The following is a 46,668-nucleotide window of genomic DNA, read 5'->3' as shown; positions in this document are numbered from 1 at the left end:
TCAGGCGAGTACTTCGACGTCCCCAACGGGAACTCCTGTCCTATGGATCATCACGATCCAATGATCAGGGTGCCCACGATCAAGGGGTAGGGCCCGTCCGGGAGTACACCGGACGCAAGGACCAGCCGAAGGGCTTCGGCTGGCGCGACTTCCGGGACCTGATCGTCCGCGCCCGCATCCAGCTCGGCGGTCCCATCGTGCTGGTCTGGGACAACGTCCGCCTGCACCTGACCAAGCAGCTTCGCGAGTTCATCGACGCGAACGCCGACTGGCTCACAGTCTTCCAGCTGCCCACCTACGCGCCCGACCTCAACCCGACCGAAGGTGTCTGGTCATTGGTCAAGCGCGACATCGGCAACCTCGCCGCAGCGAACCTCGGCGAGGTCACCCGCGCCGTGAAACGCAAGCTCAAGACCCTCCAGTATCGTCCGGATGTCATCGACGGCTGTCTGACGGGCACCGGCTTGTTGCCGGACCCCTGACCTGCTGGTCTTGCCTGCGCGGAGTCGTGCTCCAATAGCAGCGCACGCCGGGAGCGGTCCCTCCTGGGAAGCCCGAGCCCTGAACGGCGGCGGCATGACCGAGCAAGGAGCCGCAAAAGCCTTCTACCTCCGGTACTGGCAGCCGGCCGACCAGGTGGAGATCGGATACCAGGTGACCGGCGTCGCCGAAGTCGTTGCGCACGCTGGCCGAGCCGCGCAGATCTACCGTGCGGCCGGGGCCGATTGCCTGGCCGGCGTCTCTGTGTGGCGCGGCGCCGACATCCCCGAAAACGCCCTCAACCTCGCCATCGGTCCAACACGCTGGGCCATCGTCCACACCGACGCCGATTTCTTCCAGACCGTGACGCGAGGTCCGCGGAGCCCGGATCGAACCCGGCAGAAGGTTCGCTTCGACGATCTGCTGGAGATCCCGAGCGACTGCTTCATCGACAGGGCGCTCGCGATCGACACCGTGTCGCTGTGGATGTCCGAGGACGCACTGCTGCAGGCCGCAGGCTTCTCCAACGACCTGTTCGGTTAGGCCAGCAGGGACGTGGCACTCACTCACAGCTGACCAGGTCGCGTCCCCGACATCACCCATTCAAGTTCAGTAGCAGTCCCGAAGAAAATGGATTGCCTTGGGCGCAGCGCTCACGTTGGCTGGGCAGCATGGCTGAACTGCGCACCGATCGCCTCGTGCTCCGTCGATGGCAAGACTCCGACTTTGAACCATGGGCGGCGATGAATGCCGATCCTGAGGTTCGGGAGCACTTGGGCGACCTGCTCACCCGCGAACAGAGCGATGCCTCCGTGGCGCGGTTCCAGGCCGAGTTCGACCAGCGAGGCTACGGGTGGTGGGCGGTTGAGGTGCAGGCCACGGGTGAGTTCATCGGCTTCGCGGGCTTGGACCAAGTGGATGACGGCATGCCGTTCATGGGGGTAGAGATCGGTTGGAGGCTCGCTCGCTCGGCCTGGGGCCAGGGTTACGCCACCGAGGCCGCCTTGGCTGGCCTGGCCTTCGGGTTCGAAACGCTTGAACTCCCCGAGATTCTTGCAGTGACGACTGCGACCAACCTCCGTTCCCAAGCAGTGATGCGCCGGATCGGAATGACCCGCGACCCGGCTGACGATTTCGACGACCTCACTGCGCCCGAAGGGACACTGCGTCCGAACGTGCTGTACCGAATCGCGCGTGGTGTGAGGGTCTGACGCTCTCGGCTCGGTCGCTTGGTCAGGCTGCGGCGGGGAGAGCGCGTCCGCCCCAGCGGATGCCCTTCTCGCTGCGGATGCGGGCGCGTTCGCGACGCTGCGCCGCGAGGACGTCAGGGTGGCGGGCGTTGGTGTTGCGCCAGCGCAGGTAGGCGTGCAGGGCCCGGGTCTGCACGCTGTGGTTGCGGTGGTTGGAGTTGGCGATCGTGAACTGCCGCAGTGGCCCGAAATGGGCTTCGATCGGGTTGGCCCAGGAGGCGTAGGTCGGGGTGAAGCACAACTCGACGCGGTTCTTCTTCGCCCAGCGACGGATCTTGTCGCCCTTGTGGGCGGACAGGTTGTCCAGGATGACGTAGATCGGGGCGCCGTCCGGGCGCGCGGCGCGGATCGACCTCAGTGCGGCCAGGGTGTTCACCGCACCCTTCTTGCGGCGGTTGACGCCCCACAGCCGGTCGTCGCCGACGGAATAGCAGCCATGGAAGTACCGCACCCCGTGGGTGCGGCGGTAGGTCGCGGGATGACGCTCGGGGTGACCGGCGGATCGGATCGGACGTCTTCGGACATCCAACCGCTGGAACCGCCGACCCGGCGAACCTTCCCGGTCAGAGCACTAGCCAACTGCTCGTAGGGCTGGGGGTTGCAGCCAGGGCTACGTCGTATCCACGCCACGCCGGGGGGCTACGGACAAAGCGCCTGACTCCCGCCGGCCGGAAGACTCCGCGATGCCTGCTGAGACAGACGTGCCGTGGTCACCGTGTGACGTCCAGCTCGGTGTACATGCCGGCCAGGTAGTGGCCGGGCAAGTTGCAGACCAGCTCGTAGCGGCCGGGCTGCAGTGTCAGCGTGGTCCAGGCCGTCGCGCCGGGCGTGATGCCGTTCCCGGTCCCCGGGCCGCAGCTGCGCGACGCCTCACCCAGGCTGCCTGTCTCAGTGACCTTCCCGTCAGAACCGGTGGGGCGTTCGCCTGCGGGCTGACCCGCTGGCAGGGGCAGCACGACCACTTCGTGGGGGAGGGAGCCAACGTTGGTGACCCGCAGCGACACCACGCCGGCCGGGGCCGTGCCCGGTGTGGCGTTCAGACGCATCATGCCCATGCCCTGCCAGCCGGGGCCCGGGGTACGCCAGTTGGGGCGGCCCATCATGCCCGGCCCCATGTCCCCCACGGTCACATCCACCACGTGGCCTCTCAGAGCAGGCGCACTGCACTGCGTGCCTGGCCCTCGCCAGGCTGCCGGCGCACTGTGGCGGAAGGCACCGGTGGCGGCGAACAACAGTGTGGTCGCAATACCCAGCACCAGTGCAGCGGCTGCCCCTGCAACCAGCCACATCCCGCGCGGGCGCCTCGCGTTCACCGGTGCTCCCGCAGCAGCGCGAGGCGCCGTTTGTACTCGTCCTCGTCGATCTCCCCGCGGGCGAACCGTTCAGCGAGCAGGTCCTCCGCTCGCCTGCTTCCCCACCCGGACTCACCAGAGAGGGAAGGCGGGCTGCCCTGGTGGCCGTGATGGCTGCCCGCGAGGTAGCGGACCAGCGCGACGACACCGGCGATCACCAGCGCCCAGAACAGCACCATGAAGATGGCCATGAAGAACCAGCCGCCCCAGCCCCAGCCGCCGTCGTACCACATCATGTCGATCACCTTCCTCGGCTGGCGAGCAATCGTTGTGCCCTGCCCTGCGAATGCGTCATGCCGACCGCCCGGCCTGGTCGCCGCCCTCCCCCGGGGAGGGTGGCGAGGCCCAGGGCCGTCAGGCCCGCAGTGCGCCGCCGACCGACCGCCGAGACGACAGGCCCTGACCGCAGCCAGGACACAGACAACCCCGGCCTCCGGTTCATGCGGATCCGGCGGCCGGGGCCCGGGCGCTGTAGCGATCTCGATACCTGGGCCCGGAGTCCATCACTTCGCCCAGACGCCCAGGGCCAGCGATGACCGATGCGACCGACGTCGATGCCGAGCCAGCCGGTGGGCGGCCCACCTTACGAACGGCGCAGGTCAGTGTCAGCAGTCGTTGTAATCGATATAGGGATCTTATCCAGCTATCACCCGATTAGCGCGTTTTACCCAAAGCCACTGCCTGCCGCAGGGTTTTACGGCCCGGCCGCCTGCACCCGGACCAACCTCGACACCGCCATGCACGGCGAGGCACTCGCCCACGCCAAGTACATGCTCTATGCCGCCCAGGCACGGCGGACGGGAAACCCCGCACTGGCCCGACCGTTCGAGGGCACCGCCAGGGGTCGAGCTGCACGAGCACTTTGCAGGCGAAGCGGTCCTGGCCGGCCCGGTCCGCACGACGAAGGCGAACCTGAGCAAGGCCATCACCGGAGAACACAACAAAGCGACCGCCCTGTACCCGGGGTTCGCCGGCCGAGCCACAACCGTCGGTGACACCGCCACCGCCACCTGCTTCCGCAACACTGCCGCCGACGAGGCCAAGCACTCAGCCGCCTTCCAGCAGGCACTCAACCAACTGCGCTGATTCCTGGCCGAGCCGCGAGACCGGCTGGACACAAGGCGAGAACGCCCGGCCGGTCAAGCTCCCCCATGTGTCACCGGGCGGCCGGTGACACGACTGCCGGGTCACCCCCCTGGCGCCGGTCCCGCTCGTCGAGAACCGGCCGTGCCAGACCGCCTTCGCACCCGAGTCCCCGATCCGGTACACCTCGACGGCTGCGCCAACGGCCACGGCCAGGGCGAGCACCAGCACTGCGGCGCGCACCGGAACGGAAGCGGCCCGCCGGACCACGGCGGACGTCCCGCCGTTGCCGGAACTTTCGCCCGCACCGCTGCGCTCACGCTGCCAGCGGGAGCCCGCGCGGCCGAGCAGCCAGACGGCGACCGTCAGGACAAACAGGGCGATCACCCACGCAGTGAGACCAGAGCCCATCTCTGCATGCTCTTCCACCAGCGCAGTCTCCTGTACATGCTCTTCCAGCCACTCGCCGGATTCGGTGCTCAGCACCACCAGGACAAGAGTGACCAGCCCCAGCGCCGGCAACACCCAGCTGAGCCTGCGCGCCGCCGAAGACCACAGCGCACACACCACGAGCGCCAGCGCCGTCAGCGGGCCAGCACCACCGCGCCGTGAACAAGGAGCGGATGGCCGGGAAGGCCGTTGATCAGCCCAACCTCCACGGGGTCCCCTTCGAAGGATAGATTTCCACCTTTCCCAGATTGTGTGGCAAATAAGACTTTATGCAGATATGTGCGCTTGTATGGAGCAGGGTCCGAGGCGGACCCTCGCTGCCGTGCGGGCGACGGCCGTCGCGCAGGGTGATTCTCATAAATGAGGGACTGGGCGTGCCTGCCCGCCGCCGAGGTGGAACCGGTGTGAGATCGCATGCGGGCAGTGCCCGCCGGCAGGCTGGGACATTCGCATGAGCGGAGGCAAGGATGCCGGGTGACCCGTTCGGGCTGGCCGAGGTGCTCGCCGCTGCGGAGGACGCGGCGCCAGGGGCGTCTCTCGCTGTGGTGGCGCGCAATCTACGCGACCGGTTCGACGCGCGGGCGCTGTCGTTCCTGTTCGTCGGCGTCGCTGGTCGGCACATGGTGCGGGTCGACGAGGGGATCGCCTCGCGGGCCGGCCTCGACGCCGATCAGATCCAGCTGGCCGGCAGCGTCTACGACCAGGTGCTGCGCACCCAGGAGCTGGTGCAGGCCCCTGACGCCGGGCACGGAAAGCGGGTGTTCGCCCCGGTGACCAACCGCGGTGACACCATCGGCGTCCTGGAGTTGTCCCTGCCGCACGTCAGCCAGGAGGTCCTGGACGAGGTTGGCGAGGCCGCGCACGCGCTGGCGTACATCATCGTCACCGACCGCCGCTTCACCGACCTCTACCGGTGGGGTCAGCGCGCTACCCCTCTCAGTCTGGCCGCCGAGATCCAGCGCCAGCTCCTGCCCGACGCGCCCTCCTGCGAAGCCGCACAGTTCGTGCTCGCCGCGTGCCTGATCCCGGCCGACGACGCCGCCGGGGACACCTACGACTACGCCCTCGACCACGACACCCTGCATCTTTCCGTCACCGATGCCATGGGCCACGACGTCAACGCCGCGCTCATGGCCACCCTCCTGGTCAATGCCTCACGCGGCGCTCGTCGCGACGGCGCCAGCCTGACCGAGCAGGCCCGCCGGATCCACCAGGCTCTCCTCGACCACGGCCACCACACCATGGCCACCGGCCAGCTCCTGCGCATCGCCCTGGACGGGACCGGCGCACAGATCGTCAACGCCGGACACCCCTGGCCGCTGCTCCTGCGCGACGGCACGGTGAACGAGGTGCGCCTGGACGTCGACCTGCCCTTCGGCGCCCCCGGACCCACCCCCTACCACGTACAGTCCCTCGACCTGCGCCCCGGCGACCGGCTCCTGCTCCACAGCGACGGCATGCAGGAACGACAAGCCGAGTCCGTCGACCTGCCCGGCCTCATGCGCGAGACCGCCTGCCAACATCCCCGCGAGGTCGTGCGCGTCCTGACAACAGCGGTCACCGACGCCTGCGACGGCCACCTGCCCGACGACGCCACGGTGCTGTGCCTCGACTGGCACGGCCCCCGCCACGACGGCCGCCACGCCCACGCCGGAGCCGGCCCATAAGCACTTCCCCGTGCACATCCGAAGACACGCAGCCATCGGAGAAGGCACTTCGCGACCTGCGTCGGCGGGTCGGGGTGACCCCGTTCAAGCGGCTGTTCGACGTGCTGGCCGGTCCGCTGGCCCAGCCGTCCACACCTGGAGTGCGCTACCGCCGCTGGCGCACGGTCGCCTTCGACGGCTGCGGGAGCCTGTCTGTCCCCGACCACGAGCGCAACCGGTCCTGGCTCGGCCGCACCGAACGCCGCTACGGCCCGACTGGCCACCCCCGACTGATGCTCATGACCCTGTGCGAAACAGGCACCCGCGGCCTGGTCGCAGCGGTCTTCGGCCCCGCCTCCAAGGGCGAGACCGACTACGCCCACGACCTGGTCGGCCACCTGACCCCGGACATGCTCCTCCTGGCGGACCGCGCCTTCGACAGCAACGACCTGCTCGCAGACATCGCAGCTCAGGGGACTCAGTTCCTGATACGTGCTACCAGCACCCGACGACCGCCGGTGCTAGCGCTGCTGCCCGACGGCTCCTACCTGACCCGGATCGGGAGCCTCCCGTTGCGGGTGATCGAGGCCGAGGTCCATTCCCGCACCGCCGACGGCGGCGACTTCGGCGGGACCTACCGCCTGCTGACCACGCTCAGCGACCACCGCACCGATCCAGCCGACCACCTGGTGCGTCTCTACCACGAGCGCTGGGAGATCGAGATCACCTACCTGGCTCTACGTCACACCCTGCTCAGAGGGCGGGTCCTACGTTCGAAGGACCCGGTGGGCCTCAACCAGGAGATGTGGGGACTGCTCACCCTCTACCAGGCCCTGCGCTCGGTCATGGTGACCGCGGTGGAGACACTGCCCGGCTGCGATCCCGATCGAGCCGGCTTCACCGTCGCTCTGGAAGCCGCCCGCGACACGGTGGTCAGCCTGGGCGGAACGACCGCGACCTCAGGGCTGAGCAGCCCTTCCGACCTGGTGGGATACATCGGCACCCGCGTTCTGCACGCGCTGCTACCCGGGCGCCGGATGCGCCTGTCCGCCCGCATCGTCAAGTGCGGAACCTCCCGCTACAACATCTGGAACCGCGACGGCCGTCCACGCGCCAGCACATCGATCACCGCCATCGAGATCACCGTGCACCCACCAGCCCTGCCCAGCATGCAGGACCCGAGCCGGGCCCTCTCCGGCCGTTGGGGCCAGGTCTGCCAACTCTTGGCCGCGAACTCCAACCAGGCCATGCACACCCGGGACATCGCACGGCATCTCGGGCTCCCCACCTCGGGGCGCCCCCTCAGCAGCCTCACCGCACAACTCTGCTACTGGGCCCGCAACGACCGACTCATCCGCACCGCGCCAAGCACTTACAAGATCACTCTCCCTGAAACCTTGACACCGCCAACAGGGCCTTAACTTCGTGGCATTGGTACTGCATGGCCAGGCGTTTGGGGGCGAGTTCGCCTGCCACTAGCGTCACGAAGGTGAGTGTCAGGGTCACCAGGGTGATGGCCAGCGGCTCGGCTGCCCGACCGGCGAAGCCCAGCGCGGGTACGAGGGGTTCGGCCAGCGATACCGCGGCGGTGGCGGAGGCCAGGAATCCGGCCAGGGTGATGCCGATCTGGATGGTGGCTAGGAACCGGTTGGGGTCCTCGGCCAGGTGCACCAGTCGCGTCGTGCGGGCTTCGCCGCGGCGCTTCAGGCGGCGTAGTTGGCTCTCCCGCAGGGAGATCAGTGCGATCTCGGTGCCGGCGAACAGTGCGTTGAGCATGATCAGCGCGGCGATGAGCGCGAGGTCGAACCCGAAGCCGTCCATGGCGCCACCGTGCCATCCGTACGGGCGGCTCGCCCTGCGGCTGGCAGGGGCTGTCACAGATGGGTCCGCGCTGGTTCCGGCGGGATGGCGGTGGCGGGCCAGGCCCTCGGCCGGCTACCGGCGTGATCGTCGCGCTGCTCATCGCGGGTTCCGTCGTCCTCGTACGGCGCGAGGATCCTGACGCCTGAGGGCGCCGGAGCGCCGACCGTGTGCTCTAGACGCGGTCCTCGGGGGGCGATGTACTCGAAGGTGGGGCCAGCTGCCAGGCCGTCGTCGTCCAGCATCGCCATCAGGCTCTGCTCCTGCCCCTCGGCCGCGTACATCGTGCCCACGGACATGCCCAGCATCGCCGGGTTGCTGTTGAAGGCCTGCTTTCCGGCATCTGGAGCATCTTGCAGTAGGTCTGGTTGAACGCCTCCTGGGCGGTGCGGATCGCGCTGCCCTCGGGGTGGTCGGCCGTGCGCTGGTGGGGGCGCACGGGCCGGATGCCGGCCGGGTCCACGGTCACGGCGTCGCCGGTGGGACCGGACTGCGGTGTATCGCCAGGGCGGTAGCGGCGTCCCGCGAGTTCCTGGAACCGGTAGTAGTGGGAGACGGCCTCGGTCTCGGGGTGGAACAGGTCCTTGTCGCCGTCCCAGACGACGGCGCGTGCCGCGCCTTCCCCCGGTCTGGGAGCGCAGTGTCTCGTCCTGAAGACCGGTAGGGCAAGGACGGTGTGACGCTGTTGTGCCGTCGTCCGGTCAACTCCCGCTGTCCGGCAGTTCGGGCGGGTCCGCCAGGAAGTCCGCGGACGGGGTGAAGAACAGGGTCCCCGTGACGGCGGTGGAGAAGTCCAGGATGCGGTCGTGCGCAGCCGTGTCCGTGCCCAGGAACATGCGCTCCAGCATCGTCTCGGTGACCCGGGGGTCGCGCGCGTATCCGATGAAGTACGTACCGAACTCCTCGGCGCCCACCGTCCCGAACGGCATGTTGTCGCGGAGGATCTCCCGCTCGGTGCCCTCGGCATCGGTCACGATGGTAAGGACGATGTGGGAGTCGGCCGGTTTCACGTCGTCCGCCAGTTCCACGTCGGAGAGTTTGCGCCGGCCGATCACCCGCTCCTGGGCTTCCACGGGCAGGGCTTCCCAGGCGTCAAGGTCGTGGAGGTACTTCTGCACCATCACGTAACTGCCGCCGGCGAAGCGCGGGTCCTCCTCCCCCACCAGCACGGCGGCCTGCGCCCGGGCACCTGTGGGGTTCTCGGTGCCGTCGACGAAGCCGAGAAGGTCGCGTTCGTCGAAGTACTGGAAGCCGTGCACCTCGTCCCGCACCGTGACCGCTCCGCGCAGCCGAGTCATGATCTCGGTGGCGAGGGCGAAGCACAGGTCCTGGCGCGCGGCGCGTATGTGGAAGAGCAGATCGCCGGGGGTGGCGACCGCTCGGTGCCGTGGGCCGCGCAGTTCTTCGAAGGGGTGCAGGCGCGCTGGGCGTTCGCCGGCGAACAGGCGGTCCCAGGCGTGGGACCCGATGCCGGTCACACAGCTCAGCAGACCGTCCGGGTGGGCGCGGAACCCCACGGAACGTTCCAGGGAGCCGAGGTCTGGCAGGAGGTCGCGGACGGTACGTTCGCCGCCGTCGTTGACCGTGACGACCAAGAAGATCGCCGCACTGGTCAGAGGGGACGAGATCGTCTGAGGCACGGGGTCAGTCCCCCGTTCTCGGTGCCGCGGGGATCGGCGGTTCGGCCTCCTGGACCTCCAACCGGTAGATGCAGATCTCATGGCGGCGTCCGGTGGAGACCTTGCTCCAGCCGTCCAGGACGCGCCAGCGCCCCGCGCTCCCGCGCAGGTGCGGTCCGTCGGTCGTGGCGGCCACTTGGAGTTCGGCCTCCAGTTCCCGGTGCCGCTCGTCCGGGACGTGCAGCTCCAGGGCGAAGCGGCGCGGGGGCCGTCCGCCGCCGGGGCGGGAGGTGTCCGACGGCATTGGTACGGCGGCGAGTTCGCGCATCGCACCGAGCAGCTCGATGTCCAGTGTCGTCATGTGTGTTCTCTTCCTGTGAGGGTGGGTTCGGGGTGGGCGGGGTCAGGAGCTGACCTCGGGGGCGGGGCGGCCGGCGAGCCACTCCCGGTAACTGGTCTGCGCGACGAAGGCGCCGGGGCCCGGCAGGAGGTCCCATGTGCGCGGGCGAGCGCCGAGGAAGGGGCTATGGGTGTGCGTGTGGACAGGCCGGCGGTCCGCGTCCGTCGCGAGGGCGATACGGACGAACCGATCCAGCCCGAACCGTTCGGGGCCGGCGATCTCGCGCGCTCCGCCCAGGGGCCGGGACACCGCGATGTGTGCGAGGTACATCGCCACATCCGTCAGGGACACCGGCTGCACGCGCAGCGGCGGCACCCGGACGGCGCCGTCCTCGGTGGCCGTGTCCGCGATGGCCTCGGCGGCCTCGAACAACTGGGTGCTGCGCAGGATGGAGTGTGGGATGCCGGAGCGTTCGATCATGGCTTCCCGGGCGCGCAGCGCGGTGAAGGCACCGTCATCGCGGACCCGGTCCACGCCGACCGCGGAGAGGCACACGTGGTGCCGCACCCCGGCGGCGATCGCGGCGCGCAGGAGGCCGCTGGCCGGGCCGTTCTCCGTGGGGAACGTGCCGGTGGCGGGGGGCGGTTGATGGACGAGGTCGATCACCACCGCACAGCCGTGCAGGGCGTCGGCGACCTCCTCCGGGGTGAGTGCGTCGAACCCGGCGGGTGCCGAGACGATGCCCACCTCGTGTCCGTGGTCCCTGACCCACAGGGCGGTCTCGACGCCCATGAGTCCTCCGTCGTCGAACACCACGACCTTCATCGTGCATCAACCTCCTCAACGCCTGGTCGGTCGAGGGGTTTGACCGGTCCGGTGCCCGATGTGTGACACGGGGGGGGCGGGAAGTACCACCGATCGGCTTCGCTGTCCGAGGCGGTGTCAGACGAGTTCCAGGCCGCCGTCCACGGTGACGACCTGGCCGGTGGCGTGCCGTCCCGCGGGGTCGGTCATCCGCAGGACCCAGTGGGCGATCTCTTCGGTGCCCGCGATGCGGTGGGTGGGGATGCGGTCGCGTTCGTAGGCGTAGATGTCGTCGGCGGCCTCGGGGGTGGTTCCGGCGTGCAGCATGACGTCGGTGCGGGTGGGGCCGGGGGCGACGGCGTTGACGCGGACTCCCTCCTCCGCCAATTCCAGCGCCCAGCTGCGGGTCAGCTGTTGGACGGCGGCCTTGGTGGCCGCGTAGTGCGCGCCGCCCGGCATAGGCCGGTGCCCGTGGATGCTGGAGAGGTTGATGATGGTGCCGGAGGTCTCGCGCAGGTGTGGCAGGGCGGCGTGTGGGCGAGGAGACTCGGCGCGACGACGTTCAGGGTGAGCAAGTTCGTGACAGTCTGCTCGTCGGTGTCGGCGAGTCTCATCACCGCTGTGGCACCCGCGTTGTTGGCCAGGTGGTCAATGCGTCCCCACCGCCGTACGGCGGTCCTGATCACCTCGGCTTCAGCGAAGGCGACTGCCGTGGCCCGGCCGATGCCGGAACCGGCTCCGGTCACGACGGCCATGTGGCCCGCGAAGGTCAAGGCGGAAAGGTCTGCGGACATCACATGTTCCTTCTGTCTTCACTGGTATGCACACTCAATATGGCGTGCCCCACTCAACGGTTAAAGATTGAACAGTGTGAAACGGTCGGCGGCTCGTCACGCGGCGGGGGCAAGCACCTTCACCAGGCCGTCCAGGTCGCCGGTGTGGGCGGCCGTCCGGAACGCCGCGGCGAGGCGGCGGTGCGACTCGACGGGGACCGGGCGCTCCCGGCCGGACTCCAGCCGGGCCTGTGCCCGGTGCACCACCACACGCGCGTTCGGGGCGCTGATCCGCAGCAGGGACGCGAGTTCGGCGTAGGCGTACCCGAATCCCTTGCGCAGGACGTAGGCGGCCAGCCGGTCCGGCGTCAGTCGCGCCATGAGCATGGCCAGGGCCCCCTCGACCGCAACGCTGCGCTCGACGCTCAGTACGGGGTCCGGGGCGGCCCGGTCGCCGAAGTCGGCCAACTGCGGCTCGACCGGGACCTCGTGGCGGTGGCGGGCGGAGCGGACGACATTGATGGCCAGCCGGGTGGTCGCCGTCACCAGGAACGCGGTCGGGTTGTCGACCTCCGCGCGCTGAGTGAGCTGCCAGCGCAGCCACACCTCCTGGACCACGTCCTCGGCTCCGGTGACGTCGCCGAGAATGCGGTAGGCGATGCGGAAGAGCCGTGTCCGCTCGGTTAGGAAGGTGTCGAGGGCGGCGCCCATGTCGTCTTCCCCGGCCGGCCGGGCGAGCGCGGGTTCGGTTGTCATGGTCTGCGAGCCGGTCGCGGGCATGGGGAACTCCTCGTGGTGGAAGGGCCGCCCGTCCAGGGCGCGCCTCCACCCTCGCCGCGGGACCCCCGCCCCCACGCCCCTGGCTCCCCGTGGTGGAGTCCGTGGCCCCCCGTGGGACTCCCCGGGGGGCCGCTCCCCGAACCCGTGGGGCTTCCATGGGCCACCCCCGTGGGGACCCCGTGGCCGAGCCCGTGGGGCCCACTCATGACCCGTCGTCCGACCCGGCCTGTACCCGCTACCGCATGAGGACGTTGATGTCGTGGTCGGAAGAGATCTCAATCTGACGGTCACTCTGGTGTGGTCCCCGGCCACCGGGGTGCGGCAGGGTGCCATCCCGCCGACCCCTACCCATGTCGCCGACCTGATGCGGGACGTATCGGCTGACGCCCGGGTCGCCGCGGCGGCTCATGTGAGCCGGGGAGGGCCAGCGGCCGGGCAGTGACGCCGATGTCTTTGGTCAGCGGGGGCACGTAGAACTCGACCTCCGCCGGGTCCGTGGGAAAGGCCGAACGGCCGTCCCAGCGGGCGTAGTCGAGGCCCGGGGGCAGATCGGCGAGGCGGCCGAACTGTGCGGGCAGCCATACCTGGGGGGATCGCGCGGTCATGACGACGTACTCCGCTCTCACGACGTTTTCCGGGGCTCCGGTCCGGTCCCGGAACGCCCCGAAAGGTCGCGGACGGAGCCGGGCTATTGACTGCGCACCGTGTGCTTCTGTGACAACAGTCCGCGCTGCGGTCGCCTGTCCTCGCTGTCACATATTATGTTCATACGTTGTCATGTCGGGCATGCACACTATCTTCAGCGGACCGTCGGGCCTCCGACGGGAATCCGACTCCTACGCGGTCACCGCGGAGTTCTACGACCTCTTGCAGGCCGACGCGGACGAAGCCCGGGTCCGCCGGCTCTACGCACGCCAGATCGCCGACGCCCGCACCGGCGTGCTGGACGTCGGGGCCGGTACCGGGCGAGTGACGATGCTGGCCCTCGCCGACTCCTGGGCCGACGTGCACGCCGTCGAACCGGCCCGGGCTATGCGTACGTCGCTGCTGACCCGGCTCGCAGCCCTGCCCTCCGAGCAGCGGGACCGGGTCACCGTGCACCCGCACCCCCTCGACGAGACCGCGCTGGACACGGTCGCGGACGTGGCCGTCTGCCACAACATGCTGGGCTGCCTTCCACCCGGCGTACGCGAGAAGTTGTGGCCCGCGCTCGGCAGGGCTCTCACCCCCGGCGGCTCGCTGTTCGTGCAGCTGCCGCCGGCCCGGCTCCCGGCCCGCACCGTCGTGCGCCTGCTCGCGGACAAGCGGGTCGGCGCGCACGTCTACGGCGGGCGCATGACAATGTCGGCCGCCGGCTACCGCATCCGGACCCGCGCCGACTACTGGGTCAGGGACGCCGAGGACGTGCTGCGGGAACACACCGAGACGTTCTGGATGTGGCCCGCGACGCGCGCCCAGCTGACTCGCGAGCTGGCAGCGCACGGGTTCGCCCTGCTCCCGGGGTACGAGGAGTCGGAGCTGCTGGCCGTGACGCTGCGCGGCCGCCGGTGAGACGCCGCACCTCAAGAGCCCCCCGGGTGCCGCACTGCCCCAACCGGGCCCGCCGCCCAGTCATCCGCACGTCCCCACCGCACGGTTCGCCGTGTGTGTCACACCAACTGGGACGGGATGCAACGTCTCGCATGTGAAGACGTTCGTGATCGTCAGGGGCGATCTGGCCGCCAGCAAGGCCGCGGAGGAACTGTGCGCGCACGGTCACGACGGGCCCCTCATCGTCCCGGGTGCGGACCGGGGCCGGGTCGAGGGTGACCACCGCGCCGACCGGCCCCGGTGGCGGAGGACCAACCCGGCGCGTCCGTTGACCGGCCAGGTGTCCACGGTGGTCCGCGGTTGGGCGCGGAGCAGGGTGAGCACGCTCCGGGCCACGTGCTCGCTGCCGGTGACGGGAACGTCGGCGCACGGACCCTCCCGCCGCCGTCGAAGTACGCGGTGACGTCGTCGGCCAGCACTGCCCGGAGACCGTCGAGATCTCCGTCGGCGCACGCCCGCCGCACGGCCCGCGCACACTCTTCCTGCCGCCCCGGCGGCGCTGGCTGGCCGCCCCGGGCGCCCAGGCCGTGCCGGGCGCGACCGCCGGATCGGCCCGCTCCGCTACCGACGCGCGGGTGACCACGTCTCCACCGACCCCAGCAACGCCTCGCCGATCCCGGCCGGTGGCCCGGGCGCGGCCGGCCGGGCCAGCGCGGGGCGGCCCACGACGTAGCTCAACCAGGTCCGCGGCGTCCGGATGCGCGAACGCTCACCGCCGGAGAGCCCGTACCACCGCCGGTACGCCTCGTCGGTAAGGCACTTGGCCGTCACCCGGCTGCCCAGCATCCACTGCGCGACCTCCACCAAGTGCCACCGCTCGTCGAGCAGTTCGCGAGCGGCAGGGCACCGCCGATGTGCTCCATACCGACTCCCCCACCCGCAGGGTGGCGTCGCACGGAACGTTACCCGCTGCCTCCACCGCACCGGGAAGTGGGAGAGACGCTGGCATCTCCGCAACGAAACACACTGTCGGACCGAACCTCGGCGCCCCGACCCACTCAGTGGCAATACAGTGTTACATGTGAACGGGCCGCCCCTGAGGGCCGCTTGCCCCGGGCCGCTATTCGCCCTCACGTACCGAATCATCATGCGTACTTCAGCACGCGCCGCGGTCGTCGGAGCCTGCCTCATAGGGCTCTCGCTCGCCTCGACGACCGCCCAGGCCACCCCCGGCGGCCCCGGCGTCAGCGGCCGGGTCCTGGCCCAGCGGACCGTCGGCGACACCGACTACGTCCTCCGCGAGATCACCATCCCGCCCGGCCAGGCGGTGTCCGAGAAGATCAAACGGTCGCCCGCAGCGGGCGCCCACGAGGCGCCGCCGACGGACGAAGGGAGCGCCACAGGGCTCGCTCCGTCCCCGGCCCGCCGTCCCTGACGGCCCGATCAACGGTGTGTTCTGCGTGGAACCGCCCACTCTGTTCTCGGCCGACGGGGCCGCTGCATATGATGTTCGCCAGCATCCCCCCGGTGCCGCGGGGGGCGGGCCGGGACATCGAGCGGTCCCGCCAGGACACAGGGGCAAAAGCTGCTACAGGTCTTTTAGTCACTCATAGTCATCTGTAGTCGCGTATCTCGATATCTTGGTTTCGTGAAGCTGTCGGAGTGGGCGCGTCAGCGGGGCGTGAGTGACCAGACTGCCTGGTGGTGGGTGAAGGACGCGAAGATGCCGGTTCCGGTCCGTCAGGCGCCGTCCGGGACGTGGCTGGTCGACGAGGTCGCCGCTGTCCAGTCGTCCGGGCGTGTGGTGACGTACTGCCGTGTGTCGTCCGCCGGCCGGAAGGCCGGCCTTGGCCGGCGGGCCGCCCGGGTGGTGTTGGGCGCGAACGGGCTGGGCCTGGCCGTCGCCGAGGTCGTCAGCGAGGTCGGCTCGGGGGTGGACGGGGAGCGCCGCAAGCTGCACCGTTTGTTGTCCGACCCGCAGGCGGCAGTGATTGTGGTCGAGTCCCGGGACCGGCTGGCCTGGTTCGGGGTCGAGTACCTCGAAGCCGTGCTGTTGGCGTCCGGGCGGCGCCTGGTCGTCCTCGACCCGCCCGGGACCACTGAAGACCTTGTACGGGATATCAGCGAGGTGCCGGCGTCGATGTGCGCCCGCTTGTACGGGCAGCGGGCGGCGAAGGACCGTGTGGCCCGTGCGGTGGCTGTGGCGACCGGCGAGGCTGCCGGGTGAAGAAGTTCCGGCCGCAGTCCGGGTTTGTGGTGCAGGCGTTCCGGTTCGCTCTGGATCCGAACGCCGCCCAGGAGGCCGCGTTGCGGTCACACTGCGGCGCGGCCAGGGCCGCGTACAACTGGGCTGTGGGCTGGGTGAGCGCCGCGTGGTGGCAGCGCCGCGCGGAGGAGTCCTACGGCATCGCCGAGGAGTCGCTGACGGATTGGCGGCCGTGGTCGCTGCCCGCCCTGCGTAAGGCGTTCAACGAGGCCAAGCACACCGATGTGAGGTTCGCGTTCTGGTGGGAGGAGAACTCCAAGGAGGCGTACTCCACCGGCCTGGCGAACGCGTCGGCCGCGTTCGACAACTACGCAAAGTCGAAAAACGGCAGGCGGCGCGGCAAGCGTGTGGGTGCGCCCCGGTTCAAGTCGAAGCGGAAGGCCCGCCTTGCCTGCCGGTTCACCACCGGCACCATCCGGGCCGAGCGCGATGGCAGGTATGTCACGCTGCCGAGGCTGGGCACGATCCGCACCCACGAGCCCACGGTGAAGCTCCTGGCCCGTGTCCGGGCGGGGACGGCGCGGATCCTGTCCGCGACCGTGCGCCACGAGCGCGGACGCTGGTTCGTGTCCTTCCAGGCCGAGGTCAGACGCGACCTCGAACGCGTGGCGCGCCCGGACGTGGCGGTCGGTATCGACCTCGGTGTGAAGTCCCTCGCCGTCATGGCCGACAGCACCGGTGAGATCCGCACCGCCGCCAATCCGCGGCACTACGACCGGGCCCTGAAGCAGTTGCGCCGCGCCTGCCGGACCGTGTCCCGCCGTCAGGGACCCGACCGCAGGAGCGGGCGTAAGCCGTCGAAGCGGTGGGAGAAGGCCAACGCCGCTCGCAACCGCGTGCATCACCGGGTGGCGAACCTGCGCGCCGACGCCCTGCACAAGCTCACCACCACGGTGGCCGCCGAGTACGGCGCCATCGTGGTGGAAGACCTCAACGTCGCCGGCATGCTGAAGAACCGGCGCTTGGCCCGCCGTATCACCGACGCCGGGTTCGGCGAGATCCGCCGCCAGCTCCACTACAAGACCCGCCAGCGCCACGCCACCTGCCTCGTGGTCGCCGACCGCTGGTATCCCTCCTCCAAGACCTGCTCCGGGTGCGGCACGGTGAAAGCCAAGCTGCCGCTGCACGTACGGACCTACGCATGCGACGCCTGCCACCTGGTCATCGACCGGGACGACAACGCCGCACGCAACCTCGCCGCCCTCGCGGCAGCCTGCATCACTGGTACCGGAGTGGCCGGAGACCAAGACACCGCCCCGGCGGCGTCGAAGCCTCGCGGAGCCGACCAGAAGACCCGCACCACCCGCCGCGGCCGCACGGCGGAGGCGGGGCGGGCAGGTGGCGCAACCCTGCCGCACCAGCAGCAGGAGGAAACGAGAGACCGCACTCAAGCCGAGCCCCTGACGCTCTGGTGACGAGACGGACCTTCCGGGCCGAAATGCCCGGAATGCCGAGACCTGACTACGAACTCAGCAACGGTTGAGCACGAGAGGAACCCATGGGCTCCGTGACCCAGACGGCTCGCGCCATCGAGAGTACCGCCGATAGTCTCCAGGAGAACCTGGCTCGGCTAGAGATCCAGAAGCAGGCGCTGGAGAGGGAACTGGCCTCGGTCACCGCCCATCTCGGTTCCGTGCAGCGGGCGCTCGACGCCCTTCACGCCCTCATGCCCGGCGCCGGCCCGGCGGCCGCCCCATCACCGCGGGGCCCCGCCCACGTGAGCGTCCCGTCGCCGGCGAAGCCAGAGGCCGCGCGCGCCGCGGAAACCGCAGAAGCCGCCGCAGAGCCCCCGGCCACGGCAGGCCGGAGCGACGAGGCGGGCGACGGCGGCACGACGTACGGCAAGCTCACGGAGCAGATCCTGGCGTACTTCGCGCAGGCCGGGGACACCGAGGTCCGCGCCCGCGACGTCGCGTCGGCTCTGGGACGTGACACCGACAGCGGCAGCATCAACGCCGTCCGCAGCACGCTCGACCGTCTCGTCGGCGCCTCGCGCGTCCAGCGGGCTGGCCGCGGGCTGTACCGCGCCGTCATGCCGTGAGCCGGCCTCCGGGCTGTGCGGGCTCCTCTCCTCGGCGCAGTTCGCCGCGGGAGACGAATGCCTCCCTCGGGTGCTGCACCGACGCCAGCGACACGATGTCGCGGCCGTAGAGAAGGGCCGTGACCCACACGGCGAACACACGCGTCTTGCGTTCCCAGCTCGGTATGGCCAGAACGTGATAGCCACGGTGCATCAGCCAGGCCGGGAACCCCTTGATGACCAGGCCCCGGTACTGGAAGATGCCGCGGCCGAGCCCGAGTGTGGCCACCACACCGAGACTGCGGTGCACGTAGTCCTTGGTCGGACGGCCGCGCAGCGACGCCAGGATGTTCTTCGCCAGCAGCTTGCCCTGGCGGACGGCATGCTGGGCGTTGGGCACGGTGTGCGCGCCCGGCCTCCCGGCCGCGAGATCGGGCACCGAGGCATCGTCCCCCGCCGCCCAGGCGTCGGGCACCACTTCGGTGTCCGTAGTGACCCGCAGATCCGCCCGTACGGTGAGCAGGCCCCGCTCGTCGACGGGCAGGTCGCTGTGGTTGTGCACGATCGGGTTGGCGGCGTTGCCGGCCGTCCACACCAGCAGGCCCGAGTCGTACTCGGTGCCGTCCGACAGCCGCACCCGGCCGTCCTCGGCGGAGACCAGCTGGGTGTTCAGGTGCACCCGCGCCCCCCGTTTCTCCAGTGAACGCACCACCCAGGCGCCCGGCCGGTCCGCGACCTCGGGCAGGATGCGGTCCCGTGCCTCGACCAGGTGGAAGGCCGGTTCGTCCGCGCCGATCTCCGGGTACTGCTTGAGCAACGCGGTCGCCAGGGCCAGCAGCTCACCAAATCCCTCCACTCCGGAGAATCCGCCACCGACGACGGTGACGGTGAGCAGTTTGGTGCGTTCGGGCCCGCGCGGCAGACCGGCCGCACGGTCGAACGAGGTGAGGAGGCGGTCGCGGATCGCCACCGCCTCCTCGACGTGCTTGAGTCCGTACGCCTGATCGCTCAGCCCCGGAATCGGGAAGGTCCGGGTGACCGCCCCCGCCGTCACCACCAGCACGTCGTAGTGCAGCTCGAGGGATGGCCCGGACTCCGGGCGGACCGTGACCGTGCGCGCGCTGTGGCGGATCTCCGTCACCGAGCCCGCCACCAGACGCGTGTAGTGGAGGTGACGGCGGAGCGAGACCGCCGCGTGCCGGGCCTCCACCGAACCGGCCACGACCTCGGGCAGGAAGGGCTGGTACGTCATGTACGGGCGGGGGTCGACGACGGTGACGCGCGCCTCGCCCGGCCGCAGCCTCTTCTCCAGGCCCCACGCGGTGTAGAAGCCCGCGTACCCGCCACCCACGATCAAGATCTCACGCACGGTGTCCTCTGTTCCTCTCGGTCCTAACCCTCTAGACCGGTCGTCGGCACTCGGTGTGACACGGTGGCCGGATCACGTGCCAGGGCTACGTGCGCGCCCTCTTCGCTCGCATGTCAGTTTCGGAGACCAGGGACGTGCGGTGGCCGTACTGGATGGTGTACATCCTCTTGGACCACTGGCCGGCGCCGCAGCCGAGGAGTCAGCGGAAGAACTGCAGGATGAAGGCGCCGCTCGAATGCCCGGCCGGAGGTGTAGAAGAGGGGAGGCGAGCGCGGTGAGCTCGCCAGCCTAACCGGCCCTCCCGGCAGGCGAAGTCCCGGCGCGATCCGCCGGCCGGGCAAACGAGCGGCGGCGCCGGCGTGCAGGTTGAAGGGGCAGCGCGTACTCCGCGTCCGGGCCGCATCAGCATGCGGCCGGGGCTCGTCGGCAGGGTGATCTGCAAAAGGAACCGCCAGGCGGCGTGTTCGCCGAGCCTCTTGATCACGAGTTGGGCCGCTCACGTGGCGGGTTCACGACCAAGCTGCATCTGGCGGTCGAGCAGGGCCAAAAGCCCATGTCGATCGTGGTGACGGCAGGGCAGCGTGGCGACTCACCACAGTTCGAAACGGTGCTAGAGAAAGTCCGCGTGCCCCGCGTCGGGGCGGGTCGGCCGCGCGTCCGTCCCGATCGCGTGCGCGCTGACAAGGCGTATGCCTCCCGCAAGAACCGCGCCTACCTGCGCCACCGAGGGATCCGCTGCACCATCCCGGACAAGGCCGACCAGGCACGCAACCGTCAGAAGCGAGGCTCCCGCGGTGGCCGACCACCGCATTTCGACCCGGTCGACTGCCGGAAGCGTCACGTGGTCGAGTGCGGAATCAACCGCCTCAAGCGCCATCGGGCCGTGGCCACCCGCTACGCCAAGCTCGCGGTCCGCTTTGAAGCCACTGTCCTCGTCGCGGCCATCAACGAGTGGCTGTGACCAGCACACTGCTACAGCTCGTAGTCCTGAGCCAGTTCCTCCCAGCGAATGCCGCGAAGCGCGAGATCAGCATCCTCGCCCACCGGTACTTCCGGTACTGGCTGGAACCCGGCGACGACGAGGGTGGAACCGTCCATTGCCGGGTCGAGCGCCGCGGAGTCGAAGACACCGATGCAGGCCACTGAAGGCAGCACCTCAACGAGACCGAAGGCGCCGGCGGTCTCGTCCGGGTACTCGCGGGAGGGCGGAACGAGATGGACCGGCATGGAGGGAAACTCGTGCTCGGCCTGTCGCTGGAGCCAGCTGACCTTCCGGTCGTTGATGCGCTTGCACGGGTAGCCCTCCAGCATCCCTCCGTAGGTCGAAGACATCCGTAGTTCAGTGAGCTGGATCGAACGACCCGACGAGAGGACTATGTGACCCAGTGACATGCCGACACCCTATGCACACGGTTCACTTCCGATACACGGCCTAGGCACTGTATGCCGTCACCCATAGGTGCGCGGCCCCCGGGTTCGTGATGGCTGTCGGTTCTAACTCACCGTGCCCGTGCGCTGTCGAGGACGTCCGGCAGGGCTCGGCGGGAGCTGATGCCGAGCTTCACGTAGACCTTCCGCAGGTGCCATTCCACGGTATGGGGGCTGATGAACAGCTCCGCGCCGATCCGCGCGTTCGTCATGCCGTCGGCGGCGAGGGCTGCGACCTGTGACTCCTGCGGGGTGAGAACGTTCGCCGGTGTGGTCTCTCGCGCGGTCACCTGCTCGCCGGTGGCGATCAGCTCACGGCGGGCCCGTTCGGCGAACGCGTGAGCCGGCATCGCGTCGAACATGTCGTGGGCCGTGCGGAGATGCTCGCGGGCCTGCGCGCGGCGCTGTGCGCGCCGCAGCCACTCGCCGTACAGCAGGTGGGTGCGTGCCACCTCCACGACAACCCCGCCGCGGCCGAATTCCTCGATCGCCGTGCGGTACAGGCGGTCGGCCGCCTCACCGTCTGCCAGCAGCGCCTCACTGCGTGCGCTCGCACCCCGCGCCCACCCGGAGTCGGCGGCGCGGGTGAGTTCGTTAAGGCGGGCCAACGAGGCGCGGGCCTGGTCGAGTTCACCGCAACGCGTCGCGGCCTCCACATGTTCGACCAGCGACAGACCAGTGAAGTTGAACCCGTCGTGCTCGATACCGGTGCGGGCGGCCTCGATCGCCTCTTCGTAGCGGGCCAGTCCGTTGAAGAGCACGCCCTGGATGTAGCCCATGGCACCGAGCAGGGATACTTCGCCCCGCTGCACGGCGCGCTCTCTGGCTTCTTCGATGATGCCGGCGGCGACATCCGCCTCACCCCGCCACGCGGCCAGGACGAGTGTGGCGTATTTGTGCGGGGCGTGGCCGGTCGCGGTGGCGATCGCGTCGGCCTCGTCGATCATCCGGTCGGCCTCGGCGAAGTCGCCGTAGTGGATGTGCACCCCGCCCGCGTAGATCAGAGCCGGCGGCAGGCTGCCGAGTGCTCCGATGTCGCGGGCCAGACGCACTGCGCGAGTCGAGAGTGTGTCCCAGGCATGCAGGTCCCAGGCCCAGTGGATGAACGACTCAAGCGCGACCGGGGCCAGCAGCAGCCACCGTACGGTCGCCTCCCGCGTGCGGAGCTCTTCGTGCTCGAGCAGGTCGAGTGCCTCGCGCAGGGCCGGGACGGCCGTCTCCGAGCCGTCCGCGAGCAGGGCCGCCACACCGTCCAAGAGAGCGTCCGCGGCCTTGGAGCCCGAGGAGGGCGCCCCGGACGCGCGGGCCGCGATCGCCGCGGCGCGGGCGCCTGTCGGACCATGGACCCGGCCGGCGAAGATGGTCGCGCTGATCGCCTCCAGGTACGTCTCCCGCGCCAGGGGAGATCCGGCCGCGGTGAACTGTGCCGCCGCGTTCAGGAGCAGTGGTGCCGCCTCGTCGCTGCGACTGCGGGCGAACAGGATTCTGGCCCGCAGACGTGCCAGGCGGGCCTGGTCCAGGACGCTGAGGGGATACAGGTCGGCCACCGCGGCCAATTCCGTGGCCCGTTCGGGCGCGGCGGCCGAGAAGTGCGCCTCGGCCGCCGCAAGGGCCCGGCGCCCTCGCGGCCAGGGATCGGGCGTCACCTCCACCGCGCGTTCCAGCAGAACCGCCTCGGCCGCGATGCCCCCGCGCTGCCGGGCACGGTCGGCGGCCTGCTCCAGTCCTGCGGCGACCTCCTCGTCCGGCCCGTCGGCCGCCTGCGCGGCGTGCCAGGCGCGCCGGTCAGGGTCCAGGAGGGGGTCCGTGGCCTCGGCCAGGGCCCGGTGCACCGCACGTCGATCCTCCGGCTCGGCTCCGTGGTAGACCGCCGAACGGACCAGCGGGTGCCGGAACCGTACGGGCTCGCCGAACTCGATCAGGCCGGCTGCCTTGGCCGGTGCGGCGTCCGGAGTGATGCCGAGGGAAGCGGCCGCGCGGATCAATAGGCGCACGTCGCCCACCGGTTCCGCCGCAGCGATCAGCAGCAGGGTGCGGGTCGCGGCCGGCAGCGCACCGAGCCGCCCAGCGAAATCACGCTCGACGCGGCTGGCCACCGGCCCTTGGACGACCGGGGCACTCGACGCGTCGACGCCGTAGGCCAGTTCGGCGGCGCTGCGGCCGCGGGAGAATTCCAGCAGCGCCAGCGGGTTGCCGTGTGTCTCGGCCACGAACCGGTCCCGGACCCGCTCCTCCAACCGTCCCCCCACAGCTCCCTCCAGGAGTTCACCGGCCGAAGCGGCGTCAAGTCCCCTGAGTTGCAGCGCCGGCAGGCCCGCGAGCGCGGACTGCCCCTCGGGGTCGCGGACCGCGAACACCATGGCGACCGGCTCCGCGAGCAGTCGCCGGGCCACGAACTCAAGTGTCTGCAACGACACTTGATCCAGCCACTGAGCGTCGTCCACCAGCACCAGCGCCGGCCGGGTCTCCGAGGCGCGGGTGAGCAGGGTCAGAACGGCGAGGCCGACCAGGAAACGGTCGGGCGGATCGCCGACCGCCGTCCCGAATGCCACGCGCAGGGCGTCACGTTGGGGTTGCGGCAGTTCTTCGACACCGTCCAGGAACGGCGCGCACACCTGGTGCAGGCTCGCGTAAGGGAGCTCCATGTCGGCCTCGACACCGCGCGCCCAGGTCACCTGCACCCGGGACGCCTGCGCAGCCATGTACTCCAGCAGCACCGACTTGCCGATGCCCGCCTCGCCCCGGACGACCATGACGCGGGAACCGCCGGCCCGAAGGCCGGCCAGCAGGTTGTCGAGCGCCGTGCACTCACGCTGCCTGCCGACCAGAGCGGGAAGCGGGCTGGCGATCATGCGACTCGGCTCCTCGGCGGGATCCCGGGGGAACAGTGCTCCCACAGCGGTGTTCGGAAGAATCCTTGTCACGATACCCACGGCCCCTCCCCCGCGGTGCGGACAGACGGTGTGACTACTTCCACGCCCGGAAACACGCTGAAGTTGTCACAAATCGGGGGTCTGTCCGGTCGATCCCAACCAATGATCCTGTCCGTTCGCTGTCGTAGGAGGACCCATGTCTTCGCTCGGACACCAGCTCACCACGTCTGTTCTCGTGGTGGGAAGCGGTGCGTCAGGCCTCCGAGCGGCCATCGAAGTCGCCGAGGCCGGTGTCGCGGTCGTCGTGGTCACCCAACGGGCCCGCGAAGACGCCCCGGCCAGCGCGGCGTGGGACGATGCCGAGTGGGCGCCCGCCCCTGCCCGCCTTGGCGACACCGGGGAGCGGCACTCGGCTGACACGTCGCGGCAGAGCCGCTTACCGGCCGCTCCGCCTAGCGAGCGGATCGCGCCGCGCGCCGCCGCGCAGCCCATCGACGGCGTCGAGCCCCGCGGCAGGCGCCCCGGCCGAACCGACAGCACGTCCACCACACGGCTCACCGGCCCGGACCTGCACCGGGCCCTGCGTGTGCGCGGGCGGCAACTCGCCATCCCCGTCCTGCCGCACGTGTACGTCACCCGGCTTCTGGTCGACAACGGAACGGTGTTCGGCGCCTACGGATTCGGCCTCGTCGACGGCTCGCGCTACCTCGTGCACGCCGACGCGGTGATCCTCGCCACCGGCGGGCACACGCGCATCTGGCGGCACACGTCCTCGCGCCGCCACGAGAACACCGGCGACCCCCTACGGCTGGCCGCCGAGGCCGGTGCCCGGTTGCGCGATCCCGACCTGGTGCAGTTCCACCCCTTCGGGCTGATCGAGCCGGACCACGCCGCCGACATGCCGGTCAGCGACAGCGCTCGTCACGCGGGCGGCGTGCTGCTCAACAACCTCGGCGAGCGGTTCATGACGCGCTACGACCCTGAGCGGATGGAGCTCTCCGCCCAGGAAACCGTCACACGTGCGTCCTACACCGAGATCCAGGAAGGCCGCGGCTCCCGGTCCGGCGGCGTCTGGCTGGACCTGTCCCACCTGCCCGGTGACACGGTCTTGGCACGGCTGCCGCACCTGCACCGGACGCTACTGGAACTGCAGATGCTCGACATCACCCGCGACCCCGTCGAGGTCGTGCCGACCGCCTGCATCTCCCTGGGCGGCATCTGGGTCGAGGCCGAGGACCACAGCACCGACGTGGACGGGCTTTTCGCGATCGGGGAAGCAGTCGGCGGCCCGCACCGGCCGGAAGAAGACTCCCTCTCCGAAGTCCTCACCCGCGGGCGGATCGCCGGGCGCGCCGCGGTGGAGTACTCCGCCACACTCACCGGTCCACGCCACTCACCCGCCGCGACCCGCGCCGCGGAAGCCGACGTGCTCCGCCTGGTGGCCGCCGACGGCGACCACAACGCCCGCGCTCTGCAGCGCGCGGTACGGCACCTGATGACGGACCACGCCGGCGTGGTCCGGGACGAGGCCGGACTCGTCGCGGGATTGACCGCACTCGACGAGATCGAGGCCCGGACGGCGGACATCGGCGTGCACATCGACATCGGCGGCTTCTCGGACCTGGCGCACGCCTACGACCTCAGATCCGCCGTGCTCGCCGCCCGGGCGACCCTCCAGTGTGCTCGGGCCCCAGGACTGCCACCACCGGTCCGACCGCCCCGGCGCCGCGCCCGCCCTGCCGGACGCCATGGTGTGGTCCGCGACGACCGGCGTGCGCCGCACACCTCTTTGGCCCGCCCCGACCGGAATCACCGAGCCGTGGCGCGACGCGTCCGACGATGCCGGACCCGCCGTGTGAGGGCGATCGACAGCGGCGCGAAATCTTTGTGCGCCGCCCTGTCACAGATGCCGGGGTCGCCTGGTCAGGAGGGTACGAGCCATCGCGGCCGGTGCCGTGGACGAGGTCGCCGCAGACCCACCGGGCACCGTGCGAGATCAGTGAAGGGAAAGTCCATGAAGGTCGTAGTGATCGGCGGAACCGGACTCATCGGTTCCAAGGTCGTCTCCAAGCTCAACGAACACGGTCATGAGGCGGTGGCAGCCTCCCCGAACACCGGAGTCAACGCGGTCACCGGCGAAGGCCTGGCCGACGTCCTGAAGGGCGCCTCCGTCGTCGTCGACGTCTCCAACTCCCCCTCCTTCGACGACGACGCGGTGATGGAGTTCTTCCGCGCCTCCACCACCAACCTGCTCGCCGCGGAGGCTGCCGCCGGCGTCACACACCACGTGGCTCTGTCCGTCGTGGGCACCGACCGCCTCCAGCAGTCCGGCTACTTCCAGGCCAAGCAGGTCCAGGAGGACATGATCCGGGACTCCGGAGTGCCGTACTCGATCGTCCACGCCACGCAGTTCTTCGAGTTCGCCAAGACCCTCGCGGACTCGGCGACCAGCGGTGAAACAGTGTCCGTCGCCCCCATCAAGATCCAGCCCATCTTCTCAGGCGACGTGGCCGCGGCCGTCGGCCGCACGGCGGTCGGCACTCCGGTCAACGGAATCGTCGAGGTCGCCGGCCCCGACACCTTCACCCTGGAGGACTTCATCCGCAAGGGCCTCGCGGCCCACAACGACCCCCGCACGGTCGTGACGGACCCGAAGGGTCTCTACTGGGGCGCCGCCCTCAAGGAGTCCGACCTGCTGCCCGGCCCCGACGCACAGCTCGGCGAGACGCACTTCGCCGACTGGAGCAGCAAGCAGTAACGGCGAGCCCGGAGCCCACGGCCCCGAAATCGCAGCAACCTCACGTCAGTTCATCTCCCATCACTCGACTCTCAGGATCCCTACATGGACGCGCGCATCAACTACTTCGGCAACGCTCTCGCGGGCAAGGTCATGAAGCACCTCAACTCGGCCGGGGCCGCTGTGCACTCGGCGCTTCCCGTCGCCACCCAGGAACTGGTGAAGATCCGGGCCAGCCAGATCAACGGCTGCGGGTTCTGCACCGACATGCACACCAAGGACGCCGTCGCCGCGGGTGAGGACCAGCAGCGGCTGCACCTGGTCGCCGCCTGGCGCGAAGCCACCGTCTTCACCGACGCCGAGCGCGCGGCGCTGGAGGTCACCGAGCAGGGCACCCGCATCGCCGACGCGGCCGGCGGGGTGTCGGACGAGGCCTGGGCCAACGCCGCGAAGCACTACGACGAGGACCAGCTCGCCGCGCTGATCTCGTTGATCGCGATCATCAACGCCTACAACCGCATCAACGTCATCAACCAACAGCCCGCCGGCGGCTACAAGCCCGGCATGTTCGGCTGACCCGCGCGCTCCGGCCCGCCGGACGCCCACCGTCCGTCTCCCGCTCGCCCCGGCCCACCGAGCGGGAGACGGACCCTCGGACACCCTGCGTCCACACGACGCCACACCGCGAACCGCAGCACCCCGGGTCCCACGCGAAGGCCCACCCGCGAACCACCGCACCCCGGGCATACGCGACGCGCCACCCAGCGCACCCGTGCGTAGACGAGAAGACCGACCCGCCGCACCCGCTGCCCGGCACGAACGCACCGGCCGCCTCCTGGCCCACTGTCCCAAGGAGACGACATGCCCCCCTCCCCCGCCCCGAGCGACCCGGCCTTCCTGCGCATCGCCAGCGCCCGTGGCCGATGGACCCTTCTGGCCACCGTCCTCGGCTCCGGCATGGTGCTGCTCGGCTCGACCGTCACCAACGTCGCGCTACCGCACATCGGCGACGACTTCGACGCCGACCTCGCCGCACTCCAGTGGACCGTGAACGCCTACATGCTGACCCTGGCGGGACTCATCCTGCTGGGCGGATCCCTGGGCGACCGCTTCGGCCGACGCCGGATCTTCGTCCTGGGCATCATCTGGTTCGCTGCGGCGTCCCTGCTGTGCGGACTGGCTCCCGACACGACCACGCTCATCGCCGCCCGCGCGCTCCAGGGCGTCGGCGGAGCGCTGCTCACCCCCGGCTCACTGGCGATCATCGAAGCCTCCTTCCACCCGGACGACCGGCCGCGCGCCATCGGCCTGTGGTCCGGGTTCGGCAGCATCGGGGCGGCACTCGGGCCGTTTCTCGGCGGATGGCTCGTCGACGGCCCCGGCTGGCGCTGGACCTTTCTGCTGACGATCCCCCCGGCGCTGCTGTGCGTGCCCCTGGCAATGCGCCACGTCCCGGAGTCCGTCGGCAGGCCTCAGCAGCCCACCGTCCCGGCCGGTACCCACACCCCGTCCCGGCGGGGCTTCGACCTCGCCGGTGCGGCGCTGGGCGCGTTGACGCTCGCTCTGGTCACCTACGCGCTGACCGAAGCCCGTTCCGGCGGGCCCGTCGCCCTTGCCGCGGCCGCGGGCAGTATCGCGGCCGGGGCCGCGTTCCTGCTGGTGGAGCGGCGCAGCAGCGATCCGATGATGCCCCTGTCGCTCTTCTCGTCGCGGCCGTTCACGGCCATCAACCTGATCACCCTGTGCGTCTACGCCGGGCTGGGCGGGTTCTTCTTCCTGACCGCCCTGCAACTGCAGATCGTCGCCGGCTACTCGGCACTGGCGGCGGGCGCCGCCATGTTGCCGAGCACGGTACTGATGCTGCTGTTCTCCGCCCGCTCCGGGACGCTCGCCCAACGCCTGGGACCGCGCATCCCGCTCACCGTCGGCCCTGTGGTGTGCGGGGCAGGCATGGTGATGACGGCGCGGGTGGGCGCGCACGCCTCCTACTTCGCCGACGTTCTGCCCGCCCTGCTCGTGATGGGGACGGGCATGGTCATCATGGTCGCTCCGCTGAGCGTGACGCTGCTGGCCTCGGTCGAGGCCGCCGACGCGGGCCTGGCCAGCGGAATCAACAACGCGGCCGCACGCGCGGCCGGGCTGGTCTCCGTGGCCGCACTGCCGCTGCTGGTCGGCATGAGCCCGGACGCCTACCGCTCCCCCGACTCCTTCGACACGGCGTTCAACCGGGCCATGCCCCTGTGCGCGGGCCTGCTGGCCATCGGCGCGGTGATGGCCTTCGCACTGCTGCGCGAAACCGCCGACACCTCTAACGCACGGCACGGCCGGGCTCACGGCTGGCTGATGGAGCCGCCGCTGGTGTCGCGCCTCGCCCATCACCGGGCCCTCGACTAGGTCGAGAACCGAGATCCCCCGGCCGGGGCGCATTTGCCAGCCGGTTCCCGCCCCTTCCCCGGCGGGAACCGGCTTCGTCCGTAGGCCGGGCCGGTCCTGCGGGTCGGCAGAACATCAAACCCCGCCCCCTCCGTCGCAGGACAGATGAAGCACCGCCACATCGTCCCGTAGCCCACCGAACGGGGCGGCCAGCAGCGATACGCCGCCTACCAAGGCATCGACGAACGTTTGCGCCTCCAGATGCGCGAGCTGACCGGCCAGCCTCAGCAAGCCCTCCTCCCCGAGCCGTCCGCCGGCCGTGCGACCTTCGTAGAGTCCGTCGGTGAACAGCACGATGCCGTCCCCGTCCGGCATCGCCATCTCGCTCTCGCGCCAGTCTTTTTGCCCGGGGAAGAGTCCCAGCGGGAGACCTGGCGGCGGCTCCACCCAACGGACCTCTCCCCTGTGCCGGTGCAGAAAGCCCGGATGGCCGGCGGTGACCGTCTGCAGGGTGCGGCGGTGGGGCGACAGGACCAGGGACACCACGGTCGCGTAGGTCTCCTCCTCCGCTCGTTCCTCGGTCAGGATGCGTTCGAGCAGATGGAGTTGTTCCAGCTGGCTCTGCCCGCACAGCACGGCCGTGCGCCATGCCAGGCGCAGGTGGACACCGAGGGCGGCCGCGGCGGCACCGTGCCCGGACACATCGCCCATGACCACGTGGGCGCTGCCGTCGTCGCCGCGCACCACATCGCAGAAGTCACCGCCCAGCAAGGTGTGCGCGCGACCCGGCGCGTAGTGGAAGACGGTCGTGAAGCCGTCTGCCTGCAGCGTCAGGTCGGGCAACAGGCCCCGTTCCAGCAGGGCGTTGTCCCGCGCGATCTCCTCGCCCGCCACGGTGCGCCCCGCGACGGCACGTTGCAGCGCCACCCAGATCTTCCGGCAGAACTCGTCGGGAGCGCTGCGGCGGTGATCGGCCCGGCCCTGCACCGAGCCGGCGACAGAGCGGAAGGCGTGGGACGCATACGTGCCCTCAAGAACGAGCACGGCCGCATCGGGGGCGTGGCGGCGTACCCGGGTGACGACGTCGGCCAAGGTCCGTCCGGCCGGTGTGCTGCCCACCAGAACGCACAGCGGGCCGTGGGTGCCGGACGTGCGGCATCCTTCCTCGACGCTCGTGTGCCAAACCAGCGCATCGGCCAGCCGGTTCGGAAGCAGCCGCCGGACGTGGACCGCGTCCTGTTCGTCCTGGGATAGCAGAACCACGCGGAGGTCGCGGCAGAAGGAGAAGTCCCCACGGGGACGGGCCTCGCGAGCCCGATGTCCTCCACAGCGATCGACGGCCGGAACGTCCGGCCTCGGAATGGGGATGCTCATGTGTGTTCTTTCGTGCGGCGAGAGGCGATGGCGGCTCCACGCACGAGTGTCGGCGGCTCGCGGAACGCACACCCTATTTCTCCTGCCTGGCCCGATCTGTTCGCTCATGAGACAGGGGCACACACGTATCTGTGACACCAAGATCTCCATCCACGAGCCGCGCCACGGCAGTTGAGGGGGACAGCTGCAACAGGCCGATTCGCTGTCACGAACCGGGGCGCTGTCCAGTCAATGAAGAAAGGGCGGAACTCCTCGCGGAGCCCCACCCACTTCTGCCGCCATCGCCGCCGGCAGAGAACGGAGATGAGACCTCATGTTCAGCACACCCGGAGACTCCCGCACCTGGTTGGTCGGGCTGCCGTGCCGGTCGGACGACTCCCGGATCGTCTGGCTGTACTACGTCGTCGGCGAGGCGCCGGACAGCGCCGAAGCCCTGTGCGCAGCGGTGCGCCGGGCCAACAGCGCCTCCGAGCGGGACGCCCGCGGCCAGGTGCCCATGGAACCCGATCACGCCGAGGTGCGGCGAATACGACAGCACATCCTGGGCGACTTCGCCCTGGAAGCCTGCTGAACCCAGGACGTGTCAGCCGCGGCCCCGCCCCGGGCCACCCGCCCCACTGTGGGTACGACGCCTCCGGCTGTCACAAGCGCGCCCCCTGTCCGGTCAGTACGGGGATTGGTGTCCGACACGATCCGAGGAGGCCCGGGAAGATGTCCCGAGGCGTTGATCTTCAGGCGGACCCCGCCACGGTCGCGGCGTCGCTCACGGCCGAGGCGACGGCTCTCGAGGGGCGGCTGCGCCAGCTCCGTGAGGCCATTCACGTCGTGAACACACGTATCGCGTCCATCGCCGAGTCCCTCCAGACCCTGCGCGACACCGCGACGACACACGGCGCAGGTGAGCGTCGCTCCGGATCCCCGGAGGACGCCCTCCCTCGCGGTTGAACACTGCACGAGCCTCTCAGGCCCGCGCCGGCACCTCCTGAAGCACCCATTCGTTGCCGTCCGGGTCGCTGAACTCGGCGTAGGAGTGATAGTCACGACGCTGCGGGTCGGGTCCCTCGACCCGCTTCTCATCGGTGCTGCGGTGGAACACACCGCTCGTGTCATGGAAGATTCCGCCGGTCACCACGCCCCTCGCGTCGAGTTCCCGGCAGGCCTGCTCGATGTCGGAGACGACGAGGTGCAGGCCCCGCACCGAGCCTGGGGCGGCCGTGGTGACTCCGGTCCCGAACAGGATCGAGCACGCCGATCCCGGGGGCGTCATGTGCACCACGCGATAGGAGGCGTCGATGGCATGGTCAGCATCCAGTCGGAACCCGACGGCCTCGTAAAACGACTTCGCCCGGTCGACGTCCGAGACGGGCAGTACCAGGACGGCCAGCTTGAGCTGCATGACGTCGGCGCTCTCGCCGGCGGGCAGCTTGCCCGCCTCGGCTGACGCGCCCTCGCCCACAGCGCGGGTGTCGGCCTGCGCGGTGTCCTCCACCTCCTCGATCTCCACCCGATACCGGTGGATCCCGGCCCGCAGACCGTGGGCCACGACGGTCCAGCCCTCCACCACGCGCCACATCGCGTCGGTGCCTTGCAGGTACGTCCCGTCCGGCGCGGCGGCAGCCTGCAGTTCGGCATCCAGTGCCGGCTGCCGTCCGTGCGGCACGTGGAGTTCCAGGACGAAGCGGCGCAGCGACCGTGTGCCGTGCGCGGCTTCCGCCGCGGGCAGTGGTACGGCGGCTATCTCGCAGAGCCCGCCGAGCAGGGTGACATGCAGCACCGTCATGAGACCGTCACCGGTTCCCGCCCATGCCAACCCGCACGATCACGAGTGCTCCTCGTCGTTGACCCAACTCATCAGCTTGCGCAGCTCCTTGCCGGTGGTCTCCAGCAGCAGTTCGGAGTCCTGCCGCTTGTACTCGGCGTACTTCTTCAGACCGCCGTGGTACTCGTCCATCCAGTTCTCGGCGAATGAGCCGTCCTGGATCTCGGCGAGAACCTTCTTCATCTCGGCCTTGGTGGCGTCGGTAATGATTCTCGGGCCGGTGACGTAGTCGCCCCACTCGGCGGTCTCGGAGATCGACCAGCGCATCTTCTCCAGGCCGCCCTCGTACATGAGGTCGACGATCAGCTTCAGCTCGTGCAGGCACTCGAAGTACGCGATCTCCGGCTGGTAGCCCGCCTCGGTCAGCGTCTCGAAGCCCGCCTTGACCAGGGCTGACACGCCACCGGCGAGCACGGCCTGCTCACCGAACAGATCGGTCTCGGTCTCCTCGGTGAAGGTCGTCCTGATGACACTCGCACGGGTGCCACCGATGCCCTTGGCGTACGACAGGGCCAGCGGGAAGGCGCTTCCTGTGGCGTCCTGCTCGACCGCCACCAGACACGGAACGCCGCGGCCCTCCTCGTACTGGCGACGCACCAGGTGGCCCGGACCCTTGGGGGCGACCATGCATACGTCCACGTTCGTCGGCGGCTTAATGAAGCCGAAGCGGATGTTGAAACCATGCCCGAAGAACAGCGCGTCGCCGTCCTTCAGGTTCGGGGCGATGTGCTGCTTGTAGATCTCGCCCTGAAGCGGGTCCGGGACGAGGATCATGATCACGTCGGCCTCGGCAGCGGCTTCCGTCACCGTCACCACACGCAGGCCCTGCTCCTCGGCCTTCGCCCAGGACTTGGAACCCTCGTGGAGCCCCACGCGCACGTCCACACCCGAGTCACGCAGCGACAGTGCGTGGGCATGACCCTGGCTCCCGTAACCGATGACCGCGACCTTGCGGCCCTGGATGATGGACAGGTCGGCGTCGGTGTCATAAAACAGCTCGGCCATGGCAATCCCCTCGCTCGTAGCCGCCCGCATCGAACCACGGGGAGAAACACCCGCCGTCGACAGCCGAAACACTATCTCATTCAATGTTGTCACACGTATTGCACTGTGCGAGTTCAGCAAGTAGGCGACGCATCCTCGAAGGAGCGCCGGAGAACCCGCTGAACTCCAGTTTCAGGGGCCCACGGGCGTGCCGACGACGCCGACACACGGTGCTTTCCAGCGCCGCGTTGCCACCACCCACGTCGCGTTGACGAGCAGGCGAGGGCGAGGCTAATGTCCTGCGTCCGGGCCCGGACCGTCGTCGCACTGCCCGTCTCCAGGACCGTGCGCAGCGGAACGCCGGTGCGGTGCAGCACGGCCGCCATGCGGGCGTCGTCGGGGTGGACGACGCCGTAGACCTCAGGTACGCCCAACACGACGGCGAACCGGCCGAGTTCTTCCAGGAGCCCGGTGCCCAGCCCCCTGTTCTGCCAGGTGTCCTCCACCAGCAGCGCTGCCTCGGCGTCACCGTCGTCCGGCAGCAGATGCCCTATCGCGACGAGCCGCTCTCGCGAGTCCTGCACCGCCAGGTGCACCGAGTGGGGTCGGGACAACAGCGGCCCCAGGTAGGTGTCGGGGTCGCCCATGGCCCGGTGGTAGCGGTGCCACCGGGTGGCGGCGGAGCACCGGCGGTGCAGAGCGGCCACACGGGGCTTGTCGTCCTGGTCGACGCGTACGATCCGCAGTCCCTGTCTCATGTCCCTCTCCCTCGCCCTCGGCACACCGCCGGTCGGCTTTGGCCCACTCATCAGACCGGGAGACACGGGCCGTTGTGACGTGTGCCGGTGCCAGGGGCGCTGCCGCTTTTCCGCGGGGCTGTCACATACGCCTGCACCCCTCGGTCTTCTCTGCGAGAGCGGGTCGGGCCCGCGGGACCGCCCGGGACGCGCGGCTCTCACGCGTCCGCCCTCAGCGACTTCGAGAAAGGTGGTTCCATGCCGATCGGCTCATTCACCGTTCTGGACGCCGGACCCTTCGACGGGGTGGACCCCGACGACTACGTCAGAACGGCCATGCAGTGGCACTTCGCTCCCGAGACGGGGTCCCGGTACTGGCTGGAACGGGTCGACCGGCTCGGTTTCGATCCCCGCCACGACGTCAAGGGCGTGGCGGACCTGGCGCTCTTTCCCGATCTGACGGACGAGCTGCGTGATGTGCAGGTGTCCGATCTCGTCCCCCGCGGCTACGGTCCGCAGGCCCGACCGCTGCACGTGTTCGAGAGCGGCGGCACGACCGGGGCACCCAAGCGGGTCGTGCAGATGGACGACTGGGCGCGGCACGGCAGCGAGCAGGTGACCCGCCAGCTCCGGGACCACGCACTGCCGGTCGGCGCGCTGTGGCTGACCGTGGCGCCGACCGGCCCGCACCTTGTGGGCGATGTGCTGCAACGGGCCGCGGCAAGTCTCGGCAGCCCCGGGCTGGGGGTCGACATGGATCCCCGCTGGGTCAAGAAGCTCATCGCCGCGGGCCGTCGCGACGAGGTCGACGCCTACACCGACCATCTCGTGGACCAGTGCCGGCGCATCCTGCTCGGCCAGGACATCGGTGTCGTAGCCGCCACCACCCCGATGCTGGAGCGCCTCGCCCGGGACAGCGACCTCGTGGAGGTCATCAACGGCAAAGCCCAGGCGATCATCTGGGGCGGCACCCACATGGATCCCGACACCCGGGACCTGTTGCGGACCGAGGTGTTTCCCGACGTGCCACTGATCGGCATGTACGGCAACACCATGATGCTCACCGCGCTTTTGGAGCGGGTCGGTCTCACGGCGTCGGAGCCGTGTGTGTTCGACCCCGTCTCGCCGTACGTCTTCCTGAGCATCGTGGATCCCGACACCGGGCAACAGGTGGCGGAGGGCGAGCGGGGCCAGGTGGTGGTGAGCCACGTCAGCAAGTCCATGCTGATCCCCAACAACAGGGAGCGGGACACCGCGTTGCGGGTCCGCCCGGCTGACGGCCACGCCGGGGACGCCGTCGCCGACATCGCGCCGGTTCTCGCAGTCGAGGGTGAGACGGTCATCGAGGGTGTCTACTGATGGCCCCCGTACCGACCACCGAGCCGCTGCACCTCGACGCCCTGGGCCCGCGGGGCACTTACCGCACACGTGTGCCGAGCACAGTGACCGACGTGGCCGGTGCACCGATCGCGCGGCTGAGTCTGGTTCCCTCGCTGTACGTGGCTCGGGCGATCGACGCCCTGCGCCAAGCGCCGCCGATCGCCGCGGCCGACCTGGAGACCGTGTTCGCCACCGCCGGGGAGGCCTTCGCCGCGGGCACCGTGGGGGGCTTGAGCGTCCGGGAATACGAACGTCACGTCAGCCGGGCCTCGGGCACACCGCTCGCCGTGGTGCGCGCCGCGACCCGGGGCACGGCGCACTTCGTTCGGCACGCCGCCTCGTCCGCCGACCGTGGAAGGCCGCGCGGCGCCGCCCGCGACCTCAGCGACCACGTCCTGCATGAGACGCACACGGTGTGGGCGCGTCAGGGCGACGTGTTCGCCGTCAACGCGTCCGGCAACCATCCCGGCGTACACCGTGTCTGGCTGGAGGCACTGGCGCTGGGTTACCGCGTCGCCGTGCGCCCGTCCCGGCGCGAGCCCTTTACCCCCTACCGGCTCGTCGCGGCACTGCGTCAGGCGGGAATCCGGGACGACCAGCTCATGCTGCTGCCCACCGACCACGCGACCGTCGACACGCTCGTCCACGGCGCGGACCGGGCCGTGGTCTACGGCGGCGACGACGTGGTGACCAAGTACGCGCACGACGCGAGGATCCTGCCGCAGGGGCCGGGACGGTCGAAGATCCTCATCACCGCGGACACCGACTGGCGTGACCATCTGGACGCCCTCGTCGCGTCCGTCGCCGGCGAGAGCGGCACCGCGTGCGTCAACGCCACCGCCATCCTCGTCGAGGGCGACCCGGCCCCGCTCGCCGAAGCCCTCGCGGCACGTCTGGCCGTCCTGCCCAGCCTTCCCCCGCAAGACGAGAGGGCCCGTCTGCCGGTGTGTCCGAAGGAGCGGGCGCGAGCCCTCAGCGCGTGTCTGAAAACGGTGGCGGCCGGGACGCACGCCTGGCTCGGCAGCGACGGGATCGCCGACGACCTCGGAGACGGCAGCGCCGTGCTGCGCCCCGCCGTGCACCAGACCGCGAGCGCCCGCGCCCCTCAACTGCGCACCGAACTGCCCTTCCCCTGCGTGTGGATCGCCCCCTGGACCCGCGCGGACGGCATGGCGCCGCTGCGCAACACGCTGGTGCTGTCGGCACTGACCCGGGACCGGGACCTGTGGGAGGCCCTGGTCGCGGAACCCAGCATCGCCAACGTGTACTTCGGCGATCAGCCGACCCACTGGATGTCGCCGGGCGTCCCGCACGACAGCTATCTCTCCGACTTCCTGATGCGGAGCAAGGCGGTGTACGAGGGCCCGTCCTGAACGGCGCTCGCCTCCTCGGCGCGGGCCTACCGTGAGCGGCGCCCGCCCCTCGGTAGGGCGACGACCATCGCTCCGACCGTCCGGCGCGGTGGTCCGCGGTCACTCAGCGCATGACCACGGGCCACCGCGCCTTCGCCGTGCCGGGCGCGCGCCCGTTTTTCTTCCCCGCACTCAGTGGGGCAGGACCAGCATCACGGCCGTCCCGAGCGCCATCGCCCCTTCACCCACGTGCCGTGACGGCGTCGCCGCTGCGGCACGGCGCGCCGCGCTCACGGCCGAGCGCAGCGAGGGCATGGGGCGGGTCAGCGACCACAGCGCATACGCCAGCAGACAGGACGCCAGCGACAGCGTGATCACGGAGCCGTCGAGGGGGACACCAGCGCCCAGAGCACCGGGCCCGGTGGAGTGCGCAGCCGACCCGAGGTGTGCGTGCGCCGGTCCGGTCCCGGTGTGCGGCACGCGCAGCATCCAGGCCATCGCGGCCATACCGGCCGCGTGCGGCAGCCGGTGGGTCATCGCCGCCCTCCTCCCGGCCTCCCGACGGCCGACAGGCAGGAGAAACCACACCGCGCCGGCGGTGAAGACACCGCTGACGACGGCAGCGGGCCCCGCGCGGACGTCGATCCAGGGCATCGCCGCCATGGACACGACCATGGCGGCGGCCAACAGCCGGTCCACCCGGACACCGAACCCGGTCCTGGGGGACCCGACGCCCCGCGCCAGCCCATGCAGGAGCACCGCCACAAACAGCAGCGTCAGCAGGCAGTGCACCAGGACGACGGGCGTGCCCATGCCGGGTCCGTGCCCGGTCAGGTGGTGGGACGCGGTGCCCGCAGGTGGGCTCGCTCCGCCAGTTCCCTCTCGTCGACCAGTTCCAGCATGGGCTTGCCCGGAGCACACATCATGGTCACCACGAACCGGGTCCGCGCGTCGGAAAGCGCGTTGCCGTCCTGGTAGTGGATGGCGTCTCCGCCGGGCTCCCAGAAGGTGCCGCCCGTCTCCACCACGCGCTCGGGCTCGCCCTCGAGCTCGAAACGGACCGCGCCCTCGACGACGTAGCCGAAGGCGGGGCCGGAGTGCCGGTGCGGGGGCGTGCCCGGGTCGCCCGGCTCCCACTCGACGAGAATGGTCATCGCCGACGCCCCCTCCGGGACGGTGATCGGTGCGGCGTCCTGGAGCACCTTCGCCGCCGTCATCCAGCCGGCGGTCCCCTCCTGGTCGCCGTGCCCGTGGTGACCGTGGGCGGAGTGGTCGTGTGCTGTCATGTTGTCCGACACTGTGTTGCACCTTCCGTAGGCGTGAACATCGTTCGTCACTGGTGACCGGGGACCGGGCGCATGTGTGACAACCGGCCTCCTCACACAGTCCTTTCACCCGTCGACCGCGGTCTTCCGGAGCCTGGGGCGGGCAGCGGTCCGGGGGCAAATCTGGCGGATCAGGCGCGACGATTGCCACCGTGTGACCGGGAATCGCGAAAGAGATAGCGTGAGCAGATGCGGCCCGCAGCGCGTACCCTTCCCCCTCGCGCATAGCATGTAGGGCGCAAAGCCAGAAGGGACGACCCATGCGCGCTGGCGCCCACCCCGACACGTTCGACCGCGGTCTCGACGACTTCCTCTCGGCCAGACCCCGGTTGTTCGGCATCGCGTACCGCATCCTCGGCAGTGCCGTCGAGGCCGAGGACATAGTCCAGGACGCCTGGCTGCGATGGCAGAACACCGACCGCGCGCAGATCCATGAACCAGCCGCCTTCCTGACCACGGTCACCACCCGGCTCGCGATCAACCTGGCCCAGTCCGCGCGGGTACGCCGGGAGTCCTACGTCGGGCCTTGGCTCCCCGAGCCGGTCGACACCACCCAGGACCCGCACCTGGGAGCGGAACGCGCCGAGACGGTCGAGCTGGCGGTGCTGTTGTTGATGGAGAAGCTCAACCCGATCGAACGCGCCGCCTACGTGCTGCGGGAGGCGTTCGACTACCCCTACCAGCGGGTCGCCGACATCCTGGAGACCAGCGACGCGAACGCTCGGCAGCTGGTCAGCCGGGCGCGCAAGCACCTGGGCGCCGAGCGCAAGGAGCGCGTCAGCCCCGCGGCCCACCGGCGTCTGCTCGAAGGCTTCCTCTCCGCCGCGCGCACGGGAGATCTCTCCACCCTGGAGAACCTGCTGACCTCGGACGTCGTCAGCTATTCGGACGGCGGCGGCATCCGCGGCGCGTCCAGGATCCCCGTCATCGGCCGCGATCACGTCTCGCGTTACCTGGCTGCCTTCGCCCCGCGGTTCTGGCCGGATGCCGAGACCCGGTTCGTCGAGGCCAACGGCCGGCCCGCCGTGCTCGTCGCACGGGACAACGCCCCGGTGGCCCTGTTGTGTGTGGACGCGTCCGAGGCCGGCATCGAGCGCATCATGTGGGTGATGAACCCGGTCAAGCTGAACCCCTACGTCCTGTCCCTGGGGGCCTGACCCGCACCCCTGCACGCCATCCCTGGGTGCCTGACCCGCCGGTCCGCCGCACGCCCCGGGCCCGGTCCGCCCGCACCGGGCCCGGGCGGTTCACCACGGGAACCACAGGTCGGCGTCGACGGCCTCCTCCTTGCGGGCGGCGAATCCGGACAGGTCGTTCTTGACCGCGTGCTGCGGGGGCAGGGCCGCGACCACCCGATGGTCGGCCCGCCCGGTGCCCTCCCCCGGCGCGTCGCAAAAGTACTCGGCGTTCACGGACCGGTACTGCGCCCACTGTGCCGGCAGGTCGTCCTCGTGGAAGACGGCCTCAACCGGGCAGACCGGCTCGCAGGCGTGGCAGTCGACGCACTCCCAGGGATTGATGTACAACGTCCGCTCGCCCTCGTAAATGCAGTCGACTGGGCACTCGATCACACACGCCCGGTCCTTGACGTCGACGCACGGCTCCGCGATGACGTAGGTCATCGTCCCCACCTCCCCTTCGCCGGCCGGCGGTTGCGGACCGCACGGCCTTCGTGCGCCCCGCCGGTGTGCGGTATGACCGGCCCGGCCACCGGGGTGTGACACCGACACGGGCCCGGGCCCGGGCGACGGTGTCACAAACCGTCACTCCACCTGGTCGTAGCAGGTGACCACCCCGAGCGATGGGAGCAATCGTGGTTGCCACCGAACAACGTCTTTCCACCACAGTGCTGGTGATCGGCACCGGTGGAGCGGGCCTGCGCGCGGCCATCGAGCTGGCCGAGGCCGGCGTCGATGTCCTCGCAGTCGGCAAGCGCCCCAAGGAGGACACCCACACCTCTCTCGCCGCCGGCGGGATCAATGCGGCCCTGGCCACGATGGACCCCGAGGACACCTGGCAGCAGCACGCCGCCGACACCCTCAAGGAGAGCTACCTCCTCGGCGACCCCCGCACCGCCGAGATCGTCACCCGCGGAGCCGCCCTCGGCATCGACGACCTGGAACGCTACGGCATGGCCTTCGCCCGGGAGGAGGACGGCCGGATCTCCCAGCGCTTCTTCGGCGCCCACAAGTTCCGCCGCACCGCCTTCGCGGGCGACTACACGGGCCTGGAAATCCAGCGCACGCTCATCCGGCGCGCGAACCAGCTGGACATACCGGTGCTCGACAACGTCTACATCACCCGTCTCCTGGTCCACGACGGCGCCGTCTTCGGCGCCTACGGCTTCGGCCTTGCCGACGGCAGGCGCTACCTCGTGCACGCGGACGCCGTCATCCTCGCGGCCGGCGGCCACACCCGGATCTGGCGGCGCACCTCCTCACGGCGCGACGAGAACACCGGCGACTCCTTCCGGCTGGCTGCGGAGGCCGGAGCCCGGCTGCGCGACCCGGAACTCGTCCAGTTCCACCCCTCCGGCATTATCGAGCCGGAGAACGCGGCCGGGACCCTGGTGAGCGAGGCAGCCCGCGGCGAGGGCGGCATCCTGCGCAACGCGCTCGGCGAGCGGTACATGAACCGCTACGACCCCGTACGCATGGAGCTGTCCACACGCGACCGGGTCGCCCTCGCCTCCTACACCGAGATCAAGGAAGGCCGCGGCACGCCCAACGGCGGGGTGTGGCTCGACGTCTCCCACCTGCCCAGGCAGACCATCATGAACCGGCTTCCCCGCGTCTACCAGACACTGCTGGACCTGCAGATGCTGGACATCACCCGGGATCCCATCGAGGTCGCGCCCACCGCGCACTACTCGATGGGCGGTGTGTGGGTCCGCCCCGAGGACCACAGCACGGACGTGCGGGGCCTGTACGCCATCGGTGAGGCCTCCAGCGGACTGCACGGCGCCAACCGGCTCGGCGGCAACAGCCTCATCGAGCTGCTGGTGTACGGCCGCATCACCGGACAGGCGGCCGCCGCCTACTCGGAGTCCCTGACCGCGCAGCCGCGCTCGGCCGCCGCGGTGGCCCAGGCGCGTGCGGAGGTCGACGACCTGCTCGCCGCGGACGGACCTGAGAACGTGCGCGCCCTGCAGCGCGCGATCCGCAACACCATGACCGAGCACGCGGGCGTGGTCCGCGACGAGGAGGGGCTGCGCACCGGGCTGGCGGAGCTGGACGCCATCGAGAAGCGCATGGAGAACGTCGGCGTCCATCCGGACATCGCGGGCTTCCAGGACCTCGCCCACGCCTTCGACCTCAAGTCCTCGGCACTGGCGGCGAGGGCCACACTGGAAGCGGCGCTGGAGCGGCGCGAGACGCGCGGATGCCACAACCGCAGCGACTACCCCGACATGGATCCCGCGCTGCAGGTGAACCTCGTCTGGTCCCCGACCGACGGCATCACCCGCGAGCCCATCAGCCCTGTCCCCGACGAGATCGCGGCCCTGATGGAGGACGTCTCGGCGGACGGAAAGCTCGTCGAATAGGAATCACCCTGCCCGGGAGAAGATTTCCGGAATTTCGAGAAAGGTGTCACAGCGCCGATCAATTCCCGGTCATACCTCGTGCAGGCGGCAGATGAGAATGAGTGAAAGGAACGTCCCCATGAAGGTCGTAGTGATCGGCGGCACCGGACTGATCGGCTCGAAGGTCGTCAGCAAGCTCAACGAACACGGCCACGAGGCGGTGGCGGCCGCCCCGAACACCGGCGTCAACACGCTGACGGGCGAGGGCCTAGCCGAGGTGCTGGAGGGCGCGGCCGTCGTGATCGACGTCTCCAACTCCCCCTCCTTCGCGGACGACGCCGTCATGGAGTTCTTCCGTACCTCCACCACCAACCTCCTCAAGGCTGAGGCGAACGCCGGTGTCACCCACCACGTCGCCCTGTCGGTGGTGGGTACGGAACGGCTCCAGGAGAGCGGCTACTTCCGTGCCAAGCAGGCGCAGGAGGAACTGATCAAGGCCTCCGGGATCCCGTGGTCGATCGTGCATGCCACGCAGTTCTTCGAGTTCATGAAGGGCATCGCCGAGTCGGCGACCGAGGGTGACACCGTCAAGCTGGCCCCGGTGAAGATCCAACCCGTCTATTCGGACGACGTCGCCGCCACCGTGGGCCGCACCGCCGTGGGCACGCCGGTCAACGGTGTAGTCGAGGTCGCCGGTCCCGACACCTTCCAGCTGGACGAGCTGATCCGCAAGGGCCTGGCCGCCAAGAACGACCCGCGCACGGTCGTCGTCGACGTGCACGCCCCGTACTTCGGCGCCGAGTTGCAGGAGACCACGCTGCTTCCCGGCCCGGACGCCCGCATCGGCGAGACCCGTTTCGTCGACTGGCTCGCCCAGCAGCAGTAGGTGCGTCTTCCTGGGCCTGTCGTTCCAAGCCCCGTGGAACGACAGGCCTATTTTTTTGCACGGCGCCGTAGATCAGCCAGCGCGCAAGGCCGATTCCGCATCCACGCCGCTGAAAGTGCTCCAAAAAACACTGTCACAGCGTCCTTGGTCCCTCGGTCGTTGAGGGGAGACGATCGCCGGGTCTGTGAGCGCCTCGTGGCCGCATTCCGACAACCCGGGCCCCGGAGGAATGGAGTCAGAGGGACATGTATCCAGAGGCACCTCCCGCGGACAGGAACCTCGCCGAGGCCGTCACCACCTTCGTGGAACTGCGGCCCCGGCTCTTCGGTATCGCCTACCGCGTCCTGGGCAGCGCGACGGAAGCCGAGGACGTCGTGCAGGAGGCGTGGCTGCGCTGGCAGCGGACCGACCGTTCGGCGGTGGTCAGCCCTGCGGCGTTCCTGTCGAGCACGACGACGAGGCTAGCCATCAACGTGGCGCAGTCCGCCCGCGTGCGCCGCGAGACCTACATCGGGCCCTGGCTGCCCGAGCCCATCGACACCAGCATTGACCCGGTGGCCGGCGCTGAACGAGCCGAGGCCCTGGAGCTCGCCCTGCTCCTCGTCCTGCAGAAGCTCACACCCACCGAACGGGCCGCCTACGTGCTGAGGGAGGCCTTCGAGTACGGCTACTCGGAGATCGCGGAGATACTGCGCCTCACCCCGGTCAACGCCAGGAAGATCGTGAGCAGGGCGCGCAAGCACCTCACGGACGACGAGCGGGACAGTGTCGACATCCAGGAGCACCGCAGACTGCTCGATGCTTTCGTCGCGGCCGCCCAGGAAGGGGACGTGGCCTCGCTGGAAGCGCTCCTGACGCCCGACGCGGTCAGTCTGTCCGACGGCAACGGGCTGCTCGGCGCGGCCCGCGTACCCGTGGTCGGTCGTGCCCGGGTGGCGAACCTGTCGACCGCCTCGTCACGCTTCTGGCCAACGGTCGAGATCGCACCCGTGCAGGCCAACGGGCGCGCCGGGGTTCTGCTGTACCGGGACGGCCGGCCCGCCACCTTCATGACCATCGCCGCCACACGGCGGGGGATCCACCGGGTTCTGTGGGTGTTCACCTCCGACAAGATCGCCGCCTTCCTCGGATCCCGCGCCCGCTGCGCCCCCCCTGCCCTCGCGTCCCGTGGACGCCGTGGCACGTGAGCTCACCCGGGAAGGGAACGGTTCCAGCTACGCAGCTTGTCGGGGTTGAGAACCGCCCAGACCTGAACGACCAGCGAGTCCGTCATGTCGAGGGTCAGCACCGCGGCGACCTGGTCGTCGCACCGGGCGACGAGGCCGGTGCGCCCGTTGACCGATCCGGTGCACAGCGTCACACGCCGCTGTCCAGCCAGCAGGACCAACAGGCTGCGGGTGACCTGCTCGTCGCCGCGGACGGGCCGGGTCAGCGCCCGGATCTTGCCGCCGCTGTCGAAGAAGGCCGTCGCATCGGGGGCCAGCAGCGACCGCAGTCGGGGGCCGTCCTGATCGCTGCACGCCTGCCGCACGGCAACAGTGATCTCATGCTCGCGACGCGCCGACACAGGCCGCGCGCGCCGCGCACCCACACTCAACAGGGCCCGCTCGACCGGTTCTACGTCCTCGTCGCACAACGCCCGCAGGGCCTGGATCTCCCGTTCCTCCCCACCGGGCCAGGCCGACGCCGGTCGCATCAGACACGCCTCGTCCACGACCTGGGTGAGCCAGACGCGGGGGGACGGCATCCGGACCCGCTCCGGATCGGTAAGGCGGTACCACCGCCGGTAGGCCTCGTCGACGACGCGTTCGGCCGCGACGCAGCTGCCGAGCGCGCGGCAGGCGACGTCCAGCAGGTGCCGCCGTTCGTCAAGCGACTCGGCGAGCGGTACCGGGCCAACGACATGATCCATGGAGCGACCCCCACGCCGACGAGAATCCGGAGCCGCAGCCGCCGCGACGGCATGACTCAGACGTTACCCGCCCCCGTCCGTACCCGGCTGGTCGACCGGCCTGACCAAGACAGAAGCTGCGGCATGATTTCACAACACACCGATGATGTGCCACTTAGTGTCACGTCTTCGTCGGTGCAGAGACGCCCGACGGGTCCGCCATCCGCAGCTGGGCGGGGGGCGGATGCGGCAGGGCCGCGCGGTCACGGGCCCGCAGTCCGTCGAACGCGATCTCCAGGAAGCGTTCCCACGCCCGTGGTTCACGGTCCAGCAGCGGCTGGGCGGTCTGGTGGATGCCGCCGAGGAGCAGCACGATGTCGGTTCCGGCGATGTCACCGCGGACGGCTCCTTGTTCTCTGGCCCGGGCGGTGAGGTCCTCGACCGTGTCGCAGAGCCGGTCGATCGCCTCGCGTACGTTCGCGTGCTGCAGCGAGGGCCGACCGATGACGTCGCAGAACGCGCGGTCGGCGGCGAGCAGGCCGATTCCGTGTCCCATGAAGTCCTTCAGCGCACGGCCGGCGTCATCGGCGCTCAGGAGCCGGTCCGCCGTCTCGAGCAGCCGGTCGAGCAGCTGCATCATGATCGCCGCGAGAAGGTCGTCCTTCGTCGGGAAGTGCCGGAACACCGTGCCCTTGGCGACGCCGGCCCGCTGGGCGATCGTGTGCATCGGCACATCCACCCCGCATTCGGCGAAGGCCTCGGTGGCCGCTCGCAGGAGCAGCCGTCGATTGCGCACGCTGTCGGCCCTGGCCTGCACTGCCGCTGTTCTCCCGGTCATGACGCCCCCCTCTGAGTGTCACAACATTAACACTGAACGTGACTCGCGGGTCATTTTCAGTGTTACGCTGGCACAACATGACCCCTCGGTCATCTTCTCGGGCCGCCCTGTCCTGTCCTCGAACCCGACACGGCCTGCCCGTCTCATCCCACTACCCCTTTCGGAGTTGACATGAGTTCCGTTCTCGACCTCAAGGTCGTCCTTGTCACCGGCGCCTCGTCCGGCATCGGCAGGGCGACCGCCCTGGCGCTGTCGAAGGCGGGGGCCACCGTGGCCGTCGGCGGCCGCAGGACCGACCGGCTCGAAGCACTGGCGCAGGAAGCGCCCGGGGAGGTCCTCGTCCTGGACATGGATGTCAGCGACCCCGAGTCGGTGCGCAAGGCCGTCGACCGGACCGTCGAACGCTTCGGCACCCTCGACATCGTCGTGAACAACGCCGGCATCATGCTCGCCGGCCCCGTCCTTGACGCCAATCCCGCGGAATGGACCCGCATGGTGGAGACCAACCTGCTGGGCTCCATGTACACGGTGCACGCCGCGCTGCCCCACCTTCTGCGCTCCCGCGGCGCGGTGATCCAGATCTCCTCCACCTCGGGCCGTATCTCCTCGGCTGGCGCCGCGGTCTACTCCGCCACCAAGTTCGGCGTCAACGCCTTCGCCGAGGCGCTGCGCCAAGAAGTGACAGAGCAGGGGGTCCGCGTCGTCGTCGTGGAGCCGGGCTTCGTGTCGACCGAGTTGACCGACCACATCACGGACCCCACCAGGCGTGCCGCGGTCAAGACCATGGCCGAGTCGATGCGGACCCTTCAGCCGGAAGACATCGCGGCCGCGGTGGTCTACGCCGTCACACAGCCCGCCCACGTCGCGGTCAACGAGATCCTCGTACGCCCCACCGACCAGTCCCGCTGATCACCCCTGATCACCCACGGGGCGGCAACCGCCGCCCCGCGCCCCCTGCTTGCAGCCGACTACGGGCACGCCGGCCGTCACAGTCAGGCGCCCCGCACGGTCTGAGCTTCGGGAGGCACAAGTCGTGCCTCTGCCCCTACCTCGGCTGAGAGGCAAGCATGAACACGCGCATCGTTACCGTGGCCGAAGGAAAGCAGCTCGCGCGCTCCGTGGCGATCGGTACACACCGCCTGACAGCCGACGAGCCGGAGCCCGTCGGCACCGACACCGGCCCCATCCCGGGCGAACTCCTCCTGGCCGCGCTCGGAGCGTGCACGTCCATGGCGGTGCGGGCCTACGCGCAGCGCCACGAATGGCCGCTGGACCGGGTGGACGTCGCGGTCCGCTTCGACGCACAGGGGCAGGTGGTCAAGAACGTCGGGCTGGTCGGGGAGTTGACCCCCGCGCAGCGGGACCAGCTCCTCGCCGTCGCGGGACGCTGTCCCATTCATCGGCTGCTGGCCAAGGACGTCACGATCATCACGGTGCCCACGCTGCTCGCGGAGCCCGCACCGCTGCCGTGACGTGTCAGGTCCACACAAGAACGCGGGGTGCGGGGTCCGGCTGTGAAGCCGGAC

Annotated in this window: 48 protein-coding genes and 3 pseudogenes; 26 read left to right on the top strand and 25 right to left on the bottom strand. The window is 70.0% G+C overall.

The features are described 5' to 3' along the window. The 3 genes from ABT085_RS08595 to ABT085_RS08585 all read left to right on the top strand — a co-directional run. On the top strand, positions 1 to 482 hold a 482-nt coding region (locus tag ABT085_RS08595; protein WP_502982696.1), incomplete at its 5' end, for a transposase. Between the two features lie 94 nt (positions 483 to 576). Beyond that, positions 577 to 1,023 (top strand): hypothetical protein, encoded by a 447-nt coding sequence (locus tag ABT085_RS08590; RefSeq protein ID WP_351603606.1) that lies wholly within the window; start codon positions 577 to 579, stop codon positions 1,021 to 1,023. 128 nt (positions 1,024 to 1,151) lie between these two features. Next, positions 1,152 to 1,691, top strand: coding sequence for a GNAT family N-acetyltransferase (locus ABT085_RS08585; RefSeq protein WP_351603604.1), 540 nt, complete (start codon positions 1,152 to 1,154; stop codon positions 1,689 to 1,691). 22 nt (positions 1,692 to 1,713) lie between these two features. Here the strand turns inward: ABT085_RS08585 and ABT085_RS08580 are convergent, their stop codons facing one another. From ABT085_RS08580 to ABT085_RS08570, 3 genes are all read right to left on the bottom strand, one after another. Further along, entirely contained in the window at positions 1,714 to 2,259 is a 546-nt protein-coding gene (locus tag ABT085_RS08580) for a transposase (RefSeq protein WP_502982695.1), read from the bottom strand. Between the two features lie 181 nt (positions 2,260 to 2,440). Then, on the bottom strand, positions 2,441 to 2,869 hold the full coding sequence (locus ABT085_RS08575) for a sulfocyanin-like copper-binding protein (RefSeq protein WP_351603602.1): 429 nt from the start codon (positions 2,867 to 2,869) through the stop codon (positions 2,441 to 2,443). Positions 2,870 to 3,039: 170 nt separating this feature from the next. Continuing rightward, on the bottom strand, positions 3,040 to 3,318 hold the full coding sequence (locus ABT085_RS08570; RefSeq protein WP_351603600.1) for an SHOCT domain-containing protein: 279 nt from the start codon (positions 3,316 to 3,318) through the stop codon (positions 3,040 to 3,042). Positions 3,319 to 3,859: 541 nt separating this feature from the next. Between ABT085_RS08570 and ABT085_RS08565 the strand changes: the two genes are divergently transcribed. Continuing rightward, entirely contained in the window at positions 3,860 to 4,168 is a 309-nt protein-coding gene (locus ABT085_RS08565) for a ferritin family protein (RefSeq protein ID WP_351603598.1), read from the top strand. Here the strand turns inward: ABT085_RS08565 and ABT085_RS08560 are convergent. After that, entirely contained in the window at positions 4,130 to 4,690 is a 561-nt protein-coding gene (locus ABT085_RS08560; RefSeq protein ID WP_351603596.1) for a hypothetical protein, read from the bottom strand. The genes ABT085_RS08565 and ABT085_RS08560 overlap by 39 nt on opposite strands. Positions 4,691 to 5,082: 392 nt before the next feature. Between ABT085_RS08560 and ABT085_RS08555 the strand changes: the two genes are divergently transcribed. Further along, positions 5,083 to 6,282: a PP2C family protein-serine/threonine phosphatase gene (locus ABT085_RS08555; RefSeq protein WP_351603594.1), complete on the top strand. Its 1,200-nt coding sequence runs from the start codon at positions 5,083 to 5,085 to the stop codon at positions 6,280 to 6,282. A 74-nt stretch (positions 6,283 to 6,356) separates the two neighbouring features. Further along, positions 6,357 to 7,682: a transposase gene (locus tag ABT085_RS08550; protein WP_351603589.1), complete on the top strand. Its 1,326-nt coding sequence runs from the start codon at positions 6,357 to 6,359 to the stop codon at positions 7,680 to 7,682. Here ABT085_RS08550 and ABT085_RS08545 read toward each other — a convergent pair. From ABT085_RS08545 to ABT085_RS08510, 8 genes are all read right to left on the bottom strand, one after another. Beyond that, the gene (locus ABT085_RS08545; protein WP_351603587.1) at positions 7,642 to 8,082 is read right to left on the bottom strand and encodes a CNNM domain-containing protein; all 441 of its coding nucleotides are present in this window, start codon (positions 8,080 to 8,082) and stop codon (positions 7,642 to 7,644) included. The two genes, ABT085_RS08550 and ABT085_RS08545, sit on opposite strands and share 41 nt — an antisense overlap. A 53-nt stretch (positions 8,083 to 8,135) precedes the next feature. Further along, on the bottom strand, positions 8,136 to 8,420 hold the full coding sequence (locus ABT085_RS08540) for a hypothetical protein (RefSeq protein WP_351603585.1): 285 nt from the start codon (positions 8,418 to 8,420) through the stop codon (positions 8,136 to 8,138). Positions 8,421 to 8,822: 402 nt separating this feature from the next. Beyond that, complete coding sequence (locus tag ABT085_RS08535; RefSeq protein ID WP_351603583.1) at positions 8,823 to 9,761, bottom strand: Dyp-type peroxidase; 939 nt, start codon at positions 9,759 to 9,761, stop codon at positions 8,823 to 8,825. Between the two features lie 4 nt (positions 9,762 to 9,765). Next, a complete protein-coding gene (locus ABT085_RS08530) occupies positions 9,766 to 10,101 on the bottom strand; it encodes a hypothetical protein (protein ID WP_351603581.1) in 336 nt (111 codons plus the stop codon). Between the two features lie 42 nt (positions 10,102 to 10,143). Further along, entirely contained in the window at positions 10,144 to 10,905 is a 762-nt protein-coding gene (locus ABT085_RS08525) for an SDR family oxidoreductase (RefSeq protein ID WP_351603579.1), read from the bottom strand. 117 nt (positions 10,906 to 11,022) lie between these two features. Further along, a complete protein-coding gene (locus tag ABT085_RS08520; protein ID WP_351603616.1) occupies positions 11,023 to 11,361 on the bottom strand; it encodes an SDR family NAD(P)-dependent oxidoreductase in 339 nt (112 codons plus the stop codon). Further along, positions 11,292 to 11,639 carry an SDR family NAD(P)-dependent oxidoreductase gene (locus ABT085_RS08515; protein ID WP_351603614.1) on the bottom strand — a complete coding sequence of 116 codons (348 nt, stop codon included), beginning with the start codon at positions 11,637 to 11,639 and terminating at the stop codon, positions 11,292 to 11,294. The genes ABT085_RS08520 and ABT085_RS08515 overlap by 70 nt, the downstream gene beginning before the upstream one ends. 135 nt (positions 11,640 to 11,774) lie before the next feature. Further along, positions 11,775 to 12,437: a sigma factor gene (locus ABT085_RS08510; protein ID WP_351603577.1), complete on the bottom strand. Its 663-nt coding sequence runs from the start codon at positions 12,435 to 12,437 to the stop codon at positions 11,775 to 11,777. Between the two features lie 786 nt (positions 12,438 to 13,223). On the opposite strand from ABT085_RS08510, the gene ABT085_RS08505 reads away from it, so the two are divergent. After that, positions 13,224 to 13,988 carry a class I SAM-dependent methyltransferase gene (locus ABT085_RS08505; protein WP_351603575.1) on the top strand — a complete coding sequence of 255 codons (765 nt, stop codon included), beginning with the start codon at positions 13,224 to 13,226 and terminating at the stop codon, positions 13,986 to 13,988. Positions 13,989 to 14,588: 600 nt separating this feature from the next. Here the strand turns inward: ABT085_RS08505 and ABT085_RS08500 are convergent. After that, on the bottom strand, positions 14,589 to 14,831 hold the full coding sequence (locus ABT085_RS08500; protein ID WP_351603573.1) for a hypothetical protein: 243 nt from the start codon (positions 14,829 to 14,831) through the stop codon (positions 14,589 to 14,591). A gap of 283 nt (positions 14,832 to 15,114) precedes the next feature. On the opposite strand from ABT085_RS08500, the gene ABT085_RS46665 reads away from it, so the two are divergent. The 4 genes from ABT085_RS46665 (at position 15,115) to ABT085_RS08480 (ending at position 18,274) form a co-directional block, all read left to right on the top strand. After that, positions 15,115 to 15,402, top strand: a complete 288-nt coding sequence (locus tag ABT085_RS46665; RefSeq protein ID WP_502982693.1) for a hypothetical protein — start codon at positions 15,115 to 15,117, stop codon at positions 15,400 to 15,402. 213 nt (positions 15,403 to 15,615) lie between these two features. After that, on the top strand, positions 15,616 to 16,194 hold the full coding sequence (locus ABT085_RS08490; RefSeq protein ID WP_351603572.1) for an IS607 family transposase: 579 nt from the start codon (positions 15,616 to 15,618) through the stop codon (positions 16,192 to 16,194). Continuing rightward, positions 16,191 to 17,648, top strand: coding sequence for an IS607 family element RNA-guided endonuclease TnpB (gene tnpB / locus ABT085_RS08485; RefSeq protein WP_351603571.1), 1,458 nt, complete (start codon positions 16,191 to 16,193; stop codon positions 17,646 to 17,648). The genes ABT085_RS08490 and tnpB overlap by 4 nt, the downstream gene beginning before the upstream one ends. Before the next feature lie 83 nt (positions 17,649 to 17,731). Continuing rightward, the gene (locus ABT085_RS08480; RefSeq protein WP_351603569.1) at positions 17,732 to 18,274 is read left to right on the top strand and encodes a hypothetical protein; all 543 of its coding nucleotides are present in this window, start codon (positions 17,732 to 17,734) and stop codon (positions 18,272 to 18,274) included. On the opposite strand, the gene ABT085_RS08475 is transcribed toward ABT085_RS08480, so the two are convergent. After that, positions 18,264 to 19,622, bottom strand: coding sequence for an NAD(P)/FAD-dependent oxidoreductase (locus tag ABT085_RS08475; RefSeq protein WP_351603567.1), 1,359 nt, complete (start codon positions 19,620 to 19,622; stop codon positions 18,264 to 18,266). The genes ABT085_RS08480 and ABT085_RS08475 overlap by 11 nt on opposite strands. 400 nt (positions 19,623 to 20,022) lie before the next feature. On the opposite strand from ABT085_RS08475, the pseudogene ABT085_RS08470 reads away from it, so the two are divergent. Continuing rightward, a pseudogene (locus tag ABT085_RS08470) lies at positions 20,023 to 20,583 on the top strand (IS5 family transposase); the annotation flags it as partial. Positions 20,584 to 20,594: 11 nt separating this feature from the next. Here the strand turns inward: ABT085_RS08470 and ABT085_RS08465 are convergent. Then, positions 20,595 to 21,014 carry a hypothetical protein gene (locus ABT085_RS08465; RefSeq protein WP_351603565.1) on the bottom strand — a complete coding sequence of 140 codons (420 nt, stop codon included), beginning with the start codon at positions 21,012 to 21,014 and terminating at the stop codon, positions 20,595 to 20,597. Between the two features lie 107 nt (positions 21,015 to 21,121). Beyond that, positions 21,122 to 23,902: a helix-turn-helix transcriptional regulator gene (locus ABT085_RS08460; RefSeq protein WP_351603563.1), complete on the bottom strand. Its 2,781-nt coding sequence runs from the start codon at positions 23,900 to 23,902 to the stop codon at positions 21,122 to 21,124. 217 nt (positions 23,903 to 24,119) lie between these two features. Here ABT085_RS08460 and ABT085_RS08455 point away from each other — a divergent pair. From ABT085_RS08455 to ABT085_RS08440, 4 genes and pseudogenes are all read left to right on the top strand, one after another. Beyond that, positions 24,120 to 25,550: pseudogene (locus ABT085_RS08455) on the top strand (FAD-binding protein); the annotation flags it as partial. A gap of 387 nt (positions 25,551 to 25,937) precedes the next feature. Then, positions 25,938 to 26,681: an SDR family oxidoreductase gene (locus ABT085_RS08450; RefSeq protein WP_351603612.1), complete on the top strand. Its 744-nt coding sequence runs from the start codon at positions 25,938 to 25,940 to the stop codon at positions 26,679 to 26,681. Positions 26,682 to 26,765: 84 nt separating this feature from the next. Then, positions 26,766 to 27,236, top strand: a complete 471-nt coding sequence (locus tag ABT085_RS08445; RefSeq protein WP_142146753.1) for a carboxymuconolactone decarboxylase family protein — start codon at positions 26,766 to 26,768, stop codon at positions 27,234 to 27,236. Positions 27,237 to 27,521: 285 nt separating this feature from the next. Next, positions 27,522 to 29,054, top strand: a complete 1,533-nt coding sequence (locus ABT085_RS08440) for an MFS transporter (protein WP_351603561.1) — start codon at positions 27,522 to 27,524, stop codon at positions 29,052 to 29,054. A 114-nt stretch (positions 29,055 to 29,168) separates the two neighbouring features. On the opposite strand, the gene ABT085_RS08435 is transcribed toward ABT085_RS08440, so the two are convergent. After that, entirely contained in the window at positions 29,169 to 30,407 is a 1,239-nt protein-coding gene (locus tag ABT085_RS08435) for a PP2C family protein-serine/threonine phosphatase (protein WP_351603559.1), read from the bottom strand. Between the two features lie 313 nt (positions 30,408 to 30,720). Here ABT085_RS08435 and ABT085_RS08430 point away from each other — a divergent pair, with 313 nt between their 5' ends. Together ABT085_RS08430 and ABT085_RS08425 are read left to right on the top strand one after the other, a co-directional pair. Further along, positions 30,721 to 30,978 (top strand): hypothetical protein, encoded by a 258-nt coding sequence (locus ABT085_RS08430; protein ID WP_351603557.1) that lies wholly within the window; start codon positions 30,721 to 30,723, stop codon positions 30,976 to 30,978. A gap of 140 nt (positions 30,979 to 31,118) precedes the next feature. Next, on the top strand, positions 31,119 to 31,352 hold the full coding sequence (locus ABT085_RS08425; RefSeq protein WP_351603555.1) for a hypothetical protein: 234 nt from the start codon (positions 31,119 to 31,121) through the stop codon (positions 31,350 to 31,352). Between the two features lie 16 nt (positions 31,353 to 31,368). On the opposite strand, the gene ABT085_RS08420 is transcribed toward ABT085_RS08425, so the two are convergent. The 3 genes from ABT085_RS08420 to ABT085_RS08410 form a co-directional block, all read right to left on the bottom strand. After that, the gene (locus tag ABT085_RS08420) at positions 31,369 to 31,803 is read right to left on the bottom strand and encodes a VOC family protein (protein WP_351603610.1); all 435 of its coding nucleotides are present in this window, start codon (positions 31,801 to 31,803) and stop codon (positions 31,369 to 31,371) included. 423 nt (positions 31,804 to 32,226) lie between these two features. Then, a complete protein-coding gene (gene ilvC, locus ABT085_RS08415; RefSeq protein WP_351603553.1) occupies positions 32,227 to 33,231 on the bottom strand; it encodes a ketol-acid reductoisomerase in 1,005 nt (334 codons plus the stop codon). Positions 33,232 to 33,344: 113 nt separating this feature from the next. Continuing rightward, complete coding sequence (locus ABT085_RS08410) at positions 33,345 to 33,968, bottom strand: GNAT family N-acetyltransferase (RefSeq protein ID WP_351603551.1); 624 nt, start codon at positions 33,966 to 33,968, stop codon at positions 33,345 to 33,347. 237 nt (positions 33,969 to 34,205) lie between these two features. Here ABT085_RS08410 and ABT085_RS08405 point away from each other — a divergent pair, with 237 nt between their 5' ends. Together ABT085_RS08405 and ABT085_RS08400 are read left to right on the top strand one after the other, a co-directional pair. Continuing rightward, a complete protein-coding gene (locus ABT085_RS08405) occupies positions 34,206 to 35,306 on the top strand; it encodes a phenylacetate--CoA ligase family protein (RefSeq protein ID WP_351603549.1) in 1,101 nt (366 codons plus the stop codon). After that, positions 35,306 to 36,700 (top strand): aldehyde dehydrogenase family protein, encoded by a 1,395-nt coding sequence (locus ABT085_RS08400; RefSeq protein WP_351603547.1) that lies wholly within the window; start codon positions 35,306 to 35,308, stop codon positions 36,698 to 36,700. The genes ABT085_RS08405 and ABT085_RS08400 overlap by 1 nt, the downstream gene beginning before the upstream one ends. Positions 36,701 to 36,871: 171 nt before the next feature. Here ABT085_RS08400 and ABT085_RS08395 read toward each other — a convergent pair whose 3' ends face one another. After that, a complete protein-coding gene (locus ABT085_RS08395) occupies positions 36,872 to 37,492 on the bottom strand; it encodes a DUF5134 domain-containing protein (protein WP_351603545.1) in 621 nt (206 codons plus the stop codon). A gap of 17 nt (positions 37,493 to 37,509) precedes the next feature. Then, the gene (locus tag ABT085_RS08390; protein ID WP_351603608.1) at positions 37,510 to 37,896 is read right to left on the bottom strand and encodes a cupin domain-containing protein; all 387 of its coding nucleotides are present in this window, start codon (positions 37,894 to 37,896) and stop codon (positions 37,510 to 37,512) included. 368 nt (positions 37,897 to 38,264) lie between these two features. Here ABT085_RS08390 and ABT085_RS08385 point away from each other — a divergent pair, with 368 nt between their 5' ends. Then, positions 38,265 to 39,161, top strand: coding sequence for an RNA polymerase sigma-70 factor (locus ABT085_RS08385; RefSeq protein WP_351603543.1), 897 nt, complete (start codon positions 38,265 to 38,267; stop codon positions 39,159 to 39,161). Between the two features lie 168 nt (positions 39,162 to 39,329). Here ABT085_RS08385 and fdxA read toward each other — a convergent pair. Next, positions 39,330 to 39,626, bottom strand: a pseudogene (gene fdxA / locus ABT085_RS08380) (ferredoxin); the annotation flags it as partial. Positions 39,627 to 39,817: 191 nt separating this feature from the next. On the opposite strand from fdxA, the gene ABT085_RS08375 reads away from it, so the two are divergent. The 3 genes from ABT085_RS08375 to ABT085_RS08365 all read left to right on the top strand — a co-directional run bounded on the left by ABT085_RS08375 (position 39,818) and on the right by ABT085_RS08365 (position 43,600). Beyond that, positions 39,818 to 41,548, top strand: coding sequence for an L-aspartate oxidase (locus ABT085_RS08375; RefSeq protein WP_351603539.1), 1,731 nt, complete (start codon positions 39,818 to 39,820; stop codon positions 41,546 to 41,548). A 118-nt stretch (positions 41,549 to 41,666) separates the two neighbouring features. Beyond that, positions 41,667 to 42,413: an SDR family oxidoreductase gene (locus tag ABT085_RS08370; protein ID WP_351603537.1), complete on the top strand. Its 747-nt coding sequence runs from the start codon at positions 41,667 to 41,669 to the stop codon at positions 42,411 to 42,413. A 245-nt stretch (positions 42,414 to 42,658) separates the two neighbouring features. Then, a complete protein-coding gene (locus ABT085_RS08365) occupies positions 42,659 to 43,600 on the top strand; it encodes a sigma-70 family RNA polymerase sigma factor (protein ID WP_351603535.1) in 942 nt (313 codons plus the stop codon). A 2-nt stretch (positions 43,601 to 43,602) separates the two neighbouring features. Here the strand turns inward: ABT085_RS08365 and ABT085_RS08360 are convergent, their stop codons facing one another. Beyond that, a complete protein-coding gene (locus ABT085_RS08360) occupies positions 43,603 to 44,325 on the bottom strand; it encodes a sigma-70 family RNA polymerase sigma factor family protein (protein WP_351603533.1) in 723 nt (240 codons plus the stop codon). 160 nt (positions 44,326 to 44,485) lie between these two features. Next, the gene (locus ABT085_RS08355) at positions 44,486 to 45,142 is read right to left on the bottom strand and encodes a TetR/AcrR family transcriptional regulator (protein ID WP_351603531.1); all 657 of its coding nucleotides are present in this window, start codon (positions 45,140 to 45,142) and stop codon (positions 44,486 to 44,488) included. Positions 45,143 to 45,313: 171 nt separating this feature from the next. On the opposite strand from ABT085_RS08355, the gene ABT085_RS08350 reads away from it, so the two are divergent. Beyond that, a complete protein-coding gene (locus ABT085_RS08350; RefSeq protein ID WP_351603529.1) occupies positions 45,314 to 46,051 on the top strand; it encodes an SDR family NAD(P)-dependent oxidoreductase in 738 nt (245 codons plus the stop codon). Positions 46,052 to 46,209: 158 nt separating this feature from the next. Further along, positions 46,210 to 46,614, top strand: coding sequence for an OsmC family protein (locus ABT085_RS08345; RefSeq protein ID WP_351603527.1), 405 nt, complete (start codon positions 46,210 to 46,212; stop codon positions 46,612 to 46,614). The last annotated feature ends 54 nt before the right edge of the window (positions 46,615 to 46,668 follow it).

Origin of the sequence: Streptomyces sp. NPDC002265, from assembly GCF_040296125.1 — a bacterium.
Classification (GTDB): domain Bacteria; phylum Actinomycetota; class Actinomycetes; order Streptomycetales; family Streptomycetaceae; genus Streptomyces.
This window is presented reverse-complemented; position numbering and strand designations above follow the sequence as displayed.

Bases quoted from the DNA above. Each gene is read 5' to 3' on its own strand.
- ABT085_RS08590 (WP_351603606.1), top strand. From the start codon at position 577: ATGACCGAGCAAGGAGCCGCAAAAGCCTTCTACCTCCGGTACTGGCAG.
- ABT085_RS08585 (WP_351603604.1), top strand. From the start codon at position 1,152: ATGGCTGAACTGCGCACCGATCGCCTCGTGCTCCGTCGATGGCAAGAC.
- ABT085_RS08570 (WP_351603600.1), bottom strand. From the start codon at position 3,318: ATGATGTGGTACGACGGCGGCTGGGGCTGGGGCGGCTGGTTCTTCATG.
- ABT085_RS08565 (WP_351603598.1), top strand. From the start codon at position 3,860: ATGCCGCCCAGGCACGGCGGACGGGAAACCCCGCACTGGCCCGACCGT.
- ABT085_RS08555 (WP_351603594.1), top strand. From the start codon at position 5,083: ATGCCGGGTGACCCGTTCGGGCTGGCCGAGGTGCTCGCCGCTGCGGAG.
- ABT085_RS08545 (WP_351603587.1), bottom strand. From the start codon at position 8,082: ATGGACGGCTTCGGGTTCGACCTCGCGCTCATCGCCGCGCTGATCATG.
- ABT085_RS08540 (WP_351603585.1), bottom strand. From the start codon at position 8,420: ATGTCCGTGGGCACGATGTACGCGGCCGAGGGGCAGGAGCAGAGCCTG.
- ABT085_RS08530 (WP_351603581.1), bottom strand. From the start codon at position 10,101: ATGACGACACTGGACATCGAGCTGCTCGGTGCGATGCGCGAACTCGCC.
- ABT085_RS08525 (WP_351603579.1), bottom strand. From the start codon at position 10,905: ATGAAGGTCGTGGTGTTCGACGACGGAGGACTCATGGGCGTCGAGACC.
- ABT085_RS08515 (WP_351603614.1), bottom strand. From the start codon at position 11,639: ATGGCCGTCGTGACCGGAGCCGGTTCCGGCATCGGCCGGGCCACGGCA.
- ABT085_RS08510 (WP_351603577.1), bottom strand. From the start codon at position 12,437: ATGCCCGCGACCGGCTCGCAGACCATGACAACCGAACCCGCGCTCGCC.
- ABT085_RS08505 (WP_351603575.1), top strand. From the start codon at position 13,224: ATGCACACTATCTTCAGCGGACCGTCGGGCCTCCGACGGGAATCCGAC.
- ABT085_RS46665 (WP_502982693.1), top strand. From the start codon at position 15,115: ATGCGTACTTCAGCACGCGCCGCGGTCGTCGGAGCCTGCCTCATAGGG.
- ABT085_RS08480 (WP_351603569.1), top strand. From the start codon at position 17,732: ATGGGCTCCGTGACCCAGACGGCTCGCGCCATCGAGAGTACCGCCGAT.
- ABT085_RS08465 (WP_351603565.1), bottom strand. From the start codon at position 21,014: ATGTCACTGGGTCACATAGTCCTCTCGTCGGGTCGTTCGATCCAGCTC.
- ABT085_RS08460 (WP_351603563.1), bottom strand. From the start codon at position 23,902: ATGATCGCCAGCCCGCTTCCCGCTCTGGTCGGCAGGCAGCGTGAGTGC.
- ABT085_RS08450 (WP_351603612.1), top strand. From the start codon at position 25,938: ATGAAGGTCGTAGTGATCGGCGGAACCGGACTCATCGGTTCCAAGGTC.
- ABT085_RS08445 (WP_142146753.1), top strand. From the start codon at position 26,766: ATGGACGCGCGCATCAACTACTTCGGCAACGCTCTCGCGGGCAAGGTC.
- ABT085_RS08440 (WP_351603561.1), top strand. From the start codon at position 27,522: ATGCCCCCCTCCCCCGCCCCGAGCGACCCGGCCTTCCTGCGCATCGCC.
- ABT085_RS08435 (WP_351603559.1), bottom strand. From the start codon at position 30,407: ATGAGCATCCCCATTCCGAGGCCGGACGTTCCGGCCGTCGATCGCTGT.
- ABT085_RS08430 (WP_351603557.1), top strand. From the start codon at position 30,721: ATGTTCAGCACACCCGGAGACTCCCGCACCTGGTTGGTCGGGCTGCCG.
- ABT085_RS08425 (WP_351603555.1), top strand. From the start codon at position 31,119: ATGTCCCGAGGCGTTGATCTTCAGGCGGACCCCGCCACGGTCGCGGCG.
- ABT085_RS08420 (WP_351603610.1), bottom strand. From the start codon at position 31,803: ATGCAGCTCAAGCTGGCCGTCCTGGTACTGCCCGTCTCGGACGTCGAC.
- ilvC (WP_351603553.1), bottom strand. From the start codon at position 33,231: ATGGCCGAGCTGTTTTATGACACCGACGCCGACCTGTCCATCATCCAG.
- ABT085_RS08410 (WP_351603551.1), bottom strand. From the start codon at position 33,968: ATGAGACAGGGACTGCGGATCGTACGCGTCGACCAGGACGACAAGCCC.
- ABT085_RS08405 (WP_351603549.1), top strand. From the start codon at position 34,206: ATGCCGATCGGCTCATTCACCGTTCTGGACGCCGGACCCTTCGACGGG.
- ABT085_RS08400 (WP_351603547.1), top strand. From the start codon at position 35,306: ATGGCCCCCGTACCGACCACCGAGCCGCTGCACCTCGACGCCCTGGGC.
- ABT085_RS08395 (WP_351603545.1), bottom strand. From the start codon at position 37,492: ATGGGCACGCCCGTCGTCCTGGTGCACTGCCTGCTGACGCTGCTGTTT.
- ABT085_RS08390 (WP_351603608.1), bottom strand. From the start codon at position 37,896: ATGACGGCGGCGAAGGTGCTCCAGGACGCCGCACCGATCACCGTCCCG.
- ABT085_RS08385 (WP_351603543.1), top strand. From the start codon at position 38,265: ATGCGCGCTGGCGCCCACCCCGACACGTTCGACCGCGGTCTCGACGAC.
- ABT085_RS08370 (WP_351603537.1), top strand. From the start codon at position 41,667: ATGAAGGTCGTAGTGATCGGCGGCACCGGACTGATCGGCTCGAAGGTC.
- ABT085_RS08365 (WP_351603535.1), top strand. From the start codon at position 42,659: ATGTATCCAGAGGCACCTCCCGCGGACAGGAACCTCGCCGAGGCCGTC.
- ABT085_RS08360 (WP_351603533.1), bottom strand. From the start codon at position 44,325: ATGGATCATGTCGTTGGCCCGGTACCGCTCGCCGAGTCGCTTGACGAA.
- ABT085_RS08355 (WP_351603531.1), bottom strand. From the start codon at position 45,142: ATGACCGGGAGAACAGCGGCAGTGCAGGCCAGGGCCGACAGCGTGCGC.
- ABT085_RS08350 (WP_351603529.1), top strand. From the start codon at position 45,314: ATGAGTTCCGTTCTCGACCTCAAGGTCGTCCTTGTCACCGGCGCCTCG.
- ABT085_RS08345 (WP_351603527.1), top strand. From the start codon at position 46,210: ATGAACACGCGCATCGTTACCGTGGCCGAAGGAAAGCAGCTCGCGCGC.